The following is a 55,584-nucleotide window of genomic DNA, read 5'->3' as shown; positions in this document are numbered from 1 at the left end:
ACGAAGGCCAGCGTGTGGCGCTCGAGACGCTCGACGAATCGCGACTCCCCGAGGGCGACGTCACGGTGCGGGTCGAATGCAGCACGCTGAACTACAAGGATGCCCTGGCCATCACCGGCAAGGGGCCGGTGGTGCGTTCGTTTCCCATGGTGCCGGGGATCGACCTGGCGGGTACCGTCGAGAGCTCAACGGCGGAGGCCTACCAGCCCGGTGACAGCGTGCTGCTCAACGGCTGGGGCGTCGGGGAGACGCACTGGGGCGGGCTGGCCGAGAAGGCGCGTCTGGACAGTCGCTGGCTGATTCCTCATCCCACCGCCTTCAGTGCTCGGCAATCCATGGCCATCGGCACGGCCGGTTACACCGCCATGCTCGCGGTAATAGCACTGGAGCGCCAGGGCATAACGCCTGACCGGGGCGAGGTACTGGTAACCGGCGCCAACGGCGGGGTCGGTAGCTACGCCATCGCGCTTCTATCGCGCCTGGGCTATTGGGTCGTGGCCTCCACCGGACGCCTGGAGGAGACGGCATATCTCGAAAGCTTGGGAGCCCAGGAGGTAATCGACCGCCAGACGCTCTCCGAGCCTGGCCGACCTCTGGCCAAGGAGCGCTGGGCAGCGGCCATCGATTCGGTGGGCAGCCATACCCTGGCCAATGTCCTGGCTGGGACCCGCTACGACGGTACCGTCGTGGCCTGTGGGCTGGCACAGGGCATGGACCTGCCGGGCAGCGTCGCGCCCTTCATCCTGAGAGGCGTGACCCTGTCGGGAATCGATAGCGTGATGCGGTCTTATGCGGATCGCGTCGAGGCCTGGCAGCGGCTTGGTGAGTTGCTGGCTTCCGAGCAATTGGAGGCCATCATGGATACGATTGGCCTGGACGAGGCCATCGACAAGGCCGGAGAGCTGCTGGCGGGCCGGGTTCGTGGGCGCGTCGTGGTCGACATGGCAGGCTAGCGTTGATCAGCGCCGTTTATTGCTTGAATTCAGGATGTTCAAGAACGGATGAATCGGCTTGCAGGAAAAAGGGCAGGGCCTGAGCCCTGCCCCGATCATGTGAGATGCCGTCTTCATTCGAGACGGCCGTCAAGGCGTCACTAGACGTAGAAGTCCAGGTCCTCTTGCGCCTTGAGCAGGTCCCGCATGGTGATCGGGTCGTCCCCGAAGAAGAACACCAGCCCCCAGTGAGTACCGAAGGCCGACCGGTCGGGCACGGTCTCTTCCGTCGGCTCGTGCAACTCGTGTGACACGAAATAGGGATGCTCGATGGTTTCCTTGGGCATCTCCAGCTTGCTGACCACACGACGGCGCGGGTAGACGCCGAAGCAGCCCGCATAGCCCTTCGCATCGACCACCTCGCGGGGGAAGAAGTTGGCGACTTCCTCCTTGGTGCTCTTGGGATCGAAGACCAGCATGGAAGCCTGGTAGGCGTTGAAGCCATAGGCCATCTCGATGAGCTCGAAGGCCTTGAAACCGGGCGGGCGATAGGCGACCTCACCGAAGTACATCTCGCCGTCTGCCGTCACGAAGTACTCGGGATGGATCAAGCCGAACTTGATGTCGAAGGTCTTGATCAGCAATTCGATCTGCTTGGTGATCGCGTTGCGCCAGCTCTCCAGCTCCCGAGTGGCAGGAACGAATACCGAGTAGCCTAGGGTCACGTACTCCGAGATGTTGAGGAACTTGATCTTGCCGTCATGGATCCATGCCTCGACGGCAAATTCCCAGCCGTCCAGGTGACTTTCCATCAGCAGCGGATACTCTTCATCCGGGATGTGATCGATTTCTTCCATCGTGCGGATCATGCGATGGCCGAGACACCCGGCCTTGTCGAAGGCCTTGACGTGAATCGGATCATCGGGGTCGCCGTCAAGCTTGAGCAGCGTCTGGTTGACGCGCTTCATGAAGCGAACGACGTCTTCCTTCTCGTGGGCCTCCTCGAAGATGCCCACCCGAATACCGCCAAGCTGAGCGCGGCGCTTCATCAGTGCCTTGTCGCGGAACAGGATGGATTGTCCATACATGCGCGGGTTGTCCATGAGCACGGAGTTGATCGCGCCTGACCATTCGACGGTTTCCTCGAACAGCGGGATGGCGACATCGACCCCTTCTTCCTTGAGCCGCTGCGCAATTTCCAGGGAGCGATCATTCAGGCGAATGAAATCCCAGGGAATGAACGGAATCTTGTTGGCTTCGCAGAAGTCGGCGGCCCAGTCGGGCGCCACCACCACGTAGCGGCGGTCGAATTTCTGAGCGGCCTTGATGGCGTTGACGCTCCAGCCCAGCAGGGCAATGTAGCCCTTGTTGGGATCCTTGGGTGTTTCGGTTCCGCGTACCGAATCCATGGTTGGGTCGGTCCAGCTTGAAACGTGCTCGGGGATGGGGGTTTCTGGTACTGATGACATACAGTGCACTCCTTCTGCGCTTAGCAGGAAATTGACGCTCGATTATTGGCGGTCTTGTCGAGCTTAATAATGCCGGGCATCCAGAGGCTATCGCCCCGATGCCCAGCTATCCTGGGCCAGACGCATGGCCCGATCTACCTCATCGGTTGGAACAAGGGTCGGCTCGCCCTTTTCGAGCGGATCGTAATGAAAGACGTAGAGACGTGATGCGAACTGGGCAACCGGTAGTGAAGCCTCACCGTAGAGTTCGCCATTACCATGGGTCGAGGTGACGATTCCCTGTCCCCAGTCTTGCCCACTGTCGTTGTTGGGATTGAAGAAGTACACACGCATCACTTTGCTCGGATCGAGCGCAAGGCGCTGGATCGTGATGGCGTGCCAGCCGAGAAAACGCGTGGCGCTATCGGTCACGGCAATGCCCGCTGGCTGCGGATTGATTACCGGGATATTGCCGTTGTAGAAGGGGTGATATGCCGCATAGAAGTCTCGGATAAAACCCTCGAAATCCTTCAGGCTGCCGGTAAAGACATCGACTGCAATGCGGAATCCGTGGCTCACATAGTCGCCATGAAACTCGGGGTTGACCCACTTGTGCGGATCCTCGCCGCGTCCGACACTGCGGCGACCCATCTCGAAGTAGATTCGATCGAGGTGAGGGACGGTGAGCAGGGAGACGGCATCCACATCCACAGGGGGCTCGGCTGCTAGACCAGCGCCAAGCTCGCGGGAGGAAATGTTGTTGCCCTCGAAGCGCATCACGATCTCGTCGTCTCGCGCCGCCCAGGCAACGATCCGCAGCAGATCGGCCGGCGTATTGAAGGCCCACATGGACAAGGCGCGTGTCGACTGGCAGGTGGGGTAGTTACCCTGACCTACGCCCAGTGGACGGCCGAGCACATTGAGAATGTCGGCAAGGAGAAAGCACTCCGGCGAGCGGCGATTCCCGAAGACAGCAATGATCTTTTGTGCCGCAGCATCGCACATCGAAAGTCTCAGCTGTCGCCACAGCGACGGGGCCACCGGCGGTGAGTAGAGAATGCCTCTCTCGAGCATCATGGCAAGACCATACGCGGCCTGGCTGGTTTCAGCGAACAGGGCTTCGTCGATCAGCTTGTGAATCAACGCCGGATAACAATGAAAGGCGTCGGCCCCAGTGTAACTCAGGCCGAGTGCCGTGGGGATCAGCTCGTTCCAACGGTTGCGCAGATACCGTATGAACCCCGGCATGTACGGCGAGACCAGGCCGGTGCTGTGCATGGCCTGGGCGAAGGCAATGGCCTCCTGCAGCAAAGCTGCCTCGTCCATGCTCACCAGCCGTTCGGCGTAGACGTCAAAGCCGGGATCTTCGCGACAGCCTTCGGTGGGGCTGAACACGGCCTTGATCAGCTGCAAGGCATCGTCCCCGACCTCGCCGGCCACGGCATCCGGGTTGTGCAGGCAGGTGGCGATCTGGGTCACCATCTGCTTGACGCCATCGACCTGGACCGGGCGTTGCTCCAGGATTCGCCAGACTTCGGCCACCAGATGGCCCAGTAGATTCTGGTATCCCAGATGTTGGAGCAGGTAGTGATACAGGTTCTGGACGGCGTAACCCAGCCGGTCAGGGCGCAGCCGGTCGCCTTCTTGCAGGTCGTTACTGACCACGATATCGAGGTTCATGGCCATCACTTGAGCGAGGAAGTGATGGGCGTGCTCGGCCGAGACGGAAGGGTGCGAATAATCGCCCTTGGCGACAGCCAGCAGGCGAATCTGGCTCAGGCTTTCGACCAGGGTGGCGGTCGGGTCGCCGTGACGCACCGTACGAACGGCGAGCGAAGGCACTAGAGTCTGGGGATAATTCCAGTCGCTACCCCCGAAGAACCCCGCGGCCTCGATTGCTGGTACTCGCGTGTAGAGGGCTTCCAGGCCCTTGGCGTCGAACATCAGCGGTCGCGCCGCATCGATGACCTCGAACACGGGCGAGACTTCGGCAACGGCATTCGCGGCGGACAGTCGCTCGATAGCGGCATCGAGCTTATTCACCAGTTCGCCTGAAGTGCCATCGTCATGGTAGGCGGAGTCATCAATATTTGCGCTCATTGATACTACACTCCGTCCTAGCTCGTGACATGTCAATCACATTTGGACAGGCCGCGGCCGGGATATTCTGTCGCGTCAGCAGATGTTGTAGCGGAGAATTCTGGCAGCTATATTTCGTTACGCCATGATTTCTAAAAGGAAAATTTGCTTGCCTTGCGTCCACCAGGAAGTCGGCAATAGCCGGCTGGCCCGGGTGGGTAGCAACCATTACCCCGATCTGGTCATGGCGTCCTGATACTTGGTGTGGATACGGCGCGGAGTCGGATCCATGGAGAACCGCATGCCCTGAATATCATCCGGAGAAATGGTCACAGAGGGCCCGGCGTGCTTCCCTGCGATCCTGCTCGTGGCCGGAGGGCAGGAGGGCGGTGGGGTCGGCCAGCCAGGTAGCGATGTCCGCCTCGGTACGTTCACGCTGCGTGTAGCGGGTAAGCATGTGGTAGCCCTGCGGGTAGATCACCAGACGAATGGCTTCATCCTCGGGTAGACGATCGAGCAAGGCGCAGATGGCCTCCTGTGGAATGATATGGTCCTCGGTGCCATACAGGATCAGCGAGGGAGCGGGCAGTCGGCGGGCGGCTTCCAGGCTGGCGTCCATGGCAAGACTCACCCCGTGCAGGGTATCGACTCGCGCACGGTGCAGAATCAGCGGGTCCTCGGCCAGCCGGCGCTTGATCTCGGGGTCATCGGTAGGCTCGATGCCGAGGTTCTGCACTGTGCGGGAGGAGAAGCTCAGCCCTGGGAAGAGTCGCACACCGAGCCACAGGCTCAGCCGCTGGTACCAGGGCATGGCCTCGAAGCCCCACACCGCAGGCGAGATCAGCACGCTACCGGCCACCGGGGGCGGGTTGTCTCCGCTCAGGGCGAGGATCGCCACGGCACCGCCCATGCTGTGGCCAGCCAGGTATAACGGGGTCTCGGGATGCCGCTCGCTCAGCAGTTCGGCGAGCATCGAGACGTCGTTGGCCAGTCGCTCGTGACCGGGCCAGATGCCTCGCTGGGCGGTACTGCCGAAGCCGCGCTGGTCATGGGCATAGAGGGTGATGCCGTGGGGCGCCAGGGCCTCGGCCAGGAGCTGGAAGGTGCCGCCGTATTCGTTGAAACCGTGGATTCCCAGCACGATCGCCTGTGGGTCTCCCTCGGCCGGCCAGTGGTGAAGCGGCAGCCGGTAGCCATCCTCGGCGATTACCAGACCCTCCGCCAGCCGGGCCTCTTCGGCGCCGGGCCCCGGCGACTGGCGGATGGCCCTTTCGCCGCAGCCGGCCAGCAGCAGCACGCCCAGCGTCGCGAACACCATGGCAAGCCACCAGGTGATGGCTACCTTCCCTCCGATCCAGGTCCTCAATGCACTCATCTCGATCGGGGCGGATAGCCCAGGGTGGCACGCAGTCGCTCGGCGTGCGCCGCCACCCAGCTCGGGTCGATCGGGCCCCAGTCCCGGATCACATAGGTGCCGATGTTATGGCGCTCGCCTGTCGTGTGCTTGAACTCGCAGAGGATGTCCAGCTCGCCCAGCGCCCCCAGCGTGTCCTGGGCGGTTCGCCGGGGCATATCGGTGGCCGCGGTGATGGCCGGCACGCTGGCGGTGCCGGTGGCCACCAGGTGGGCCACATAGAGGCGGCGGTAGAAGCTGGTTCGAGTCTTGCTCAGGGTCATGCCAGGCTCCCACGCGCTACAGGCTGACGCGGTCGATATGGCGGCGGAAATACATCTCCAGGCGCAGGGTGAGCGCCCAGCGCGGGTCGCGGTCAGCCTCGCGGGGGAAGTGCAAGGCCGGCGCGACGTCCAGGAAGGTGAACCCCTTGTGGATATCGCGGCGGAAACGCAGCTGCAGGTAGCTGTCTTCGATGGTGGTATGGGAGAGGCTTTCACCGAGCACCACGGCGGAGTAGCGCAACACACTGCGGTTGTTGATGCGCTGGTTGAGTTCGGCGGCCTGGCTGAACTCCAGGGTATCTTCCGTCTCGCGCCACTGGGCGTTGGTGAGAAAGCGCAGGTGACGTTTCTTGTCCACGGCGCGACCCAGGTCCCAGCGAGTGCGTGCCGAGTAGCCGTCCTCGTTGAACCAGGAAAAACGGTTGTCGCTGTGCAACAGCCAGGGGCTGTCGTTCAGCGACCAGAGACGCTGAGTGGTGATGCGGGCGTAAGGATCGAGCGGCAGGCGTACCTTTACCCCCGCCCCCAACTCGGTGTCCCACTCCTTGGTCCTGTCGCCCTCGCCCAGGCGGCGTAATCCCACCAGCACGTCCTCTATGTTGTTGACGCGGTTGTCGGTGAGCGACGACTCCTGCTCGCCGAGGGTGCCGCGAGTCTCGTCCGGCTCGCCCTCGATGATCAGTCGCAGGCGCTCCTCGGTAGTGGGCAGGTCGAGACGGAAGCGGACGCTCAGGTCCTGATCGAAGTCCTCGGCCTCCCTCCAGTCGAATTCCTGACTGATGCGCAGGTAGGAGTCGGTGTCCACGGTCAGCGCATCGGTGGTACCGAAGAAACCGTCGATGCGGCGGGAGGTACTCTCCACCCAACGCGAGAGGCCGGCATGGAAGGGTCCAATTCGCTGCCCGGTCCATTCCGGCAGGTCGCTGTCGTCCTCGATATGCGGAGTGTCAGCATGGGCGGTGAAGCCGAGGGTGACCAGCGATATGGCCACCAGTGTGCGCAATCCCATCATATCTGTTTCCCTCGCCCTGTTTCGGGGAAGTCTACCGGCTTCACCTGCGTTGTCACCATGCCTGTCATGCCATTCGCCTACTGGTGTATCCACCAATCATATTGATAACGGTCAGGGCAGGGTTGGCCGATAACAGCCATGCTGGAAGGAGATGGAAACCTGCAACGACCCGGCATTCCGCCGTCTGCGGCCGGGTAACAGAGGCTGGAGGGTAGTATATGAGCTGGAACGTGTTCGTTATCGGTCAGGATGAGTTCAGCGAGCGGATGTGGCCACTTCTTAGCCATGTCGAGGATTACGCCATCCATGAGCTGTTGTCGCTCGAGACGGTGGTGAATGCTGCCAAGTATCCCTTCGACCAGTTGGCGGCGGATGCCTTGGCGGAACTGGAGCAGTTTCCGGGTAGGGTGGACGCAATCGTCGGCTACTGGGACTTCCCCACATCGGGACTGCTGCCGGTCGTGCGTCAGGTACGGGGGTTGCCAGGCCCGACCCTGGAGGCCGTGCTCAAGTGCGAGCACAAGTACTGGAGTCGGCTGGAACAGTCACGCTGGGTGCCGGAGTGCGTGCCTGCCTTCCAGGCCGTTAACCCCTTCGACAATCAGGTCATCGATCGGATCGAGATCGACTATCCGTTCTGGATCAAGCCGGTGAAGGCACACTCCTCCCAACTAGGGTTCCTCATCGAGCGTCCGGAGCAACTCGAGGAAGTGCTGCCGATCATCCGCCAGGGTATCGGCCGTTTCGGCGAGCCTATGGATGAAGTCATGGCCCATGTTGATCCGCCCGACGAGTTGGCGGGCATCACCGGCCACTACTGCGTGGCCGAGGCGATCATCTCGGCCGGTCGCCAGTGCACCGTGGAGGGGTATGTCCAGGCGGGCGAGGTACATCTGGTGGGAATCATCGACAGCCAGCGGGATACCACGCATCGCTCCGTCCTGCTGCGTTACACCTATCCATCCACACTGCCCGAGGAGCTCCAGCAGCGGCTGCTGGACGCCAGCCGGCGTGTGATGATCGGGCTCGGCTACGACAATGCACCGTTCAATATCGAGTACTACCATGACGAGCAAACCGACCGGATCTGGCTGCTCGAGATCAACGCCAGAGTGTCCCGATCCCATGCGGCGATCTTCCAACTGGTCGACGGGGCCCCGCACTACCAGGTCATGGTGGACGTGGCACTGGGCATTGAGCCGCGGATGCCGCACCGTGAAGGTCGCTATGCCGTTGCGGCCAAGCAGATGCTGCGGGTCTTCGAGGAGGACGGTCTGGTCCGCCGGGTGCCAACGCCTGAGGAAATTCGGCGGGTCGAGGAGTCCTTTCCGGGCACTCTGGTGGAGCTTAATGTACACGAGGGAATGCAGCTCTCGGAGCTGCAGCATCAGGACTCTTTCTCCAGTGAGCTCGGTGTCCTGTTCATCGGGGCGGAGAGTCACGAGGAATTGGACGAGCGGATCGAGGCGTGTCGCCAGATGCTGCCGTTCGACATCGACCCGCTTCCCGCAAAGATTGGGTGACAGCTGAATCACGGAGGCATCTTAAAAGGAGGCGTCCGGTTCGCGGGCGTCGAGAAACAGGCATCAAGGAGGAGAACGTCATGCGAGTCGTAACCGACTTCCCCCATCGTGTCGAATGTCATGATCCTGTGTGGATACCCATGGCCGATGGCATCGAGCTCAATGCCCGGCTTTGGCTGCCGGAGGGTGCCGAGCAGGCTCCGGTACCGGCCATCCTCGAATACATTCCCTACCGGCTGCGTGACGGCTCCGCGCGGCGGGATGCCATGCACCACCATTATTTCGCCGGCCACGGTTATGCATCGATCCGCGTCGATATTCGCGGAAGCGGTGACTCCGGTGGTGTGCTGACCGACGAGTACCTGGAAGAGGAGCTGGTCGACGGCGAGGTGATCCTGCGCTGGCTCGCCGACCAGCCCTGGTGTGACGGGAATGTTGGCATGATCGGCATATCCTGGGGCGGCTTCAATGGTCTGCAATTGGCGGCCCGGCGGCCTCCCGAACTGAAGGCGGTAGTTAGCGTGTGTTCCACCGACGACCGTTACGCCGACGATGTGCATTACATGGGGGGGTGCCTGCTGGGCGACAACCTCTCCTGGGCCTCGACCATGTTCGCCTACAATTCGCTGCCCCCCGACCCGTCGATTGTCGGGGATCGCTGGCGCGAAATGTGGCGTGAGCGGCTCGAGGGCAGCGGTCTGTGGCTTGCCACCTGGCTCGCGCATCCGCACCGTGATGCCTACTGGCAGCACGGTTCCATCTGCGAAAACTTCTCCCGGGTCGAGGTGCCGGTGCTGGCCGTGAGCGGTTGGGCGGACGGCTATTCCAATTCAGTCAAGAGGCTGGTTGAGCACCTGCCCGGACGCTGCAAGGGATTGATCGGCCCCTGGAGCCACAAGTATCCCCATCTGGGGGAACCTGGGCCGGCCATCGGCTTCCTGCAGGAGTGCCTGCGCTGGTGGGGACAGTACCTCAAGGGGCAGGATCACGACGTGGAAGCCGATCCGGTGCTGCGCGAATGGATGCAGGAGAGCATGCCGCCGACCACGCGTTATGGGTGTCGGCCCGGGCGCTGGGTGATGGAGCCCAGTTGGCCTTCGCCGAACATCCAGCCTTGGCAACTGCCGCTGGCGCCGGGGCGCCTGTGCCTCGACGGAGTGCCTCCCGACCAGGAGAGCACCCTGACCGTGCAGTCACCGCTGACCTGCGGGCTTTTTGCCGGCAAGTGGTGTTCCTATGCGGCGGGGCCAGACCTCGCCCACGACCAGCGCGAGGAGGATGGTGGCGCCCTGATCTTCGAGACTCCTCGGCTGGAGGAAACCTTGGAGATCATGGGGGCACCGACGGTCACACTGTCGCTCGCCGCCGACCGTCCTGTCGCCATGGTGGCGGTCCGTCTCTCCGATGTGGCGCCGGATGACAAGGCCACTCGCGTGACTTACGGACTGCTCAACCTCACCCACCGGGACAGCCACGAGGCCCCCTCGCCACTGGAGCCCGGCCGGCGCTATCGCGTGCAGGTCCAGCTCAATGACATCGCCCAGGTCTTTCCCAGAGGGCACCGGTTGCGCCTGTCACTCTCGACCTCCTACTGGCCCCTGGCCTGGCCCTCTCCCGAGCATGTGCGCCTGTCGCTCTTCGACCGCGAGAGTGCCCTGGAACTGCCTGTGCGTCCCCGCCGGGCCGAGGATGCACATATCGCGTTCGGGGACCCGGAGGCGGCGCCGTCCATCGAGGCCACGACGCTTGAGACCGGCCATCACAACTGGTACGTACACCGCGATCTGGCCGAGGATGCCTCGACGCTGGAGGTGGTCAACGACAACGGGCGGATGCGCCTGGAGGATAGCGGACTGGAAGTGGGCGTGTGTGCCGTGGAGCGCTATCAGTCTCGGGACGATGATTTCGACTCCCTGAGCGGGGAGGCCCGCTGGGAGCGCTCTCTGTCGCGGGGCGATTGGGCGGTCCGCACCGTGACTCGCACCGTGCTGACCTCCGATGCCAAATCCTTCCACCTTCATGCGACCCTGGATGCCTATGAGGGCGAGCGACGGGTCTATTCTCGCAACTGGGATCTGTCCCTCCCTAGAAAGCTGCTGTAATCGCTTATCCGACTCGAGGTGGCTGTGTCAGGCCTCAGGCGCACTGGAACCAGCCCTTCATGACGTCGGCGATGCGGCGCATATCGGTCTCCCCGGTGACATACGCCGGCATGGTATAGAGCCAGCGGCCGATGGGACGCAGCCAGACGCCCTGCTCGCGGGCCCAGTCACCCACACTGGCAAGGTCTGTGGCATCGTGGGCCTCGATCACAGCGGTGGCGCCCAGCACCCGCACGTCGGCCACTGCCGGATGTGCGGCGAGCTCGGTGTCCGCGAGCAGCGTCTCGCGCAGCACCCGGTTGAGCCTGGTGATCTTGCCCAGGTAGTCCTCCTCCTCGAACACCGCCAGACTCTCCAGGGCCACTCGGCAGGCCAGCGGATTGCCCATGAAGGTGGGACCATGCATAAAGGCGTGTTCGGGGCTGTCTCCGATGAAGGCGTCATGAATCCGGTCGCTGGCCAGCGTCGCCGCATGTCCCAGATAGCCGCCGGTGAGTCCCTTGGAGAGCACCATGATGTCGGGCGAGACGTCGGCATGGTCGGCGGCAAACATCCGCCCGGTGCGGCCGAAGCCGGTGGCCACTTCGTCGAATACCAGCAGCACGTCGAACTCGTCACACAGTTCGCGGGCGCCCCTGAGGTAGTGCGGCGAGGTCATGTTGAGTCCACCGGCAGCCTGCAGTAGCGGCTCCATCAGCAGTGCGGCGATTTCGTGGTGGTGGCGCTCCAGCACCTCGCGCAGGGCGGTGAGGTCCGCCGCTACCGTCTCAGGCTCGGCATCGAAGGGGGCCGTGGGCGCCGGTGCAAAGAGGTGTCGGGGCAGGTAGCCGGCAAACAGCGAGTGCATGCCCTCCTCGGGGTCGCAGACCGCCATGCAGCCGGCGGTGTCGCCGTGGTAGGCCTTCATCAGCGAGAGCAGGCGGTGTTTGCCCGGTTTGCCGCGAAGCTGGTGGTATTGCACGGCCATCTTCATGGCGACCTCCATGCCCACCGAGCCGCTGTCGGAGTAGAAGACGTGGTTGAGTCCCCGGGGTGTGACACGCACCAGTTCCCGGGCCAGGCGGTCGGCGGGCTCGTGGGTCAGGCCGCCGAGCATCACGTGGCAGAGCTCGCCGGCCTGTTCGCGGATCGCCGCCACCAGCCGTGGGTGGGCGTAGCCGTGGATCATGCACCACCAGGAACAGGTGGCATCGAGCAGTGTCTCGCCACCCTCCAGAGTGAATCGCGGTCCCTCGCCGCTGACGACCTTGGGTGCCGGCCGCTGGGTCTTGAGGTGGGCATAGGGGTGCCAGACGGGGGAGGGGGAGTAGGGCATCAGATGGCTCCGTTGCAGCATGGAAGCGGCATGACAGGCACGCGAAGTTGCCGCGCATCTCGGAGAGATGACGGACGGGAGCGCGCGGCGAGAGAGGACAGAGATGATGGTGCGGATGGGGAGACTCGAACTCCCAAGCCCGAAGGCACCAGGACCTAAACCTGGCGTGTCTACCAATTCCACCACATCCGCACGGGTAGGCAGGCGACAACATTCTACGTACGCCCCCGCGCAAGTCAATCGCCATCGGGCAGCTCCAGATAGTTGGCGGCGGCCGCGGCCATGGCACTTGCCTCGCCGGCCGCTAGCCGCTGGATAACGCCCAGACAGGGCGCGGGTAGCGTGGCCTCGAGGGTGGCCAGGTTGTCGCGGTAGAGGGCCGCGTCGCTGGCGAATTCAGGGTCTACCAGGCTGCCGGCCCAGCCGGCCAGCCGAAGGCCGTCTGCCTGGATCGCCTCGGCGGTGAGCCGGGCATGGCTGATGCAGCCCAGGCGCAGGCCCACCACCAGCAGCACCGGTAGCCCGAGTCTGACGGCCAGGTCCGAGAGGTCTTCGTGTTCGTTCAGGGGCACCCGCCAGCCGCCTGCGCCCTCGACCAGGGTCAGGTCTCGCCCCGACTCGAGCAGGGGCCGAGTCCGTTCGACCAAGTCGTCGAGGGCCAGAATCATGCCGGCCCGGCGGGCGGCCAGGTGCGGGGCAATAGCCGGGGCGAAGGTGAAGGGATTGATCGTGTCGTAGTCCGCTGCGGGGTGGCTTTGGCCTTGCAGGGCCAGAGCATCGGCGTTGCGCAGGCCCTCGGCTGTGGCCTCGCAGCCGGAGGCCAAGGGCTTGAGGCCCAGGGTGGTGAGGCCGTTGCGGCGGGCGCGGGCCAGCAGGCCGCTGGTGACCAAGGTCTTGCCGGCGTCAGTGTCGGTACCGGTGACAAAAAAGGCGCTCATCTCAGGCGTCCAGTTCCAGAGTCAGCAGGCGATAGGTCACGGGCAGGCCCTCCGGTTCACGCATGGCCTCGTAGCGGTGCGCCGCCCGGGCCAGGTCGGCCCGGGTGAGTTGGCCCCCGGGCCTTGAGGTCTGGGCGCCTACGCCCTTGATGGAGGCCATCACAGCGGTGAGGTCGGGGTAGTGGAACCGCAGTGCATGCTCTCGGCAGTCGAGGCGACGAAAGCCCGCCGCCCAGGCCGCGCCTCGATGGTGAGCGGCGTCGCGGAAGCTCAGCAGGCCGGTGGGTTGGCCGGGACGCGACCAGGCCCGGCCAACCTCGGCCAGCGTTCCGGGCCCTAGGGTGTTGATCAGCGCCCGGCCGCCTGGGCGCAAGACGCGGCGAAGCTCGGCCAATACGGCGTCAAGGTCTGGGCACCACTGGATCGCCAGGTTGGAGACCACCAGCTCCTGGCTGGTGTCTTCCAGTGGCAGGGCGGCGGCATCGCCGCACAGCCAGCGGACCGCGTTACCGTGCGTTCGGTAGGCCACCTCGAGCATGCCCGGGGCAAGGTCAAGGCCGACGACCGTGCAGCTGGAACCGAATCGCTCGGCCAGGCTCGCCGCCATCTCGCCCGGCCCGCAGCCCAGATCCAGCACTCTCTCGGCACACTCGGGAAGGCGGGAGAGAAGCGACTCCGCCATGATCCGTTGAGCTCTTGCGCGCTCGGCATATCTCGGGGCTGCGCGGGAGAAGGCGCGGGCGACGCGGGCCTGCCAGTCATCTCTCCGGGGCACATTCCCAGTGGTAGGGGTGGCGAGCGACAAGGCGGTCATGGTGTGGATACCTTGGCGATGTTGGCGAGGCAGGCGGCCAGCGGCGCCGGCTGGCTGAGCATCGGACAGTGGCCGGCATTGCTCAGGCGGTGGTCGGCGTTCGCGCGCTGCGTAGGCGCGAGTAGTGGGTCCTGTTCCCCCGCGATACGCCATACCGGGCAGGGCGATCTGGCCAGGCGGTTACCGTTATCGAGCCCGGCAAGCTGGGTGAGCCCTGCGGCCAGGGTAGCGTTATCGACGCCACGGTTATCGCCGAGCAGGCCGTGCAGCTGCCGGTGAGCAGCGCGCGGGTCGGGCTCGCCCCGCAGCTGCCAGCGCCAGAAGTGTGTCAGGGTGGCGTTGGAATCCCGGGCGAAGGCACGACAGAAGGCGGCCAGCTCTACCGTGGAGATGCCTTCTTCATGACAGAACCGCTTACCCATGCCGAGCAGGACCAGGGCACGGGGCGCGGGCAGGTGGTCGAGCAGGGCAGCAGCCAGTAGCCCGCCCAGCGACCAGCCCACCCAGACGGCATCCGGCGTCAGCTCATCGCTCATGGCATCGCCCAGCTCTGCCAGGCTGGCGGGGTCCGCCAGCGGCCGGCGAGTCCCGTAGCCGGGCCAGTCCGGAGTGCTGACTGCAAGCCCCTCGGGCCAGTGTTCAGCCAGCGGTTGCCAGAGGCGAGCGTCGCAGCCCCAGCCAGAGAGCAGCACCAAGGGCGTCATGGGCTCGCCTTCCTGCTCATCAGAGCATCCTGGGCCTCGCAGGCGGCCAGCGCCTCGAGCAGGGTGTCAAGATCGGCATCCGTGTGGGCGGCACTCAGGGTGATGCGCAGGCGTGCCTGGCCAGGGGGCACCGTTGGTTCGCGGATCGCACCGACTGACAGGCCACGTTCTGCCAGCCAGGCGGCCCAGGTCATCACCTGCTGGCTGTCGCCCAGCACCAGCGGCTGGATCGGTGTGGGGGAAGCGGCCAGCGGCAATCCCAGGGTGGTAGCCTCGGTACGGAAGCGACGGATCAGAGTGCGCAGGCGGTCACGACGCTCGGGTTCGGCCTCGAGCAGCTCGAGGGCCTTCAGGGTGGCCGCGGCCACCCCGGGCGGCTGGGCAGTGGTGTACACATAGGGGCGTGAGAACTGGATCAGGTGCTCGATCAGCCTCTCGCTTCCCGCGACGAAGGCGCCGGCGGAGCCCAGTGCCTTGCCGAGCGTACCGACCAGCACGGGGACCTGCTCGATGCCATGGGCGTGGCCCACACAGCCGTCGCCCTGCTCGCCCAGCACGCCCAAGCCGTGAGCATCGTCGATCATCAACCAGGCCCCATGACGGGCACTGGCCGCGGCCAGCCCGTCGATATCGGCCACGTCGCCATCCATGCTGAATACCCCGTCGCTGACCACCAGCCTGCGCCCATCTCCCGGAGTGCGCGTCAGCAGCCGATCGAGGTCCTCAAGATCGCCATGATGGAAACGCCGCGAGCGGGCACCGGCGAGCCGGGCGCCGTCGATCAGCGAGGCGTGGTTCAGGCGGTCCTGGAACACCCGTGTGTTGGAGTCACAGAGTGCCTGCAGGGTGCCGAGGTTGGCCATATAGCCGGTAGAAAACAGCAGCGCTGCCGGTCGGCCGGTGAGCGCAGCCAGCCGCTGTTCCAGGACCTCGTGCACCTTGAGGTGGCCGCTGACCAGGTGTGAGGCTCGAGCACCGGCACCGTATCGTCGGGCTCCCTCCGCCTGGGCCTCGGCGAGACGCGGGTCCCCGGCCAGGCCCAGATAATCGTTGCCGGCAAAGTCACAGCGCCGGTCGTTGGCGCGATGGGTGCGGCGGCGGCGCCAGCGCCCGCTGTGACGCTGCGTTGCGGCCCGCTCGGCGAGGTAGGTGCTCCAGGCATCCTGCATGGCGGGTCAGACCCTGGGAGCGTCCAGGGTGGCGTCATAGGCGAGCTTCCCGGCCCTCGCGGCGAGTGCCGCCTCGGCCTGGCGAGCCGCTCTGACTTCAAGCGCGGTTTCCAGGTCGGCCTGCTGGCGGGCATCGTCTGCGCAGACCCGTGCGCTCTTTTCCACCACTTCCGGATGAAGCCCCAGCTTGGCGAACAGCGCCCGGTCCTGTTCTACCTGGGGGTTGGACGTGGTCAGTAGCTGGTCGCCATAGAAGATCGAGTTGGCCCCGGCCAGGAAGGCCAGTGCCTGGGTGGATTCATCCATCTGCTCGCGACCGGCGGACAGGCGCACATGGCTCTCCGGCATCAGGATGCGGGCCACGGCGATGGCGCGGATGAACTCGATGGGATCGAGGTCGTCCACGTCCTCGAGTGGCGTACCCGGCACCTTGACCAGCATGTTGATCGGCACCGATTCCGGGTGCGGCTCGAGCCGAGCCAACTGCTGGAGCAGGGCAGCACGGTCGCGGGGCGCCTCGCCCATGCCCAGGATGCCCCCGGCGCACACCTTCATGCCGGCCTGGCGCACGTTGCCCAGGGTCTCCAGGCGGTCGGCGTAGGTGCGGGTGGTGATGATCTCGCCGTAATACTCGGGCGAGGTGTCGAGGTTGTGGTTGTAGTAATCGAGACCGGCTTCCGCCAGGCGATTGGCCTGGTCGCCGTCGACCATGCCCAGGGTCATACAGGTCTCGAGTCCCAGTGCCTTGACCTGACGGACCATCTCCAGCACCACATCGAGATCTCTCTCGCGTGGGCTCTTCCATGCCGCGCCCATGCAGAAGCGGCTGGCGCCGGCATCACGGGCTGCCTGTGCCTGCTCGACCACCTTCTCGACCTCCAGCAGCTTCTCCTTGCCGAGGCCAGTGTTGTAGTGCCCCGACTGGGGACAGTACTTGCAGTCCTCGGGGCAGGCGCCGGTCTTGATCGAGAGCAGGGTGGATACCTGCACGGCGTTGGGGTCGAAGTGGGCGCGGTGGACCTGCTGTGCATGAAACAGCAGGTCGATAAAGGGCAGGGCAAAGAGCGCCTCGATCGCCTCAATCGTCCAGTCGTGGCGGACTTCGCCTCCTGGGGCTAGGGTCAGGGAAGCGGTGCGGGATTCGTGGGACGCAAGGGGCATGGTGGGCTCGCTTATGGTCAACTTGACGTTCATACCAAGGTTGACGGATAGCCTAAGGCCTGCGGTCGCCATGTCAACCTTATTGAAAGAAAAGGTTGACGGATGGTTGGAGCAGGCTCTGCCAGGTCGCTGCGTCTTCTGCCTGGCCCCCATGCCGGGCAAACATCCCTGGTGCGAGACCTGTTTCACGGAACTGCCCTGGAACCTGCCGGCCTGTCCCGTCTGCGCCGAGCCCCAGCCGGGCGCAGAGACGGGACGCCGCTGTGGTCACTGCCTGCGCCGTCCTCCACAGTTCGACCGGGCCCGGGTGCCGCTGCGCTACGAGGCCGAAATGGCCGGCCTGGTGCAACGCTTCAAGTTCGATGCCTCGCCGAGGGCCGGCCGAGTGCTGCTGGAATTGCTGGTAGCGGGACTGTCCCCGGCAGACCGACGATGGCCCGAGGCGCTGGTGCCGGTTCCCCTGCATCCACGACGGGCTCGTGAACGGGGCTTCGATCAGGCGCGCTGGCTGGCTACCCGCCTCGGGCGGTACCTGGGCTGTCCCTCGGTGCTGGCGCAGCGCACTCGCGATACCCGCACCCAGCGTGGCCTGGACCGGGGCGAGCGTCGCAGCAATCTGCGCGGTGCCTTTCGCATCTCGGCCGGCCTGCCACGGCGGGTGGTGCTGGTGGATGACGTCATGACTACCGGGGCGACCCTTGATGCCCTAGCCGTGGCCTGCCGCCAGGCCGGTGTCGAGGAGGTGCAGGCCTGGGCGGTGGCCCGGACGCCGGCAGACAGGCACTGATAGGCGCTTCCCTGTTAGCATGAGGCTCTTGATGCACCGGGAGCCCCCATGGACACTACCCCTCATCCCTTTGCTCAGCTTTCGCCTGCCCGAGTGGTGGCTGCGGTGGAATCACTCGGCTTCTGGTTGCCCGGCGAGCCCTTTGCCCTCAACAGTTACGAGAACCGTGTCTTCCTGGTGCACGACGAGGATCGCCGCCGCTGGGTGGTGAAGTTCTATCGCCCCGAGCGCTGGACGAACGCCCAGATTCGCGAGGAGCATGACTTCCTGGTCGAGCTCGTTGCTGCCGGGGTGGCAGTGGCCGCTCCTTGGCGGGACGAGGCGGGCGAGAGCCTGCACCTCGCCGAGGGGTTTCGCTTTACCCTCTTCCCCCACCTGCCGGGTCAGGCGCCGGAACTGGAGAACCCGGCACATCTGTTTGCCCTTGGCGAGCTGATCGGCGCGGTACATGAGGTGGGTGAGCAAGGGCACTTCGCGCGGCGTCGCTCGCTGGACCTGGATGGCATGGTGCTCGAGGCTCGTGACAAGGTGCTGGAAAGCCAGTGGCTGGATCGTCGCCAGCGCCAGGCCTATGAGCGGATTACCACGACCCTGCATCGCCAGCTGGTCCCCCGCACCTGGAGCACGAAGCAGGCGATTCGCGTGCAGGGCGACTGCCATATCGGCAACATCCTAGGCCGCGACGAGCAGTTTGCGCTGGTCGACTTCGATGATTGCCTGATGGCTCCGGCCATTCAGGATCTATGGATGCTGTTCACCGCGCAGGAGGAGGGAGAGCGCCAGATGCAGCTCTCTGAGGTGGCCGAGGGCTACGAGCAGCACCGCGAATTCGATCGCAGCGAGCTCGCGCTAGTGGAGCCTCTGCGCACCCTGCGCCTACTGCGCCACAGTGCCTGGCTGGTCAATCGCTGGACGGATCCGGCTTTTCCGCCGGCGTTTCCCTGGCTGGCCGATGCCGGCTACTGGGACGGGCACTTACGCATGCTCGAGCAGCAGCGCCAGGCCCTGGAGGCCAGGCCCCGCTGGCTGGCGTGATCCCGGCCGGAAGCTCGTACGTCAGCATGAAAGACGCACCCTGCAGGGTGCGTCTCGACGTGACCGGGAGCGTTCAGTCGTCGTCGGGGTTCGGCGCGTCGGCGGGAATCGGATTGGCGACCCCTTCGCCTTCGGCCTGGCGACGTTGCTCGTTGATTTCGGCGGCAGGGTTGTCCTGTTGCTCGATAGCCAGGTCGCTGGCCAGGCGAAGCTGGAAGGTCTGCTCCCGGGTCAGGCGGCAAGTGCCGTTCTGGCAGGCGGCGAGGCCAAAGTCGCCGTCAGAGTCGTAGGCGGCGGCGGAGATCTCGCCACTGTAGATCTCGCTTTCGCTACCGTCCGTCTCGATGCAGGTCAGCGACTGGGTGGTCAGGCGGATTCGTTCGTCGTCGATGCGGGCGTCGCCGATCAGTACGCAGTATTCCGGCAGGGTATGGGAGGCATCGCCATCGGCCACCGGATGGATCAACAGATCGTTGCGTTCCGGTGTCTGCTCGGACAGCGTCAGCTCGTCGATGACCTGGACGTTGACGGTGGCATCGGCCGGCAGTTCGAGGGTATCGCTCATGGCCAGGGGCGGCATTGCCAGAACGGCGGCGATCATCAGAGAGGCATGGGTCTTGATCATGTTGGGCTCTCGAGGGTGATTTGGGCACAGCATGAGGCAAAAATCATTCTACCACAGGGTGAACGGCCCCCGGGATGGAGAAGACGCGACACGATGTCACTGATCGGCGGCAACCGCTGCCTGCGTTGTCGGATATCTTGCGGTAGACTGGCGAGTTCCGGACTCTTTTGTTGTACAAGATCATGATCTTGTATATTTTCTGTACACCATGCGATGGCCAGGCCATCCACGACGCATCGGACACCGACACTGCCACGGGGCCTGACCATGACCGAAGAACTCGCCAACCACTACCGCCGGATCATTCACGAACTGGGGGAGGATCCGGACCGGGAAGGTCTTCGCGACACCCCCAAGCGGGCCGCCAAGGCGATGCAGTTCCTCAACCGCGGCTATACTCAGTCGCTGGAAGAGATCATCAACGGTGCGGTGTTCGAGTCCGAGACCGACGAGATGGTGCTGGTCAAGGACATCGAGCTTTACTCGATGTGCGAGCACCACCTGCTGCCGTTCATCGGCAAGTGCCATATCGCCTACCTGCCTAGCGGCAAGGTGCTGGGGCTCTCCAAGTTTGCGCGCATCGTCGACATGTATGCGCGCCGCATGCAGATTCAGGAGAACTTGACTCGCCAGATTGCCGAGGCGGTACAGCAGGTCACCGAGGCTCGCGGGGTGGCGGTGGTGATCGAGGCACGCCACCTGTGCATGATGATGCGCGGAGTAGAAAAGCAGAACTCCAGCATGACCACCTCGGTGATGCTCGGTACCTTCCGCGAGAAGCAGAGCACGCGGCAGGAGTTCCTTACCCTGGTCTACGGCCGCTGATTTCTACGTAAGGAGCCCTGCCATGCCAATGCATGCTCTGGATGACCAGCACTTTGACCATGACCTGGCCACGATCCGTATCAAGAACCTGCGGCTGCGCACCCATATCGGCATCAAGGAGGATGAGATCAAGAACCGCCAGGACGTGGTAATCAATGCCGTGATCCGTTATCGCGCCGACAAGGCGGTGGCGTTCAACCACATCGAACAGGCACTGAACTACCGCACCATCACCAAGGCGGTGATTGCCCTGGTGGAGGACCATCGCTTCCTGCTGCTCGAGCGCATGACCCGTGAGGTGCTGGACCTGATCATGAGCCACGAGCCGGTGCTGACCGCTCAGGTGGAGATCGACAAACCCCATGCGCTACGTTTCGCCGACTCCGTCTCGATTACGCTCTCCGACACCCGGGAACCGCGTCGGCCACGCTGAACGTTGATGCCTGTCGGCGGAAATGATCCCATTCTACGATAAAGGGCCCCGGTGCTTGGTGCACCGGGGTCTTTCGCTTAGCATGGAGGCAAACCGACAAGAGGCCGCTTTTGCGGCAGGAGATGATCATGCAAGCCCTTACGGAAACACAGCTCTATTGTCCTTTCGCCTACATCGACGGCAGCTGGGTTGCCGCCGACAGTGGTGAGCAGATCAATGTCCTCAATCCGGCTACCGGGGAGGCCATGGGGGATGTGCCGCGCCTGGGGCGGGCCGAGACCGAGCGGGCCATCGCTGCGGCCGATGCAGCCCTGCCGGCGTGGCGGGCGATGACCGCTCTGGATCGCGCCGACATCCTGATGAAGTGGCATGACCTGATGCTCGAACATCAGGACGACCTTGCCATGATCATGACCTTCGAGCAGGGCAAACCGCTCAAGGAGTCCGCCGGTGAAATCGCCTATGCGGCGAGCTTTCTGCGCTGGTTCGCCGAGGAGGCACGGCGCGTCTACGGCGATACCGTCCCCGCCGCCAAGTCCAACCAGCGCATCGTGGTCACCAAGCAACCCATCGGGGTGGTCGGGGCCATTACCCCCTGGAATTTCCCCGCAGCGATGATCACCCGCAAGGCAGGCGCAGCCCTGGCGGCGGGCTGTACCATCGTCGTCAAGCCGGCCAGCCAGACCCCCTTCTCCGCCACCGCCCTGGCCAAGCTGGCCGAGCGGGCCGGTGTGCCACGCGGGGTGTTCAACGTGGTGCCGGGCCGTGCTTCCGAGATCGCCGCGGCGATGACCGAATCGCCTCTGGTGCGCAAGATTACCTTCACCGGCTCCACCGAGGTGGGTCGCCAACTGATGGCGCAGGCCTCCCAGCACATCCAGAAGATTTCCCTGGAGCTGGGCGGTAATGCTCCCTTCATCGTCTTCGAGGATGCCGACCTGGACGCCGCGGTGGAGGGAGCCATGGCCGCCAAATTCCGCAATGCCGGCCAGACCTGTGTTTGCACCAACCGCTTCCTGGTCCAGTCCAGCGTGGTCAACGCCTTCTGCGAGAAACTGGCGGTCGCTATGAACAGCGAGCTCAAGGTGGGTAACGGCACCCAGGACGGTGTCAACATCGGCCCGCTGATCGACGACAAGGCGGTGGCCAAGGTCAGCGAGCATGTCCATGATGCCGTGGATCAGGGCGCCGAGCTGCTGCTGGGAGGCCATCCGCACCCACTGGGCGGCAACTTCTTCACGCCGACACTGATCAGCTTCGCTAACGACCAGATGAAGGTGGCCCACGAGGAGACCTTCGGCCCGTTGGCGGCGGTCTTCCCCTTCGACGACGAAGAAGATGCCGTCAACATGGCTAACAACACCGAGTACGGTCTGGCCTCCTACTTCTATTCTCGGGACCTGGGGCGTGTCTGGCGCGTCGCCGACGCCTTGGAGTACGGCATGGTGGGCATCAACACCGGGTTGATATCCAACGCCGCTGCGCCCTTCGGTGGGGTCAAGGCCTCGGGCCTGGGCCGTGAAGGCGGTCATCAGGGTCTGGAGGAGTTTCTGGAGACCAAGTACCTCTGTATCGATCTGGGTTGATAGCGCCGAGCTGAAAGCGCCGAGCTACAAGCAAGCCCCGAAGGCAACTACCGTCGGGGCTTGCTTTTGCGCAGGAGAGCATCATTCTGGCCGCTTGGCCGCTTGGCCGCTTGGCCGCTTGGCCGCTTGGCCGCTTGGCCGCTTGGCCGTTCAGTGCCTGAAGTGGCGCATGCCGGTGAACACCATGGCGATCCCGGCCTCGTTGGCGGCGTCGATCACTTCCTGGTCACGCATGGAGCCGCCGGGCTGGATCACCGCGGCGATTCCGGCCGCAGCTGCAGCATCGATGCCGTCGCGGAAGGGGAAGAAAGCGTCGCTGGCCATCACCGAGCCCGGGACCGAGAGACCCTCGTCGGCGGCCTTGATGCCGGCAATCTTTGCCGAGTAGACGCGGCTCATCTGGCCGGCACCCACCCCGATAGTCTGGCCGCCCTTGGCGTAGACGATGGCGTTGGACTTGACGTATTTGGCTACCTTCCAGGCAAAGGCCAGATCACGCATTTCCTGTTCGCTGGGCACCCGCTCGGTGACCACGGTCAGCTCGTCGCGGCCGACCATACCCCTGTCGCGGTCCTGCACCAGCAGCCCCCCGGTCACCCGCTTGAAATCGTGGGCGTGCTCGCGCTCGCCGGGCCACTTTGCGCCGACATCGAGCAGGCGTACGTTCTTCTTCTCGGCGATGATGGCAAGCGCCTCGTCCTCGATTCCCGGAGCGATGATCACCTCGACGAACTGGCGGTCGACGATGGCGCGGGCGGTCTCGGCGTCCAGTGCCACGTTGAAGGCGATGATGCCGCCGAAGGCGCTGGTCGGATCGGTGGCAAAGGCCTTCTCATAGGCTTCTCGCGAGCTTGCACCCACTGCCACGCCGCAAGGATTGGCGTGCTTGACGATCACGCAGGCGGTGTCGGTGAAGGCCTTGACGCACTCGAAGGCGGCATCGGTGTCGGCAACGTTGTTGAAGGAGAGTGCCTTGCCCTGCAACTGGGTGGCAGAGGCCACGCTGGCCTCGCTGGCGTTGGCTTCCACATAGAAGGCAGCACTCTGGTGCGGATTTTCACCGTAACGCATGGCCTGCTTCTTCTCGAACTGCAGGTTGTAGGTGCGCGGGAAACCATCCTCGCCACCGGGCACTCGGCGTCCCAGGTAGTCGGCGATGGCGGCATCGTAACCGGCGGTATGCTCGAAGGCTTTGACCGCCAGGTCGAAGCGAGTGGCATCGCTCACGGCGCCGTTACCGGAGGTGATCTCGTCCAGCACCCGGGCGTAGTCGCTGGCGTCCACCACAATGGTGGTGTGGGCATGGTTCTTGGCACAGGCGCGCACCATGGTCGGGCCGCCGATGTCGATGTTCTCGATGGCGTCCTCGAGGGTGCAGTCCGGTCGTGCCACCGTGGCCGAGAAGGGATAGAGGTTGACCACCACCATGTCGATGGGGTCGATGTCGTGTTCTGCCATCACCGTGTCATCCTCGCCGCGACGACCCAGGATGCCGCCGTGGACCTTGGGATGCAGCGTCTTGACCCGGCCATCCATGATCTCGGGAAATCCAGTGTGCTCGGAGACCTCTGTCACATCGATGCCGTTCTCCTGGAGCAAGCGGAAGGTGCCGCCGGTGGAGAGCAACGCCACACCCTGCTCCATGAGGCCACGGGCGAAGTCGACGATACCGGTCTTGTCCGAGACGCTGATCAGGGCGCGGCGAACCGCTGCGGAGGAGGTTTGGGCCATGAGGTCACTCTTCTGTCGGTGGTGATGAATGGGGCGGCAGGACGGCCCAGGGAGCCCAACGGGCTCCCTGGAGGGAGCGGTCAGATCAGACCATGCTGTTTTAACTTCTTGCGCAGGGTTCCGCGGTTGAGGCCGAGCATCTCGGCGGCGCGGGTCTGATTGCCCTGGGTATGGTCGAGAACCGAGGCCAGCAGCGGCGCTTCGACCTCGGCCATCACCATGGCGTAGAGATCGGTGACGCTGCTCCCGTCGAGGTGGTCGAAGTAGCGGCTGAGCGAGGCCTCCACGGCTTCGCGCAGGGGCCGGTCGTCCTGCGGGCTCGGACGGAGGACGAGGCCTTCGCCCAGTAGGGTGAGATCGCAAGTGCCCGGAGCATTCAGCTCGGGCAGTGCGGTATTCTGGTCAAGGGATTGGCTGCTGGTCATGCGGCACAGATTCCATCCGATGCCACGGCCCGCACAATGCGATTCAGCGTCGCGGTGGGGTCGTGACGAAAGAGTTCATCGATAAAGTGGCGCTGGGCATGGCAGCTCTCCAGGCCGTTGAAGGTGGCCCGCAGAGCACGCCGCCCGGTGTCGTCGAAACGTTCATCTCCGGCCAGATACCAGCCGAGATGCTTACGTGCGATGCGCACACCCATATGAGCGCCGTAGAAGTCATGCAGGGCGGCAAGGTGGTCGCGAAGGACCCCTGCACGCTCCTCATCCTTCGGCGGGCCGAGTCGCTGGCCATGGCGCAGGTAGTGGTCGATCTCGCGAAAGATCCAGGGATTGCCCTGGGCAGCGCGACCCACCATTACCGCGTCCGCCCCAGTATAGTCGAGTATCCGGCGCGCCTTGGCCGGAGAGTCGATATCGCCGTTGGCGAATACCGGGATCCCCACCCGGGCCTTGATGGCCGCGATGGTATCGTACTCCGCCTCGCCACCGTAGCGCTGCTGGCGATGGCGGCCGTGCACTGCCAGGGCTTGGATACCGGCTTCTTCGGCGATGCGTGCGACCCGAACGCCGTTGTTGCTGTCGGCACACCAGCCGGTGCGGATCTTCAAGGTTACCGGCACCTGTACTGCGGCGACCACCGTCTCGAGGATCTCCGCCACCAGAGCTTCGTCGCGCAGCAGGGCGGAACCCGCGGCCTTGTTGCAGACCTTCTTGGCCGGACAGCCCATGTTGATGTCGATGATCTCCGCGCCCATCGCGGCGTTGAGGCGCGCCGCCTTGGCGAGCATGTCGGCATCGCCGCCGGCAATTTGCACGCTGCGTGGACCGGGCTCGCCGCCGTGGTCCATGCGTAGCCGGGACTTGCGGGTATGCCAGAGGCTGGAATCCGAGGTGACCATCTCGCCCACCACCAAGCCGGCTCCCAGGCGCCGACACAGCGTCCGGAACGGGCGGTCGGTGACCCCGGCCATGGGTGCCAGAACCACCCGGTTGGGCAGTTGGTGAGGGCCGATGCGGGGCAGGGGGCGTGAATCGGACATGGTCGGTGCCGCTGGCGTCAGGGCTGGCCATGATACGCCCCCGACTGTCATTGGTGAACCGCTACTCAAGGCGAATGGGGCGCTGGCCGGAAAGTCGTACCCAGCCTTCGGTGATCTCCGGTTCGTCCATGAGCAGGCCCTGTTCCCGGTAGGTCTCGAGTACTTCCTCGGCCTGGTCCTCGAGGATGCCCGAGAGGGCCAGGCGGCCGCCCGGTGCCACGCGGCCGGCGATCTCGTTGGCCAGCTCCACCAGGGGGCCGGCGAGAATGTTGGCGATCACCAGAGGGAAGTCGCACGTTTCGAGCTGTTCGGGGTAGCAGAGCCGGAAGTCGGTTTCGGCCACGTCGTTGCGCTCGGCGTTGTCGCGACTGGCCTGCAGCGCCTGGGGGTCGATATCGGTACCAGTGGCTCGCCGGGCGCCGAGCTTGAGGGCGGCGATGGCCAGGATGCCTGAGCCGCAACCCACGTCGAGAATCTCCAGCTCTTGCAGTTCACCGGCCACCGCCAGGCCGTCGAGCCAGCCAAGGCACAGAGCCGTGGTGGGATGGGTGCCGGTGCCGAAGGCCAGCCCCGGGTCCAGGTGCAGGTTGACGGCGTCGAGATCCGGGGGAGTGTGCCAACTGGGGACGATCCACAGCCGTTCGCCCATTTGCAGGGGGTGGAAGTCATCCATCCACTCGCGCTCCCAGTCACGATCGGCAAGCAACTCGACCTCCACCTCGGGGCAAGGCTCCTCGGGGAATTCGGCGGCCCATGCCTGGCGTACCCGGTCGAGCATCGATTCGATGCCTTCCAGGTCGTCGTAGAGGCCGGTGAGGATTGTCTCGTCCCACAGCGGAGTGGTCCCACGTTCCGGCTCGAAGACCGGGTCATCGAAGGCGTCCTGAAGGGTGATGGCGGTGGCACCTTCGGCGAGCAGCAGTTCCTCGAGGGGCTCGGCGTTCTCGGGGGAGATGCGGGCCTTGAGTTGCATCCAGGGCATGGGCGGTCTCCGATCGGGGTTGGGAGCGGCAGGGGCAACGCAAGCGGGGCGGCCCGATGGCCGCCCCGCTTGCATTAAGATGCAGGGCTCAGAGGCCCAGCTTCTTCTCCAGGTAGTGGATATTGACGCCACCCTGCTGGAAGTAGCCGTCGCGCACCAGGTCCTTGTGCAGGTCGATATTGGTCTTGATCCCTTCCACCAGCAGCTCGTCCAGGGCGTTGCGCATCCGAATCAGCGCCGTTTCCCGGTCGACGCCCCAGGTGATCAGCTTGCCGATCAAGGAGTCGTAGTGGGGTGGTACGGTATAGCCCGTGTAGACATGGGAGTCCATGCGCACGCCGAGCCCGCCGGGCGGGTGGTAGAGAGTCACCTTGCCGGGAGAGGGCATAAAGGTCCGGGCATCCTCGGCGTTGATGCGACACTCGAAGGCGTGCCCGGCGAGCTTGACGTCCTCCTGGCTCACCGACAGCGGCAGGCCCGAGGCGATGCGCAGTTGCTCTCGCACTATGTCCACGCCGGTAACCATCTCGGTGACCGGGTGCTCCACCTGGACCCGGGTGTTCATCTCGATGAAGAAGAACTGTCCGTCCTCGTAGAGGAACTCGAAGGTGCCGGCGCCCCGGTAGCCGATGGTGACACACGCTTCCCGGCATGCTTCGAGCACCTTGGCACGGGCGGCCTGGTCGATCCCCGTGGCGGGGGCCTCTTCGATCACCTTCTGGTGACGGCGCTGTAGCGAACAGTCGCGATCGAAGAGGTGGATGGCATTGCCCTGGCTATCGGCCAGCACCTGAATCTCCACGTGACGCGGATTCTCGAGGTACTTCTCCATATAGACAGTGCCATCGCCGAACGAGGAGTAGGCCTCGGTGCGGGTGACATTGACCGCCGAGAGCAGGTGGGCCTCGGTATGTACCACGCGCATGCCGCGCCCGCCCCCCCCGGCGGCGGCCTTGATGATCACCGGATAGCCAATGCGCTTCGCTACGGCGAGGGTTTCGCCCTCGTCGTCACCCAAGGGACCGTCTGAGCCGGGCACCGTGGGTACGCCTGCCTTCTTCATCGACTCGATGGCACTGACCTTGTCGCCCATCAGGCGGATGGTCTCGGCGCGGGGGCCAATGAAGATGAAGCCCGAACGTTCGACCTGCTCGGCGAAGTTGGCGTTCTCGGAGAGGAAGCCGTAGCCGGGGTGGATCGCACTGGAGTCGGTGACTTCCGCGGCGCTGATCAGCGACGGGATGTTCAGATAAGAGTTCGCCGAGGAGGCCGGTCCGATGCACACGGCCTCGTCAGCCAGGCGTACGTGCATCAGCTCACGATCAGCCGTGGAGTGGACCGCCACCGTCTTGATGCCCAGCTCCTTGCAGGCGCGCAGGATGCGCAGGGCAATCTCGCCACGATTGGCGATGAGGACCTTGTCCAGCATAAGGAATCCGCCAGTTGGTGAATGATGAGGACAGGGGGTGCGTCAGGCGATGACGAGCAGCGGCTGGTCGAACTCGACCGGTTCACCGTCCTCGACCAGGAAGGCCTCGATCACACCGTCTCGATCGGCCTCGATCTGGTTCATCATCTTCATCGCTTCGACGATGCAGATGGTCTCTCCTTTCTTGACGCTGGAGCCGATCTCGACGAAGGATTTGGAACCCGGTGCCGGTGAGCGGTAGAAGGTGCCGACCATCGGCGAGTTGACGGTATCGCCCTTGTAGGTTGGTGCGGCATCGGTGGCCGGCTCGGCAACGGGCGCCGGCGTCTGAGGGGTTGAAGCGGCCGGTGCCGCATGGGGCATGGGGTTCTGCCAGTTCGTGCCATCGGGGTGGCGGCTGATACGAACCGACTCTTCTCCTTCCTGGATCTCGATCTCGCTGATGTTGGATTCTTCTAGCAGTTCGATCAGCTTCTTGACCTTGCGGATATCCATGACGTTGTCTCGACCGGTGGGGTTGGGGGATGATCCGGGGTGCTGTCAACCCCGGCCAACTTGCAATAGATCGCGGCAAGATGGCGTGTCTTGAGGCATCTATTGCCCATGAAAGAGCAATTACGCCGGAGTCTGCCGAAAATCGTCAAGGATGTCCAGCCGTGCAGGAACACTGTTCGAGGCCGGTTGTTGGTGCCGCCTGGGTCAGTCTTGTCGGCTCTCCAGCCAGTCCAGCACACCCTCCAGGTGGCTGGCCAACTGCGGGGCATTGACCTCGCCTTGCACGCGGGCGTCGCGAAGTTCCTCGCTGCCGTCGAAGAACAGCAGGCTGGGTGGGCCGAACAGCTGGAAGTGGTCCAGCACCTCGCGACTGGTGACGCCGCCGTCGGTGACGTCGACATTGATGCGCCGGAAGTTGGCCAGTTGGCTTGCCACCTCGGGTGCCGGGTAGACGTCGCGTTCCATCACCTTGCAGGAGATGCACCAGTCGGCGGTGAAGTTGACGAAGGCCGGCTTGTTGCTCTCGACCAGTGAGGCCTGCAGGGCGTCGAGGTCCTCCACGGTGGTGATCGCCCTGCTGACGTTGGCCGTCGGGCCGGACGATGTGCCGGCCCCCGAATTGACAGGGGACAGGGGTTGCAGCGGATCATTCCCACCGCGGGAGGCGCCGATCACCAGGGCGATGCCCCAGACCAGAAGCATCAGGCCCACCGCCTGACGCACGCGCGGCCAGCCTTGGGCCTGGTTGACGGTCAGTGCCCCCAGAGCCAGGGCGCTGCCGATGGCCAGGCCGGCCCAGAGCAGCAGCGCAATGCTGCCTGGCAGGAGTCGTTCCACCAGCCAGATGGCGACCCCCAGCAGCAGGATACCGAAGGCAGCCTTGACACCGTTCATCCAGGCACCCGAGCGCGGTAGCAGGGTGGTGCCGAAGGTGCCTACCAGCAGCAGCGGCACGCCCATGCCCATGGCCAGGGCGAACAGTGCCGCCCCGCCCATCAGCGCATCGCCGGTGGTGGAGATGAATACCAGGGCGCCGGCCAGCGGCGCCGACACACAGGGCGAGACCACCAGCACCGACAGGGCCCCGGCCAGAGCCAGGCCGGCGGGGCCGCTGTGCTGGGCGCGGGCCTGCCAGTTGTCGATGCGGCCGGCCAGCCTGGGCGAGAGGCGCAGGTTGAAGGCGTCGAACATGGCCAGGGCGAAGAGAGTGAAGAGCACGGCGAAGGTGATCAGTACCGGGGCAGATTGCAGGCGGGCCTGGAGGTTGAGGCCGGCACCGAACAGTCCCATCAGCACCCCTACGGCGGCATAGGTGAGCGCCATCCCGCCCACGTAACTGGCTGAAAGGACGAAGGCTCGGGGGCGGGTCGGATGCTGCCCCACGATGATCGAGGAGAGGATCGGCACCATGGGCAGCACGCAAGGCGTGAAAGTCAGACCCAGGCCAGCCAGGAAGAAGAGCCCGAGGACCAGCGGCAGGCTGGCGTCGGCCATCAGGGTGCGGAAGCGGCCATCCTCGCTCTGGGGAGGGCCGCTCAGGGTATCGCCACTGGTCGTGGCGACATCGCTTCCGACCGCCTCCCTGGTAGCAGTCACCGCGTTGCCGTTTGTGTCGCTTCCGGACGAGTCCGTGTTGACGGACGGCCCCCAGCCGGCGAAAGCGGCCGGGGCCTCTCCCTCAGGGGCGGTCAGTTCGACCCGCTCCGGTGGATAGCAGAGGCCCGCATCGGCGCAGCCCTGGAAGGTCAGGGTGATATCCAGCGGACCCCGGTGGCCCGGTTCGAGAGGTACGTCGAAGACTACGCTGTCATAGAAGACATTGACGTCGCCCAGGAACTCATCACTCTTGGCCAGCCCCGGGGGGAGCTCGGGAACGCCAAGTTCGAGACCGTCCACGGCGGTCTCGATGGTGAACTGGTGGCGATAGAGGTAATAGCCTTCGGCGATCTCGAAGCCCAGATGAAGGGTCTCGCCATCGTGCCAGGCGCTGGGCTCGAAGGCCTCCAGCACCGGCAGGAACGCCTCGTCGTCATCCTGGGAGAACCACTGGGCCTGGGCCCCCAGCGGCAGCAGCAGCGTGACGAGCAGAGCGAGTCGCAGGAGGATCGGCACAGCACTTCCTTATTGCGGTGAACAGGTTGTTGGCGCGGCGCGAATCTGACCCCGTTTCTCGAGGCCGGGTTCCGTCCATCGGCGGTGAGGCCTAGGTCCTGCTAGGATATCGCAATAGCAGGGGGCTGTTGATGGCATCCCGCCCGGGAGGCTGCGCCGTATTGTCGCGTTGCCGAAAGCTTTTCATCACCAAGGAAATCTGATCATGGCGTTGACGCAAAAGGGTGCCGCCAGGCGCAGCAGTCGGACCGAGGAACTCGAACGTCCAGAATACGGCTGGATCTGGAAGCCGCTGCTGGTACTGCTGGTGGTCTACCTGGTGGTCTGCCTGGGGCTGGGAATCTGGTGGAGCCAACCACCGGGAAGCTTCGACGTGGAGCAGGCCGTTTCCGAACAACGAGGTACCGACTCGGGTAGTCCGGCGGCCCGCGGCGCCGTGACCACCGCCGGCCTGATGACCCTGATCGAGACCCTGATCGACAAGCCGGGCGGATATTTGCGCAACGATATCGCCCCACCCGGGGTGTGGCTCGACAACATGCCCGCCTGGGAACTGGGTGTGCTCACACAGGCCCGCCGGCTCTCGAGTTCCTTACCGGCCATGGAACAGTCGTCGGCCCCGGTGCTCGAGGGCGTACACGAGCGTTTGATGGGAGATAGCGACGAATGGCTCTATCCCGGCACCGAGGCGCGTCTGAAGCAGGCCCTGGAGACGTTGGATGGCTACCTCGAGTCGCTCGGGGAGGGCGGTGAGGCCGCCTTCGGTGATCAAGGCCAGGGCCTCGCCGCCTGGCTCGAGGCAATCACTGGATCGCTGGACGATCTGGGGCTGCGGCTCTCGGCGAGCATCGGCAGCCGCGATGAGCTACGCGACCTGGATATCAACGCCGAGGCCCTGCCGGCGCGAACCCCCTGGTATCGCGTCGATAACGTCTTCTTCGAGGCTCGCGGCCAGGCCTGGGCCCTGATGCACCTGCTCAAGGCGGTGCGGCGTGATCAGGCCGACATGCTGGCTTCGGCCGGCGTTACCGAGCGCTGGGAGCTGCTGGTGGCCGAACTCGAACGCAGCCAGCGCCGGCTTTGGAGCCCGTTGGTGCTCAACGGTTCGGGCTTCGGCATCTTCGCCAACCATTCGCTGGTGCTGGCCAACCACGTGGTGCGCGCTCGTGACCTGGCACGAGAGGTCAGCGAAGGCCTCGCCGAGGTGACGCCAGCCCCCGAGCCTCCTGCCAGCGAGCCGCCCGTGGTGGAGGTGGAGCGCAGCGAGGATGCCGTCGAAGCAGTGGCCACCGACGGAAGCGAGAGCGATGTACCTGCTCCCCATGGCGAGGAAGCCGCCGACGCTGCCACCGACGCAGGTGAGGTAGCGATCTCTGAATCGAGCAGCGAGGGTGTCGCTGAAGGGGAGGCCGTGGAAGAACAGGCCGCCGCTTCCGGCGAGAGCGAGATGTCTTCCCCCAGTGGTGACGAGATGGCCGAGGAGCCTTCAGCCGAGGGGCCATCAGCGGAGGAGGGTAGTGACGATGGGGCTTCCAGCGCTGCCGCCGCGGACGAAGCAGAGCAGCCGGAGAACTGAGGTCTGCGGGTATATCTGGACGACAATGGGCCGCCCAGAGGGCGGCCCATTGTCGTGTCGCGCGGCTGTCTCTGCTAGGGTCAGGCCTTGTCGTGGGCGGCCACGGCCTTCTCGATAGCCTTGCGAGCGGCTTCGACGCCTTCCCAGGACTCGACCTTCACCCACTTGCCCTTCTCGAGGTCCTTGTAGTTCTCGAAGAAGTGAGCGATCTGCTGGCGCAGCAGCTCGGGCAGGTCGGTGACCTCCTGGACGTCGTCATAGAGACTGGAAAGCTTGGGATGCGGTACACACACCAGCTTGGCGTCCTCGCCGGCCTCGTCGGTCATGTTGAGGATGCCCACCGGGCGGGCACGGATCACGGCACCGGGCTGGACGGGGTAGGGCGTCACCACCAGGGCGTCCAAGGCGTCGCCGTCGTCGGCCAGGGTGTGGGGGATAAAGCCGTAGTTGGCCGGATAGAACATCGGGGTAGCCATGAAACGGTCGACCAGCAGGGCACCCATGTCCTTGTCGATCTCATACTTGATCGGCACATGGTTGGCCGGGATCTCGATCGCCACGTAGATGTCGTTGGGAAGATCCTTGCCGGCGGGGATGTTGTCTAAGTTCATCGTCGCTTCCTTGGGTTGGCGATAAAAAGGCTTGGCGAATCGGATAGGCGTAAAAATCCGCCGAATTATACGAAGCCGCGGCGGGGATTACCAATGGGCCTTAGGTGGCATGCGGGCCTTTGGTCGATGGGCCTGTCGGTTGGGCAGGGTGTATCATGAGCCTCCGATGGAAGGTGTCGGTCACCTTCAGGCTGATTGCGCCGATTGCGAGGAGAATGCCTTGACACCCGTGCAACTGTCACTGAGCTTCGGTCAGGCCTTCGTGGCGCCCGAGCGGCGGCGGCATCGCAGCTCGATGTCGGTGCGGTTTCCCGAGCCTCCCTTGCTCGCGGCGAAGGGTGCCTGCGCCCTGATCAGTGACTCCACCTTGCGCAATAACCTGGCCAAGCAGGCCGGAGATCTCAGTGTGAAAGGATTTCTGGCCGACTACTTCTCTACCCCTGACCATTGGGACGTCAAGACCTCGGCAACCCGCGTGCTGAGAGCGCTGAACGCCTGGTGCTTCAACCAGAACCGTCAGGTGTCGGACGGCAGCTATGTCTCATCTCTTTCCGCCATGGTCTACCGGGGGCGCGAGGCGCATCTCTTCCATATGGGCGATACCCTGGTGTTCCGCCTACGCGGTGCCGAGTTCGAGCAGCTCACTCGGGACCATGTCACTGATCTTGGCGGCTATCGCTACCCCTCCCGTGCCATGGGCATGGACAGCGGCCTGGAGATCGATTACGTCAGCATGCCGCTCAAGCAGGGGGACCTCTTCCTGTTTACCACTCAGGCGGTGCAGGGCACCCTGATGCCCTCGGACTATGTGCGGCTGATCCGCGAGGACGCGAGTGATCTGGATGCCGCTTGCGAGCGTTTGGCCGCGGCTGCCCGTGAACGGGCCCAGGAACGGGGGTATGGCGGCGATCAGTTCTGTTTCCAGCTGGTGCGCATCGATGCCTTGCCAGAAGCATCGGAGGATCGGCCCGGCCGAGTCTATGGCGACCTGCCGATTCCCCCCGAACTCTCGCCCGGCGATCGCCTGGACGGCCTCGAGGTGCTGTCGGTGCTATCGCGCACGGCACAGTCGCGGGTCTACCATGTGCACGACCTGCATAGTGGCCGCGAGATGGTGATGAAGGCGCCCAGTCCCGAGCTTTCCAGCCTCAATGCCTATCTGGAGCACTTCCTTCTGCAGCAGTGGGTAGTCGAGCGTGTCAAATCGCCCTTCGTGGTGCGCATCGTGGAGCCCTCACGGCAGCGACGCTTCCTCTACTATCTGATGGCCTATGTGAAAGGCGAGACCCTGGCCGAATGGGCCCGGCGCCATCCCCAGGCTTGCCTCAATCAGCGCCTCGACATTGCCAATCAGCTGGGCAAGGCGGTGCAGGCATTACACCTTCGCGACCTGCTGCATCAGCGTATCCATCCAGACAATGTGTTGATTGATTCGCATGGCCAGGTGGTGCTGGCCGATTTCAGTGCCTGCCATCTGCGCGACGTGGACGGTCACCGCCGTTCGATGGAGGTGGTTCGCCAACTCGGGCTGACCGAGCACAGCGCGCCCGAATATGCGCTGGAAGATGAAGTGGGTCGCCGCAGCGATCAGTATTCCCTGGCCTCGACCATCTACTGGCTGCTGACTGGCGAGCTGCCCTATACGCTGACCCCAGACCGGCTGCGCAGCCATACCGATCTGGAGCAGCTGGCCTATCGCAGCGCCCGCAGCCTCAACCCGGAGGTGTCAGAGGCCCTGGACGATGCCCTGCGACGAGCACTGGATCCCCAGCGTGCGCTGCGCTTCCGGCGGATGTCGGAGTTTCGTCGCGCGCTGCGCCTGCCCCGGGATCCGGGCAATGGCACGGCGGAGGGCGGCTCACGCAAACCGTCTGCGCCAACCCGCTTCTGGCAGGGCGTGGCGGGTATCCTTCTGCTGCTGCTGGTGCTCTCCTGGCTGCTGAGGTGACGCGCCTAGATCGTGAATTCCGGTAGCTTGCGCTCGACCCGGGCTCGCTTGAGGTGGGCCACCTTTGGCAGGCCGTTCTCGAAGGGCGGGAATTCCTCGCCCTGGATCAGCGGCGACAGGTACTGGCGGCAGGCCTGGGTAATGCCGAAGCCGTCATCACGGATGAACTCACGAGGCATGAGCTTCTCGCGATTGGCGACCTCGGCTAGCGGCGCCGCCTCGATGCGCCACTCGTAGGGCGTCTCACTGACGCGCTTGATTGCCGGCATCATGGAGTTCTTGCCCGCTATGGCCAGTTCCACGGCTTTCTCGCCCACCGCATAGGCCTGCTCGACGTCGGTCTTCGAGGCCAGGTGCCGAGCGGCGCGCTGCAGGTAGTCAGCCACGGCCCAGTGGTACTTGTAGCCCAGGTCCTGCTTGACCATACCGGCGAGCGTCGGCGCAACGCCGCCCAATTGGCGGTGGCCGAAGGCATCGGTGTTGCCGGAGTCGGCGAGGAAAGTGCCGTCCTCGTAGCGCGCGCCCTCGGAAACCACGATCACGCAGTAGCCGTATTGCTTGACCGATTCCTCCACCCGGGCCATGACCTTTGCGCGGTCGAAGTACACCTCGGGAAAGATGACCAGGTGGGGGGGCTCGCCTTCGCCCTGCCCGGCCAGCGCCCCGGCGGCAGCAATCCAGCCGGCATGACGCCCCATCACTTCGAGCACGAACACCTTGGTGGAAGTGGCACACATCGAGGCGATGTCCAGCGACGCCTCCAGGGTGGAGGTGGCAATGTACTTGGCCACGCTGCCGAAGCCCGGAGAGTTGTCGGTGATCGGCAGGTCGTTGTCCACGGTCTTGGGCACGTGGATGGCCGTCAGCGGATAGCCGAGCTTTTCGGAGAGCTGCGAGACCTTGAGGCAGGTATCGGCGCTGTCGCCGCCACCGTTGTAGAAGAAGTAGCGGATGTCGTGGGCCTTGAAGACCTCGATCAGCCGTTCGTACTGGGCGCGGTGTGTCTCGATGTCCTTGAGCTTGTAGCGGCAGGAGCCGAAGGCACCCCCCGGGGTATGACGCAGTGCGGCGATGGTCTCGTCCGACTCCTGACTGACGTCGATCAGGTCTTCGGTCAGGGCACCGATGATGCCGTTGTGGCCGGCGTAGACCTTGCCGATCCGGTCCGGATAGCGGCGGCAGGCTTCGATCACGCCGCAGGCACTGGCGTTGATCACGGCGGTGACGCCGCCGGACTGGGCGTAGAAGGCGTTGTGCTGGGCCATGGGGGCTTACCTGTTCCTAGTCACGTCGAGGGGTCCGAAAGCACGTGATTCTAGCCGAAAGTGGCATTGGCTGCACCTGCGCGGTCTGCCCCGGCGCCCCTAGTTGCGGCCAACTGCGGTAGCCCGGGCAGGCGAGGTCGGCAGCTGGAGCGTGCCGCGGGCGCCATGCTAGTCTCGCGCAGATCGCGCCGCGGCCAAGCGGCGGAAAACATTCCCGGAGCGCGCATGCACCTTCATATCCTCGGTATCTGCGGCACCTTCATGGGCAGTCTGGCGCTGCTCGCCCGCGAGCTGGGCATCACCGTCAGCGGTTCGGATGCCAATGTCTATCCGCCCATGAGCACTCAGCTCGAGGAGGCGGGCATCGTGCTGTGCGAAGGGTACTCGGCTGACAACCTCTTGCCCCGCCCGGATCGGGTGGTGGTCGGCAATGCTCTCTCCCGCGGTAACCCCGAGGTCGAAGCGGTGTTGGACCAGGGACTGCCCTACGTCTCCGGCCCCCAGTGGCTGGCCGAGGAGGTCCTCCCGGGGCGACGGGTGATCGCCGTGGCCGGCACCCACGGCAAGACAACCACGGCAAGCCTGCTGGCCTGGCTGCTGGAGTCCGGTGGCCTGGCACCGGGCTTCCTGATTGGCGGGGTGCCGCGCAACTTTGGCATATCGTCGCGGCTCGGCGCCCACGATGCCCCCTTCGTGGTGGAGGCCGATGAATACGACACGGCCTTCTTCGACAAGCGTTCCAAGTTCGTCCATTACCGGCCCGAGATCGCTATCCTCGCCAACCTGGAGTTCGATCACGCCGACATCTTCGACGATCTGCGTGCCATCGAGCGCCAGTTCCACCATCTGGTGCGAACCGTTCCCGGGCGGGGCCGCCTGTTGGTGGCCGATGGTGAGCCGGCCCTGGATCGGGTGCTCGAGATGGGCTGCTGGACCCCCGTGGAGCGCTTCGGCGCCCAGGCGACAAGCCCCTGGCGGCTGGAGCTTGAGCGCGAGGATGCCTCGCGCTTCCGGGTTATCCACGAGCACCACGATGCTGGGGTCGAGGTGAACGAGGATGCTGTGGTCGATTGGCCGCTGACAGGTGCTCACAACGCCCGCAATGCCCTGGCTGCCTTGGCGGCCGCAAGCGCCTGCGGGGTAGATTTGCCGCGCGCCGCCGCGGCATTGTCGCGATTCGCGACGCCGCGACGGCGCCAGGAACTGCGTGGGGAGGTGGCGGGTATTGAGGTGATCGACGACTTTGCCCATCACCCCACGGCCATCGCCGCCACCCTGGAGGGGCTGCGGGCCGCGACGCCGCGAGGGCGATTGCTGGCGGTGATCGAACCACGCTCCAATACCATGCGGCTGGGCACCTTGCGCGACCGGCTGGCGGCCAGCGTCGCGGCCGCCGATGCCGCCTTCTGGTTCCAGCCATCCGGGCTGGACTGGTCGTTGTCGCCGGTGCTCGAGGCGAGCCCGGTACCGGCCCGGCTACTTGATGACCTCGATGCCCTGGTGAATGCCCTGGTCGCCGAGGCACGACCGCTGGACCGTATCGTGGTGATGTCCAACGGCGGCTTCGGCGGTATCCACGAGAAGCTGTTGGCGGCGCTGGAGGTGGCTCATGCAGACTGAGCTGGGTGCCCCGGTCACGGTGGCACTGACTGGCGCCTCGGGTGCCCAGTACGGGCTGCGGCTGATCGAGGCGCTGGTGGCGGCTGACCACCAGGTCTGGGTGATGATCTCCAAGGCCGCCCACCTGGTGATCGCCACAGAGACCGATCGTGAGCTGCCGGCGCGTCCCGCCCGGCTTGCCGAGGTCCTCACCGAGCGCAGCGGGGCGGCACCCGGCCAGATACGCTGCTTCGGCCGCGAGGAGTGGATGGCGCCGGTCGCCTCGGGATCCGGGGCGCCCTCGGCCATGGTGATCTGCCCCTGCTCCACCGGCACCCTCTCGGCGGTAGCCACCGGGGCTAGTAACAACCTGATCGAGCGCGCTGCTGATGTGGCGCTCAAGGAGCGGCGCAAGCTGATCCTGGTGCCCCGCGAGACCCCCTTCTCGGCGATCCATCTCGAACATATGCTCGCCCTGACCCGCATGGGTGCAGTGATCCTGCCCGCCGCGCCGGGCTTTTATCACCAGCCGGCGTCGATAGACGATCTGGTAGACTTCATCGTGGCGCGGATTCTCAACCAGCTGGGGATCGCGCATCGCCTGATGTCCCGCTGGGGTGAGGCATGATCAACCTCTCGCTGCTGTCGGTGTTCGTGCCCACCTTCCTGCTGGTCTCGCTCACCCCCGGTATGTGCATGACCCTGGCCATGGTGCTGGGCATGACGCAGGGCGTGAAGCGCACTCTGTGGATGATGGCCGGCGAACTGGTGGGCGTGGGTCTGGTGGCCTTCGCTGCCGGCGCAGGGGTGGCGGCCCTGATGTTGCGCCAACCCGAGCTCTTTGCGCTTTTCAAGTGGCTGGGCGGCGCCTATCTCGGTTACCTCGGGGTAATGATGTGGCGCTCCCGGGGACGCATGGCCATTCCGCTGGAACTGGAAGCGGGGCCGCCTGCCGCCCGTGGTCAGCTGGCTCTGCAGGGGCTGGTGACCGCGGTGGCCAACCCCAAGGGCTGGGCTTTTTTCATGGCCTTGCTGCCGCCCTTCCTGGATGCCTCTCGCCCGCTGGTCATTCAGCTGGTGGCGTTGATTGCGGTGATCCTTACTATCGAGTTCATCTGCCTGTTGCTCTATGCCACCGGCGGGCGCACCCTGCGCCGTCTGCTCGGTGAAAGTGGCAACGTGCGGCTGCTCAATCGCCTTGCCGGAACCCTGATGGTCGGCGTGGGGCTCTGGCTGGCCCTGGGTTAGGCGCTGTCCGGAAACTGGCTGCGCTCGGCCATGGAGTTACCCCGGTTCAGTGGAGGGTACGCCGCTTTAGCCTGAGGCATGCCGCATGCTGACGCTCGAACTGTATAGGACTGGCATAGCCAGTCCCCGAGTGCCGGCGATGTGGGTTGCACCATCCTTCGATGAACGCGAAGACCGCCTGCTTCGCCTCTGCCGGCGTGGCAAACTACTTCCTGTCGACTTCGAGCAGTTCTCATTCCAGGGTGGCAAAGAAGCTCCCGGCCATCGAGTTATCATAGCAATCTCCGACCGATCCCATCGAGGGCCGAACGCCAGCCTTCCTGCAGCGCTCACCAAAGGCGATGGAGGTGTACTGGGCGGATTCAATCGGTTGTCGCAACATCTCGATATTCTCGATATGGGAGGTGTTGCATGGGACGATCACGTGGCTGGGGTGGCTGAAGACGTCCAGCACGACCGCCAGGTACAGCGTGGACGTTCCTGTCGGGATGTAGGTGATGTCGGCCGCATACAGGGTGTTGGGCCGGCTGGCCGTGAACTCTCGATTGACCAGGTCAGGGCGCTTCACGTGGTCAGAATTCCGCCGTGTCGTGACGATCCAGCGAAGGCGACAAACGCCTCTCAGGCCCGCCTGACGCATGAGACGAGCGACACGATTGGGGGTGACCCGCCAGCCCTCATCGGCAAGCTCAGCGCGGATACGCGGCGCCCCATAGGTGCCCATGGATCACCTTGATGCGCGCCATCAGCGCGCTGTCCGAGGCGTCTCTGGCGGAAGGCTGGCGGGAACGCCAAGCGCAGCAGTAGCCACTGGTGGAGAAACCCAGCACACGGCACATGGTGGCGATCCCATGATGGGCCCGATTCACTTCGACGAATCTGAAGAGCTCGGTGGTATGTTGTCGGTCTCCTGAGCGAATCAGGCCGCGGCCTTTGCCAAGCTCTCGCGCTCTTCGCGGAGCCGCTTGTTCTCACGGCGCAGGCGTCGCAGCTCTTCCTGCTCGGCACTGGTGGGGCCATCGTGGCGACGCCCCGCATCACGCTCGGCCTGCTTCAACCAGTTGTGAATGGTCTGAGCGGTGGGCTCGAGCTCCTTGGCCAGTTCTTCCGGGGTTCGACCCGTACGCGCCAGTTCGACGATCTGCTGCCGGAATTCGGCAGGGTAAGGGGCACGGGACTTGGGCATGGTGGACTCCTCCTTCTCAAAGGGTCGGGTGTCCACCGAACCGGGTCAACTTCATAAGATAGACGGACGGCATAACGGACAAAAAGGGGCGGCCAATGGCGCTGATCGGCTACGCGCGGGTCTCGACGGCGGAGCAGGACACCGCCTTGCAGACCGATGCGCTTCGCAAGGCGGGGTGCGAGCGAATCTTCGACGACACCGTCTCCGGGGCTAAATCTGACCGACCGGGCCTGACGGCCGCCTTGGCGTTTCTACGCGACGGGGATGTGCTGGTCGTGTGGCGACTGGATCGGCTGGGACGTTCGCTGCCGCATCTGATCGAGGTGGTCAGTACCCTGGAGGCGCGTGGTGTCGGGTTCCGGTCGCTGACCGAAAACATCGATACCACCACGCCCGGTGGGCGACTAATCTTCCATGTGTTCGGCGCCCTGGGGCAGTTCGAGCGTGACCTGATCCGTGATCGCGCCAAGGCGGGGCTGGCCGCTGCCGCCGCCCGTCGGCGCAAAGGGGGACGCAAGCCGGTCGTCACCGACGACAAACTGAAGCGGGCAAGAGAGCACCTGGCCAATGGGCTGAACGTCCGCGAGGCCGCCGCACGCATCAAGGTCAGCAAGACGGCTCTCTACGCCGCCTTGAAGGCCAGCCAGCCCAGCAGATCTAGCATCCCCTAGACCACTCCACCCCACTCCAGGGCGTGGAGAACCTGGCGAACCTGCCGCTCGCCTAGTTCTGTGTCACAAAGAGCAGACGGGGTGTGCCCCTCCAAGGCGGCGTTAGGACGGTTCATCCAGGAAATGGCTACCTCACGATCTTCAAAGACATCGGCCGCAAGGTTGACCACGGCGAGGATGCGGTCGTGGGTATTATGAGACACGGCAACCTCGCTTGTAGTTGTGTGAGCAGCTAGTGGCTGCTGGTCACACCGACAAGTTAGTAGCATTATCATGAGCCAGCCGGGACAAGCTAACTAGAGCCTCCAGGCTGAATCGACTGATACGCTCATTTACCAGGTCATTTAAGCGCGGCTGGGTAATCCCCAGGCGTTCGGCTGCCACTTCCTGGGTCACTTCCCATTCGGCCACGCGAGCAGCAATTTTTCCCATAAGCTCGGCGCGAAGCCGCAAGTTGTCTGCTTCCTCGGGGGTGTCCGCGATGGCATCCCACACGCTGCTAAAATGCTCATTCGCCATGTCGTATTCTCCTGTCCCTCCTTAGTCTTCTGAGGCAGCTTAAGCTACCAAAGATTCTTCAGTAGTTGCCGCCTCATCCAAGCCAGCCGGCCTCCAGTGATCGCAGATAGCGCAGTAGATCGTCGGCGCGCCCAGCACTCACCATCTGCTCGGCAGTCTGGTGGTCGAATACGTCAATCGGTTCATTGTAAAACCAATGGCGGGCGCGAGCCCTGGAGCCGCAAACCTGCTCGGCTGCATCCAGCACTGCCGTTGTATGCTTTTCAGTCGTGCTTGGTTCTACCATGGGGGCATTCCTAGGGTCTGATGAATTCCGGGGTGGATGGCCCCTGCCTTCATCACCCACGATCACGGGGCGCTCTTGAAGAAACTCGGCATTAGCTTTCGGCAGCTCAGGGAAGGACGCCCACGATGTCATGAAAGAAGTTCCTCAGCAGGTGCTGGACCTGATAGGCAGTCTAGCCGAAGAGTATCCAGACTTGATATTTATGCGAAGAAAACGAAGGTTTGTTTTCTATAAGGTGGCACGATGACACGAGAAGACGAAGAGCCGAGGCCTGGTACCGAGCGGACTATCCCCGACAGCCCGCGAGGGCGCCTGAAGGGTTCGGTGCAGGGGTACCATGAGCCGTTCGAGCCGGTGGGCATCGAGGACTGGGAGGCATTGGGCCTCGAGGATGACACGGAAACGCCGGGAGGTAGCGCATGATCATCGGCTACGCCCGCGTCAGCACCCAGGACCAGAACCCCCAGCTGCAGCGTGACGCCCTCGAGGAGGCTGGCTGTGAGCAGGTCTTCGAGGAGCGTGTTACCGGCACCAAGCGAGAGCGCCCCGAACTGCAGGCCTGCCTGCGTACCCTACGCGACGGCGACTGTCTGACGGATCAATCCAGCTACGACGCGACACGGCAGGTTGATTCCGGACTTTTTCTCAGCCAGTCGAGTTCCATCTTCAGCCGGCCTATCTCGCTGTAGAGCTTCTCGTCGGTCTGGTACTCGGCCTTCGGCTTGGGGCCGCGCTTCTTGTCGAACAGCGTCGAGGAATCCTCGAGCAGGGCCTTCTTCCACTGGCTGACCTGCACCGGATGAACCCCGGACTCTTGCCCGATCTCGTTGGCCGTCTTGAGCCCCCTGACCGCCTCCAGGGCCACCTTGGCCTTGAGTTCCGGGGAGTGGTTGTTCCGCTTCTGCCTCGACATGATCGATCCCTTCGAAATCGGCTTGGCTATAGCTTAAACCGGTGTCTTGATTTCAGGATCCACTATAGGCCAAGGAGAATGCGGTCTGGATGAGTATGAGGTGAGGCGCTGGGCCAGTTGGCATCGCCACATTACCTTGTCGCTGCTGGCCCACGCCTTGCTGGTGGCGATTCGGCAGGCGAGCTAGCAGCAAAAAAACTGTTGCTGATAGGGTTCAGTAGACACTCTCCGAGCTCAGGCGGCTAATAGGGAGATGTCTATGGCAAGGACATCAGGCCTTCTCCCATGTGCTTCATTGGTCGGACTGGCGACGAAAGCACCAGTACCGGGCTTGGCAGTGCCACTGTCGGCAGCAGCAAGCCCGGATGGCAATGCATGAACGATCACAGCAGTAGTTATGGCTGCAGTACTAGACCGCCGGCAGCCAGGCGATCCGCGCCGCGACCAGCACCAGCGAGGCGACACCTAGCAGATGCCAGGGACAGGGACCGAGGCCTGGGCGAGGCTGTCTCTGCCAGGCCAGCTGCACCAGGGCGCAGACCACCAGGCCGAGTAGGGCACCACCGATCAGGTCGCTGAGCCAGTGCACTCCGATTAGCAGGCGCGACAGGGCCATCGGCAGAATCACGGCAATGGCGGCCCAGTAGGCCAGGAAACGCCTGCCCCGGGGCAGTTCCCGGCTGGCGAAGGCGGCGGCCATGCCGAATAACACCACGGCAGTCGAGGTGTGGGCGCTGGGGTAGGAAAAGGAGTCAGCCAGATGGGCCGGGGTGTTCGGCCGCGCCCGGCCGATGGCCGCTTTGAGCAGGGTGTTGAGCAGGGCGATGCCGACCAGCCCGCCGGCGATGTGCCAGAAGGCCGGCAGATGGCGTCGCCACAGCAGCCAGGCCGCCCAAGGCAGGGCCAGAGCGAGCACGCCCAGCAGGTCGCCGGCCTTGGCCATGATCCCGCCGAAGACGGCCAGGCCAGGCAGTGCGAGGCTCTCCAGCAGTCTTGCGAGCTGCAGGTCCATGGCCAATGGCCCCGCGTGGTGGATGACCACCAGGGTCCAGGCCGACAGGGCCGCCAGAGAGAGGAGGAGCAGCAACCAGGAGGCCAGGGGTGGCTCAACGTCATGGGGCGGAGAGAGCAACCGCCACAGGTGCCGGCCGAGGGAACTGCGCCGCGACAGCCCGACCAGTCCGCGATAGACCATTCCGTCGCGGGTTACCAGATGGCGACACCAGGAGAAGGCTACCGCCAGCAGGATAACCAGCACGCCGAGGCCGATCAGCCAGGGCCTGAGTCCCTCGGGCAGGTCCAGCAGTTGCTGCCAGGTCCGTCCCAGCAGATAGCCCGGTAGCACATAGGCGGGAGCCCAGAGCAGTGCCGATCCCAGGTTGGCCCAGGTGTAGGTGCGGGGGGACATCTTCAACATGCCGGCGATCAATGGCACCACAGGCCTCACCGGGCCCACGAAGCGTCCCAGGACGACCGACAACGAGCCATGGCGCTGGAAGAAGCGGGCACCCCGCGCCAACCACTCAGGATGCAGCGATAGCGGCCACATTGCCGTCACCCGTTCGCGCTGGGTATAGCCGAGCAGGAAGCTTACACCATCGCCTGCCACTGCACCGAGGAAGGCGGCGCCGAGCACTGGGACTACGGCCTGGTCATGGTGTCCGGCCAGTGAGGTGGCGGCAGTCATCAGAACTACGCCCGGGACCAGCAGCCCGACCAGCGCCAGGGATTCCACCAGCGCAATGGCGGCGATGATCAGCAACAGCAGACCCGGAGAGGGCGCCAGTTGGAAGAGGGTATCGGAGATGCTCAAGGGGGCTCCATTGCCGTACGTTAACGGATTCGCTGTTATCCGTCTGCCAGCGACTGGCTGGTCACCTGTAGCCGCTGCTCGAATCGTTGCCAGGACTCTCCCGGGCGCGTCCGGCAGAGGCGCAGTCGCGCCTCTAGCTGGCCGGTTTCCGTCAGGTTGGCCTGCTCGAGGGCCTGGCCAAGCCGCTGCTGAACCAACAGGGCACCGCTCTCAGTGGTGTCGGGCAGCACCAGCCAGAAATCCGCCGGGCCCTCCCGGCCAAGGATGTCTTGATCGCGGCAACGGCTGGCGACGGCCTGACAGAATCCGTCCAGCAGGGCCTGACGTGCACGGGGACCGAACTGCTCCTCCGCCATCTCAAGCTGGGGCAGGTGGGCCAGCATCACGGCCAGTGGCTGCCCGAGCAATGCGGCACGTTCGGCCTCACTGGCCAGTCGTAGGTGCAGGGTCTCGCGTCCTACCGCCGGGCATTCGGGATCGAGGGGGTCGGTGGCCCTCAGCAGGGCGTGCTGACGAACCTGTTCCCAAGGGACCAGTGCCGCCACGATCACTAACGTCAGGTAGCTCAGCAGCATGTCGCGGTCGAGCTCGCCATTGCCGAGTAGTGCCAGCCATACCGGCGTCAGCGCTAGGTTGAGCAGCATGGCCGGGCCCAGTGGCAGCAGCAGCAGGGTCAGGACGGGCGGCAACCCGACCCAGAGAGACGGTAGCCCGGACTGTCGGGGCAGTTCGACGGCGATCAGCAGATAGCCGCAGATCAGCACCAGATAGGCAGCCAGCCTTGAGTGATCCTCACGCGTCACGCTCAGCAGGGTCGCCACCAGCATCAGCAGAAAAAGGCCAGCGGGGAGGGGGATTCGCTCATACTCCCCCATCAAATAAAGCCAAAGGGCCATGCCCAGCAGCAGCAGAGCGCCACTGGCATACCATGCGGCGTACAGCTGCAGGAAGCGCTGTCGTCGATCAGGCATTGGCCGCTTCCCCGATGACCTCGAGTGCTGTTGTCTGTCGGGCGAGAGTTTGTCGCTCGTCTTCCAGTGACACCAGGTCCGCCAGGGCGATTGCCCTGACAGGGCCCCTTGCCTCGAGATGGAGGCACAACATTTCGCGACGTTCCTTGGCCTCACGACGGTTACGGCTGAGCAGGATCACGGCCAGGGTCTGCGAATCGAGGCGGTAGCAAGGCTCGAAGCTGTGGGTCAGACGACAGAGCCGCTGGGCCAGTGACCAGCAGCGATGTCGCGAGGTCTGCAACAGGAGTAGCTCGGTATGCACCCCTTCATGATGGCCGCGGCTTCGCTCAAGGGCGAGGTCATGGGCCAGCCTGTCGCCGGGCCACAGCGACAGGCCGGGGACCAGACGGGCCCGGCGCAGGGTGCTCTGGCGCAGCGCGCGAAGGTCGAGGGCCCTGGACAGCCCCAGCAGCATCAGGGCCGCGAGCAGCAGGCCGGCAAGGACCCACTGCTCGAGCCCCAGTTGTTCGCGCAGTGGCCACCAGGTGGCCAGGGCCAGCAGGGCCTCGAGCAGCAGGATCCAGCGAGGTTGGGGAAGCATCAGCAGCACCGCCCAGGCCCACAGCCAAGTGATGTGCCGCTCGGGGGCCACCCATAACAGGGCGGCCAGCAGCAGGCCGGGTAGCAGCTGCCAGGGCACCATGGCGGGACGCCGATGGTTGAAGGCGAGCAGCAGCGCGGTAACGGCCAGCCAGGTTGCCGCCAGCCACAGCAGCAGGGCATCGGTCAGGGTGGTCGTGGCACTGGCCAGCAAGGCCAGCAGCACCGACGCGATCAGCAGGTTGCCGCGCAGCAGCCCGACTTTGTACTTGGTCTGCATGGTGGCTTAGTATGAACTCCTTCCCGTTTCACGGCACAGTATAACGCCGGCATTGCCGTTGTCTCGCGGCGACGCCGGCCCCAGGAGACACGCAACGGCATGACTGCTCAAGCCTCCCGCTCGGACCATGACCCGGCAACCCCCGACATCGGCGATGTCGACGCTTACATGCAGCGCCTGGGGCAGGGCGCCCGCGAGGCCGCCACCCGGATGCGTCGCGTCGACACCGCAGCCAAGAACACTGCCCTGATGGCCATGGCCGACCATCTCGAGCAGGCCCGTGGCGAGGTGCTGGCAGCCAATGCCCGCGATCTTGCCCGGGGGCGCGAGAGCGGCCTGGAGGCTGCCCTGCTCGATCGGCTGGCGCTGGACGATACGCGTCTCGATGCCATGATCGACGGTCTTGCCCAGGTTGCTGCCCTGCCGGACCCGGTAGGCGCGATCGATGGCCTGCGCTCGCGGCCCAGCGGTATTCAGGTGGGCCAGATGCGTGTGCCGCTCGGCGTGGTCGGTATCATCTACGAGTCACGCCCCAACGTCACTCTGGAGGCGGCGAGCCTGTGCCTGAAGTCGGGCAATGCGGCCATCCTGCGCGGTGGCTCCGAGGCGCGTGATTCCAACGCCGCCATCGCTGCCTGCATCCGCGCCGGGCTCGCTCGGGCCGCTCTTCCCGAGAGTGCCGTCCAGGTGGTGGCGACTACCGATCGCGCAGCCGTGGGCCGTCTGATCAGCATGCCGGAGTACGTCGACGTGATCATCCCTCGCGGTGGCAAGTCGTTGATCGAGCGCATCACTCGGGAGGCGAGGGTGCCGGTGATCAAGCACCTCGACGGTGTCTGCCACGTCTACATCGATGCCAGCGCCGATCTCGACAAGGCCCTGGCCATTGCGGTCAATGCCAAGACCCACCGCTACGGCACCTGCAATACCATGGAGACCCTGCTGGTCGATGCACCGCTGGCCGAGACACTCCTGCCGACCCTGGCTCGCGCCTACGCCGAGCATGGTGTGGAACTGCGGGGCTGCGAGCGGACGCGGGCGATTCTGACTGACATCGCAGTGGCCAGTGAGGCGGACTGGCAGGCGGAGTACCTGGCCCCGGTGCTGGCCATCCGCGTGGTCGACGGTATCGACGCCGCGATGGCGCATATCGAGCGATATGGCTCACGGCACACCGATGCCATCGTCACCGAGCATTATGGCCTGGCGCGACGCTTCCTCGCCGAGGTGGACTCCAGTTCGGTGATGGTCAACGCATCGACTCGCTTTGCCGATGGCTTCGAGTACGGGTTGGGGGCCGAGATCGGCATTTCCACCGATCGCCTGCATGCCCGGGGTCCCGTAGGGCTCGAAGGGCTGACCACCCACAAGTACGTGGTGCTCGGCGACGGCCAGGTGCGCCAGTGAGTCAATCGGGCCTGCCCGTCAGGGCCGACCGAGACCCATCATCACCGCCCCGGATCGCCATGCTCGGCGGTACCTTCGATCCGGTGCACCTCGGGCACCTGCGCAGTGCCGTGGAGCTTCGCGAGGCGCTGGCCCTGGACCGCGTGCACCTGGTGCCCGCGGCCACGCCGCCGCTGCGCGGCGAGCCCCGGGTCGCACCCACCGATCGCCTCGCCCTGTTGCGCCTGGGGATCGGTGATACGCCGGGCCTGGTCGCCGACCCCCGTGAACTCGAGCGTGATGGGCCCTCCTACAGTGCTGATACCCTCGCCTCGCTGCGCGAGGAGCTGGGCTTTGATGCGCGGCTGGTGATGGCGCTGGGCCACGATGCCTTCCTGCGCCTGGCCGACTGGCACGAGCCAGAGCGTCTTTTCGAGCTGGCCCATGTGGTGGTGATCGATCGGCCGGATCACCAGGCTGCACTGCCCGACGCGCTGGTCGAACTGTTGGCCGGGCGTGAGGTCGAGGATAGTGAGGCACTGATGGCTCGGCCCGCCGGGAGGCTGCTGCGTCTCAGGCTGCCATCGCGCATGGCGATCTCGGCCACTGAGGTGCGCCGGCGCCTGATGGCGGGTTTCAGCGTTCGCTACCTGCTGCCGGAAGCGGTGGAGTCGCACATTCTGTCGTGGGGCCTCTATCGGCATGGTTGAGTGCTGCCCAGGCGGGCGTCAAGTCGGTACAATGGGAAGGAGAATTTCCCGCTGATGAAGGGCTGACACGAAGGGCTATGCATATCGACGCACTCAAGACTCTGGTGATCGACGCACTGGAGGACCTCAAGGCCCAGGACATCGCCGTCCTGGATGTCTCACGTCTGACCAGCGTGACCGATCTGATGGTGGTGGCCAGCGGTACTTCGAGCCGCCATGTGGCGGCGCTGGCCGGCAACGTGATCCAGGCTGCCAAGGAGCAGGATATCCCGCCGCTGGGTGTCGAGGGTGAGAATGGTGCCGACTGGGTGCTGGTCGACCTGGGCAACCTGGTGGTGCACGTGATGCTGCCCGATACCCGACAGCTCTACGATCTGGAGCGACTCTGGGCCGACCTGCCCAACGAGTCGGAATCCCGGCTCGAGGAAGGGGCGCACTTTTCATGAGGATCCGCCTGTTGGCGGTGGGCACTCGCATGCCCGACTGGGTGTCGCGAGGTGTCGAAGAGTATCGCAAGCGCCTGCCCAGGGACTTCGCCCTGGAGGTGGAGGAGATTGTCCCCGGGCAGCGCGGCAAGAACGCCGATGTGTCCCGGGCCATGGCACTGGAAGCTGAGCGCATCCGCGGGCGCCTCAAGGGCGGAGAGCATCTTGTGGCCCTGGAGGTGGGGGGCAAGCCCTGGAGTACCGAGCAACTTGCCAGGGAAGCCGATGCTTGGCGCCACGAGGGAGGTGACGTGGCGCTGCTGGTGGGTGGCCCCGATGGCCTGGAGCCGTCGCTCTCGGCGAGTGCCGACCAGCGCTGGTCGCTGTCGCCGCTGACCTTGCCGCACCCCTTGGTACGCATTCTCCTCGCCGAACAGCTATACCGTGCCTGGACCCTGCTGGTCGGCCATCCCTATCACCGTTGAAGGCCGGTTTCGGTTGATCACCGCCGAAGGCGCTTCCGCTTAATCATCCCGAGGTCATCAGCGAGCATGCGTTGGCGCCGTGAACCCCTGAAGAGCCCGGAACAGGAGCTGCGTGTCTTTCGCATGCGCTCGCTGCTCGCCGTGTTGATAGTGGTATGCTTGACCGCGCTGCTGGGCGGGCGGTTGTTCTACCTGCAGGTGGTGCAACATGAGGTCTACAGCACGCGTTCCGAGGAGAATCGCGTTCGGGTGGAGCCATTGCCGCCCACCCGCGGGCTGATCTACGATCGAAACGGCGTGCTGCTGGCCGAGAATCGCCCCACCTACAATCTCACCCTGGTGCGGGAACGCGTCGAAGACCTGGATGCCACCCTGGCGCTGCTGGTGGATCTGCTGGAGATCCCCGAAGAGGAAGTCGAGGCCTTTCGAGTGCGATCCCGCCAGCGTCAGCGCCCCTTCCAGCCGGCGCTGCTGATGAGTGATCTTGACGAGGACCAGATCGCCCGACTGGCCGTCAACCGTCATCGCCTGCCCGGTGTCGAAGTGGAGGCCCAGCTGCTGCGCTACTATCCCAACGCCGAGACAATGGTGCATGCCTTGGGCTATGTGGGTCGTATCAACGCCGAGGAGCTCGCGGGCCTGGATGCAGGCAACTATGCCGGTACCCACTTCATCGGCAAGACAGGGGTGGAGCGCTTCTACGAGGACGAGCTTCACGGCAAGGCAGGGCTGCGCAAGGTGGAAACCAATGCCCGAGGCCGAGTGCTGCGCGAGCTCGGTCACACCGACCCGGTACCGGGAAAGGATCTGACCCTGACCCTGGACAGCGAGCTTCAGAAGCTCGCCGTGGAGCTACTCGATGGCCGCCGCGGGTCGATTGTGGCGATCGCCCCGGGGAGCGGCGAGATCCTCGCCCTGGCTTCGGTGCCGGGGTTCGACAGCAACCAGTTTGTCACTGGCATCGACGTTGCTTCCTATCGGGCGCTCCAGGAGGACCTGGACTTGCCGCTCTACAACCGGGCCATCCGCGGTCATTATCCACCCGGCTCCACCATCAAGCCCTTCCTGGCCCTGGCGGGCCTGGCCGAGGGCAAGATCACCCCTGACAGCACTATCCGCGACCCCGGCTACTTCCAACTGCCCAACGACTCTCGGCGCTACCGCAACTGGCTTCGCTGGGGTCATGGTCGCGTAGATCTGGAACGGGCCATCGCCGTTTCCAACAACACCTATTTCTATACCCTGGCCCATGACCTGGGTATTGACCGCATCCACGAGAACATGTCGGCCTTCGGCTTCGGCCAACGCGTTGCCCACGATGTCCAGGGCGAGAGCGATGCGCTGATGCCCTCCCGGGACTGGAAGCGGGGCCGTTTCAACCAGCCCTGGTACCCTGGCGAGACCCTCTCGGTAGGCATCGGCCAAGGCTATTGGCAGCTTACTCCGCTGCAGCTGGCCACCGCCACGTCGGTGTTGGCCAATCGCGGTGAATGGGTCAAACCGCGACTGGCCCAGCAGATCGGTGACGAGGAGGTGCCCGTCGATTTGCCCGGTACCCCACCAGACATCACGCTCGACAACGAGGAATGGTGGGACCGGGTCTTCTCCGGTATGGAGAAGGTGATCTCGGGCCATGAGGGCACTGCGCGGCGTATCGGTAAGGATCTGGAGTATCGGATGGCGGGCAAGTCCGGCACCGCCCAAGTGTTCTCCCTGGGCCAGGATCAGAAGTACAACGCTGACGAACTCAGGGAGCGGCTGCGCGACCATGCCCTCTTCATGGCCTTTGCGCCGGTGGAGGAGCCTCAGATCGCCGTGGCGGTGATCGTCGAGAATGCCGGCGGGGGCAGCACTCACGCCGCTCACCTGGCCAAGGCGATGACCGACGCCTGGCTGCTCGAGGAGGAGGCCCCTGATACCGAGGAGGTTCGTGAGGTGCTCGAGCGCGAGGATGGCCGGGTGACGGGGAACTGACGATGATCTGGAGCGAGCTGACCCGTGCCCTGCGCCCCCATCCTGTGAAGCCCTCGCTGAGCGGTATTGCCCGGCGACGCAGCCTCTGGGAACGGGTTCACCTGGATCCCTGGCTACTCGGTATGCTGCTGGTGCTGATGCTGGCTGGGTTGGTGGTGCTCTATAGCGCCAGTGGCCAGCGTCTGTCGGTGGTGACCGCCCAGGCTATCCGCTTCGGCGTGGCCTTGGTGGTGATGGTAGGCCTTGCACAGCTGTCGCCTACGACCCTGCTGCGCTGGACGCCATCGGTCTATGTGGCCGTGCTGCTCATGCTGGTGGCCGTGGAGCTGATCGGCGACATGGGCATGGGCGCTCAGCGCTGGCTGGAGATTCCCGGGGTGATTCGCTTCCAGCCCTCGGAGCTGATGAAGCTGGCGATGCCGATGATGGTCGCTGCCTGGTTGAGCCGCCAGCCGCTTCCGCCGCGTTGGCGCGATCTGTTGGTCTGTGCGGCGATCATCGGCCTGCCGGTGGTGCTGATCGCCAAGCAGCCGGATCTGGGGACCTCGCTGCTGGTCACTTCCGCGGGAGTGTTCGTTATCCTGCTGGCGGGTCTCTCCTGGCGCTTCATCCTGTTCTGTGGGGTGTTGGCGGCATCCGCACTGCCGCTATTGTGGATGAACCTTCACAATTACCAGCGCCAGCGGGTTCTGACCTTCCTCGACCCCGAGAGCGATCCGCTGGGAGCAGGCTGGAACATCATCCAGTCGACCACCGCCATCGGCAGCGGCGGCTTCTGGGGCAAGGGATGGCTACAAGGCACCCAGTCACAGTTGGAGTTCCTGCCCGAGCGCCACACCGACTTCATCGTCGCGGTGCTCGGTGAAGAGTTCGGACTGATGGGAATGCTGGCCTTCCTGCTGCTCTATCTGATGATCGTGGGTCGCGGCCTGTGGCTTGCCGGCGCCGCCCAGGAAACCTTCGGGCGCCTGGTGGCGGGCAGCATCATCCTGACCTTCTTAATCTATGTCTTCGTCAACGTGGGCATGGTCAGCGGCATCCTGCCGGTGGTCGGCGTGCCGCTGCCGCTGGTCAGCTACGGAGGGACCTCCAGCGTGACCTTGATGGCGGGTTTCGGTATTCTCATGGCCATTCATGCCCACCGCCGCCTGCTGCCACGCTAGTGACGCCAGGCCGCATTTCAGGGAGAGGCAACAGCATGACGGTGACCCGGTTTCATCGATCGAGAGCGCTGGCAGCGATCGCCGGCGTCGGCTTGTCGCTGCTGACGTTGACGGCCGCTGCGGCGGATTTCGACCCGCACCAGCACGAGGGGTCTCGTTCCCTGGTCGATGAACTGGTCGACCAGGGAATCGATCGCGACTGGCTGGAACGCGCCATGGGGGAGGCCGTCTATCGGCAGGGCGTGCTGGATGCCATGGCCGGCGCCGCCGAGCACCGCCTGACCTGGCATGAGTATCGCGCCATCTTCCTGGATGCCCCGCGCATCGCCAACGGGGTGGCCTTCATCGAGGCCCATCAGCCGGCCTTCGCCAGGGCTGAGGACGAGTACGGTGTGCCGCCCGAGGTCATTGCCGCCATCATCGGCGTCGAGACCCGCTATGGGGGCGTCACCGGCAACCACCGCGTCCTCGACTCCCTGTCGACCCTGGCGTTCCATCATCCCCGTCGGGGCCGCTTCTTTCGTGGTGAGCTGGCCGCTTTTCTGGAGATTGCCCACGAGCAGCAGCGCTCACCCGGTAGCCTGACCGGCTCCTACGCGGGCGCCATGGGCTATCCGCAGTTCATCCCCACCAGCTATCGGGCCTACGCGGTGGACTTCGACGATGACGGCCTGCGCGATCTATGGACCAATCCGGTGGATGCCATCGGCAGCGTTGCCAACTACTTCGCCGAACATGGCTGGCGGCCCGGTGAGCCTGTCTATCACGAGGCCGAGGGCCCCGCCTCGCCTCCCGAGGGAGTGGCGTTCAATCATACCCGCCCGCCCGAGGCGACGGTCGCCGAACTGAGCGCTGCGGGAATCGAGCCACGCATGGCTCTGGACGCCGATCTCAAGGTGGTTCCGCTGGTACTCGAACAGGCAGGTGGTGAGTCGAACTACCGGCTGGCCCGCTACAACTTCTATGTGATCACGCGCTATAACCACAGTCACCTCTATGCCATGGCGGTGACAGAGCTGGCCGAGGCGATTGCCGAGGCACGAGGCCTGGAGCCCCACTGGCTCGACGCCACCGATACCGCCTCGGAGGAAGCCCCATGAAACGCACCTGTGCAGCATTGAGTGTGATGTTGCTTCTGATCGGCTGTGCCGGGGGCGGTGGTGGGCCCCGTCCTGTCACCGACGAGGTGTCCAACAAGTCGCCGGCCGCTTCGGCGGGGGGCGGGCGCTATGCCCTGGCCGGCGACGCCTATCCCGAGGATCCGCCCGATGTCGATGCAGTGCCGGATGCGGTGCCGCGTCGTGAAGCGCGCTCCAGGGGAGGCAACGCCTCGCCCTACGAGGTATGGGGCAAGCGCTATGAGGTGATGGCGGATGCGAGTGGCTACAGCCGTCGGGGCAAGGCCTCTTGGTACGGCGAGAAGTTCCATGGGTATGCGACGTCCAACGGCGAGATCTATGACATGTACAAGATGAGCGCCGCCCATCGCTCCTTGCCCCTGCCCAGCTTCGTCCGCGTTACCAGCCTGGAGAGCGACCGCTCGGCGATTGTGCGGGTCAATGATCGCGGCCCCTTTCATAGCGATCGCGAGATTGATCTCTCCTATGCGGCGGCGGCCCGCCTGGGCATTCTCGAGCAGGGCACCGGACGAGTCAGGGTCGAGGCCATCGACGTGGAGCGCTGGACCGCCGACAACGATGATGCCTCTCGGTCACGAGGAGGCTCGTCGCCCCGCGAGGAGATGGTGACGCCGGATGACGGGTCCAGTGCTCGCGACCAGCCGGTGGCTGGTAGCGGCGTCTTTTTGCAGGTGGCGGCCTTGGGCTCCGCCGACAGTGCTCGACAGCTGAAGTCGCGCCTGGAGGGTGAGATCGATCGTCCCGTGCGGGTCGCCAGTGCCACCGGTCTCTATCGCGTCCAGGTCGGCCCCCTGGACCATGCTGGCCAGGTGGATCCCCTCCGCGAGCAGCTGCGCCGAGCAGGCTTTGCCCAGGCCTTCGTCGTCAACGATGCCGACTGAGTCGACACCCTTTTTCCGAACTAAACCGCGATGCCCTTGATGAGAGTCCTTGCCATGAGATTCACGCTTTTCTTCCGTCGCCTCCGGCTGTTGCCGCTGCTGCTGGCCGGCCTGCTGTTGGTCGTCTCACAGGCTACGGCACAGGTCGTCACGGCGCCGCAGACCATGATCCCCTCGCCGCCCCAACTGGCCGCAACCTCCTGGATCCTGATGGATGCCAACAGCGGAAGGGTGCTGGTCGAGCACAATGCCGATGAGCGGCTGCCGCCAGCCAGCTTGACCAAGCTGATGACGGCCTACCTCGTGGAGCGTGAACTCGACCGCGGCAATATCTCACCGGATGATCTCGTGCCCATCAGCGAGAAGGCCTGGCGCACCGGTGGCTCCAAGATGTTCATCGAAGTCGATACCCAAGTCACGGTCGACGAGTTGCTCAAGGGCATCATCATCGTCTCCGGCAACGATGCCAGCGTAGCCATGGCCGAGTACCTGTCCGGTGGCGAGCGCCCCTTCGCCGACCTGATGAACCAGCACGCCACCCGACTGGGCATGCACAACACCAATTTCGTCAACGCGACCGGCCTGCCCGACGAGGATCACTACTCTTCGGCCCGCGACCTGGCGCTGCTGTCCCAGCACATCATCAACGACTACCCGGAACACTACGCAACCTACGCCAAGAAGCAGTTCAGCTATGGTGGCATCGAACAGCCCAACCGCAACCGTCTGTTATGGCGTGACAGCAGCGTCGATGGCCTAAAGACTGGCTGGACGGAGGCCGCGGGTTACTGCCTGGTCGCTTCGGCCAAGCGCGATGATATGCGCCTGATCTCGGTGGTCATGGGCACCGCATCCGAGGAGGCCCGCGCCCAGGAGACCCAGAAGCTGCTTAGTTACGGTTTCCGCTACTACGAGACCCTCAAGCTCTATGAAGCCGGTGCCGTGCTCAATACGCCACGTGTGTGGGGTGGCGACAAGAACGAATTGCGCGTCGGCGTCGACCGCGACGTGTTCATGACCGTACCGCGTGCGCGCAGCGATGAGCTCACCGCCAAGCTCGATATCCAGGCCGATCTTACTGCGCCCATTACGGCGGGGGATCGGGTAGGGACCATGGAGGTACGCCAGGCTGATGAGGTTGTCGGCGAGCGCCCACTGGTCGCCCTCGAGGGGATCGAAGAGGGAGGGCTGTTCAAGCGCCTCTTCGACCAGGTTCTTCGCTTCTTCAGCAACCTGGTCGGCGGCTGGTTCGACTAAGGCCCTGTCCCCCTTAGGGAAACGCTGCACAAATCTCGCCGCAGCTGCCTGATGGGTACCGGCGGGGTATAATCTGACCTTCCTGCCATCGTCTGACAGAGCCACCCGATGAAGCAGATCTCGTTCGCCCAGGCTGAGCACCAGAACAAGAAGAAGGTTACCCGCCGAGAGCGGTTCCTGGCCCAGATGAATGCCCTGGTGCCATGGCAACGACTGATCGACGCACTGTCGCCGTCCTACTTTCCGAATTCGGCAGGCAAGCGGGGCCGGCCGCCGATTGGCCTGGAGCGAATGCTGCGGAT

At 64.6% G+C, this 55,584-nt stretch carries 53 protein-coding genes, 1 tRNA gene and 2 pseudogenes (1 of these 56 only partly in view); 26 read left to right on the top strand and 30 right to left on the bottom strand.

Features of this window, described 5'->3' with window-relative positions; genetic code table 11:
* A protein-coding gene (gene acuI / locus BMY30_RS05215; RefSeq protein ID WP_089711319.1) for an acrylyl-CoA reductase (NADPH) crosses the window boundary here: on the top strand, window positions 1–953 show its 3' portion. 31 nt of this gene lie to the left of the window's left edge; 953 of the gene's 984 nt are visible here — the last part of the coding sequence; its start codon lies off the left edge, out of view; it ends in the stop codon at window positions 951–953.
* Between the two features lie 140 nt (window positions 954–1,093).
* Here acuI and BMY30_RS05210 read toward each other — a convergent pair whose 3' ends face one another.
* The 5 genes from BMY30_RS05210 to BMY30_RS05190 form a co-directional block, all read right to left on the bottom strand.
* Window positions 1,094–2,341, bottom strand: a complete 1,248-nt coding sequence (locus BMY30_RS05210) for an ATP-grasp domain-containing protein (protein WP_089711318.1) — start codon at window positions 2,339–2,341, stop codon at window positions 1,094–1,096.
* Between the two features lie 147 nt (window positions 2,342–2,488).
* Window positions 2,489–4,480, bottom strand: coding sequence for a hypothetical protein (locus tag BMY30_RS05205; RefSeq protein WP_089711316.1), 1,992 nt, complete (start codon window positions 4,478–4,480; stop codon window positions 2,489–2,491).
* A gap of 292 nt (window positions 4,481–4,772) precedes the next feature.
* The gene (locus BMY30_RS05200; RefSeq protein WP_244516126.1) at window positions 4,773–5,834 is read right to left on the bottom strand and encodes an alpha/beta hydrolase; all 1,062 of its coding nucleotides are present in this window, start codon (window positions 5,832–5,834) and stop codon (window positions 4,773–4,775) included.
* A complete protein-coding gene (locus BMY30_RS05195; RefSeq protein WP_089711314.1) occupies window positions 5,831–6,136 on the bottom strand; it encodes a winged helix-turn-helix domain-containing protein in 306 nt (101 codons plus the stop codon). Before BMY30_RS05195 ends, BMY30_RS05200 begins: the two co-directional genes overlap by 4 nt.
* A gap of 16 nt (window positions 6,137–6,152) precedes the next feature.
* Window positions 6,153–7,148, bottom strand: coding sequence for a hypothetical protein (locus BMY30_RS05190; protein ID WP_211607249.1), 996 nt, complete (start codon window positions 7,146–7,148; stop codon window positions 6,153–6,155).
* Between the two features lie 218 nt (window positions 7,149–7,366).
* Between BMY30_RS05190 and BMY30_RS05185 the strand changes: the two genes are divergently transcribed.
* Both BMY30_RS05185 and BMY30_RS05180 read left to right on the top strand, forming a co-directional pair.
* Entirely contained in the window at window positions 7,367–8,671 is a 1,305-nt protein-coding gene (locus tag BMY30_RS05185) for an ATP-grasp domain-containing protein (protein ID WP_089711312.1), read from the top strand.
* An 80-nt stretch (window positions 8,672–8,751) separates the two neighbouring features.
* A complete protein-coding gene (locus BMY30_RS05180) occupies window positions 8,752–10,773 on the top strand; it encodes a CocE/NonD family hydrolase (protein ID WP_089711311.1) in 2,022 nt (673 codons plus the stop codon).
* 34 nt (window positions 10,774–10,807) lie between these two features.
* Here BMY30_RS05180 and bioA read toward each other — a convergent pair whose 3' ends face one another.
* The 7 genes from bioA to bioB all read right to left on the bottom strand — a co-directional run bounded on the left by bioA (window position 10,808) and on the right by bioB (window position 16,874).
* Window positions 10,808–12,088 carry an adenosylmethionine--8-amino-7-oxononanoate transaminase gene (bioA, locus tag BMY30_RS05175; RefSeq protein WP_089711309.1) on the bottom strand — a complete coding sequence of 427 codons (1,281 nt, stop codon included), beginning with the start codon at window positions 12,086–12,088 and terminating at the stop codon, window positions 10,808–10,810.
* A 107-nt stretch (window positions 12,089–12,195) separates the two neighbouring features.
* Window positions 12,196–12,280 (bottom strand) — tRNA-Leu (locus tag BMY30_RS05170).
* A gap of 44 nt (window positions 12,281–12,324) precedes the next feature.
* A complete protein-coding gene (gene bioD, locus BMY30_RS05165; protein WP_089711307.1) occupies window positions 12,325–13,026 on the bottom strand; it encodes a dethiobiotin synthase in 702 nt (233 codons plus the stop codon).
* Window position 13,027: 1 nt separating this feature from the next.
* On the bottom strand, window positions 13,028–13,708 hold the full coding sequence (locus BMY30_RS05160) for a methyltransferase domain-containing protein (RefSeq protein WP_342027774.1): 681 nt from the start codon (window positions 13,706–13,708) through the stop codon (window positions 13,028–13,030).
* Between the two features lie 128 nt (window positions 13,709–13,836).
* Window positions 13,837–14,544, bottom strand: a complete 708-nt coding sequence (locus BMY30_RS05155) for an alpha/beta fold hydrolase (RefSeq protein WP_089711304.1) — start codon at window positions 14,542–14,544, stop codon at window positions 13,837–13,839.
* Complete coding sequence (gene bioF / locus BMY30_RS05150; RefSeq protein WP_089711302.1) at window positions 14,541–15,713, bottom strand: 8-amino-7-oxononanoate synthase; 1,173 nt, start codon at window positions 15,711–15,713, stop codon at window positions 14,541–14,543. Before bioF ends, BMY30_RS05155 begins: the two co-directional genes overlap by 4 nt.
* Window positions 15,714–15,719: 6 nt before the next feature.
* Window positions 15,720–16,874: a biotin synthase BioB gene (gene bioB, locus BMY30_RS05145; protein WP_089711566.1), complete on the bottom strand. Its 1,155-nt coding sequence runs from the start codon at window positions 16,872–16,874 to the stop codon at window positions 15,720–15,722.
* Between the two features lie 106 nt (window positions 16,875–16,980).
* Here bioB and BMY30_RS05140 point away from each other — a divergent pair, with 106 nt between their 5' ends.
* Entirely contained in the window at window positions 16,981–17,661 is a 681-nt protein-coding gene (locus BMY30_RS05140) for a ComFC family protein (protein WP_244516125.1), read from the top strand.
* A 48-nt stretch (window positions 17,662–17,709) separates the two neighbouring features.
* Entirely contained in the window at window positions 17,710–18,696 is a 987-nt protein-coding gene (locus BMY30_RS05135) for a serine/threonine protein kinase (RefSeq protein WP_089711299.1), read from the top strand.
* Window positions 18,697–18,769: 73 nt separating this feature from the next.
* On the opposite strand, the gene BMY30_RS05130 is transcribed toward BMY30_RS05135, so the two are convergent.
* Window positions 18,770–19,321 (bottom strand): TraB/TrbI/VirB10 family type IV secretion system protein, encoded by a 552-nt coding sequence (locus tag BMY30_RS05130; RefSeq protein WP_089711297.1) that lies wholly within the window; start codon window positions 19,319–19,321, stop codon window positions 18,770–18,772.
* Between the two features lie 267 nt (window positions 19,322–19,588).
* Here BMY30_RS05130 and folE point away from each other — a divergent pair, with 267 nt between their 5' ends.
* The 3 genes from folE (at window position 19,589) to BMY30_RS05115 (ending at window position 22,165) form a co-directional block, all read left to right on the top strand.
* Window positions 19,589–20,146, top strand: a complete 558-nt coding sequence (folE, locus tag BMY30_RS05125; RefSeq protein ID WP_089711294.1) for a GTP cyclohydrolase I FolE — start codon at window positions 19,589–19,591, stop codon at window positions 20,144–20,146.
* A 22-nt stretch (window positions 20,147–20,168) separates the two neighbouring features.
* Entirely contained in the window at window positions 20,169–20,579 is a 411-nt protein-coding gene (gene folX / locus BMY30_RS05120) for a dihydroneopterin triphosphate 2'-epimerase (RefSeq protein WP_089711292.1), read from the top strand.
* Between the two features lie 128 nt (window positions 20,580–20,707).
* Window positions 20,708–22,165: an NAD-dependent succinate-semialdehyde dehydrogenase gene (locus tag BMY30_RS05115; RefSeq protein WP_089711290.1), complete on the top strand. Its 1,458-nt coding sequence runs from the start codon at window positions 20,708–20,710 to the stop codon at window positions 22,163–22,165.
* A gap of 150 nt (window positions 22,166–22,315) precedes the next feature.
* On the opposite strand, the gene purH is transcribed toward BMY30_RS05115, so the two are convergent.
* The 7 genes from purH to dsbD all read right to left on the bottom strand — a co-directional run bounded on the left by purH (window position 22,316) and on the right by dsbD (window position 30,394).
* Window positions 22,316–23,896 carry a bifunctional phosphoribosylaminoimidazolecarboxamide formyltransferase/IMP cyclohydrolase gene (gene purH / locus BMY30_RS05110; RefSeq protein ID WP_089711288.1) on the bottom strand — a complete coding sequence of 527 codons (1,581 nt, stop codon included), beginning with the start codon at window positions 23,894–23,896 and terminating at the stop codon, window positions 22,316–22,318.
* Between the two features lie 80 nt (window positions 23,897–23,976).
* Entirely contained in the window at window positions 23,977–24,321 is a 345-nt protein-coding gene (gene fis, locus BMY30_RS05105) for a DNA-binding transcriptional regulator Fis (RefSeq protein ID WP_089711286.1), read from the bottom strand.
* Window positions 24,318–25,376, bottom strand: coding sequence for a tRNA dihydrouridine synthase DusB (gene dusB, locus BMY30_RS05100; protein WP_089711284.1), 1,059 nt, complete (start codon window positions 25,374–25,376; stop codon window positions 24,318–24,320). The genes fis and dusB overlap by 4 nt, the downstream gene beginning before the upstream one ends.
* Before the next feature lie 61 nt (window positions 25,377–25,437).
* Window positions 25,438–26,358 carry a 50S ribosomal protein L11 methyltransferase gene (gene prmA / locus BMY30_RS05095; RefSeq protein WP_089711282.1) on the bottom strand — a complete coding sequence of 307 codons (921 nt, stop codon included), beginning with the start codon at window positions 26,356–26,358 and terminating at the stop codon, window positions 25,438–25,440.
* A gap of 88 nt (window positions 26,359–26,446) precedes the next feature.
* Window positions 26,447–27,787: an acetyl-CoA carboxylase biotin carboxylase subunit gene (gene accC / locus BMY30_RS05090; RefSeq protein WP_089711280.1), complete on the bottom strand. Its 1,341-nt coding sequence runs from the start codon at window positions 27,785–27,787 to the stop codon at window positions 26,447–26,449.
* 42 nt (window positions 27,788–27,829) lie between these two features.
* The gene (gene accB, locus BMY30_RS05085; protein ID WP_089711279.1) at window positions 27,830–28,282 is read right to left on the bottom strand and encodes an acetyl-CoA carboxylase biotin carboxyl carrier protein; all 453 of its coding nucleotides are present in this window, start codon (window positions 28,280–28,282) and stop codon (window positions 27,830–27,832) included.
* 204 nt (window positions 28,283–28,486) lie between these two features.
* The gene (gene dsbD / locus BMY30_RS05080; protein WP_089711277.1) at window positions 28,487–30,394 is read right to left on the bottom strand and encodes a protein-disulfide reductase DsbD; all 1,908 of its coding nucleotides are present in this window, start codon (window positions 30,392–30,394) and stop codon (window positions 28,487–28,489) included.
* A gap of 205 nt (window positions 30,395–30,599) precedes the next feature.
* Between dsbD and BMY30_RS05075 the strand changes: the two genes are divergently transcribed.
* Window positions 30,600–31,970: a DUF2333 family protein gene (locus BMY30_RS05075; protein ID WP_089711276.1), complete on the top strand. Its 1,371-nt coding sequence runs from the start codon at window positions 30,600–30,602 to the stop codon at window positions 31,968–31,970.
* 80 nt (window positions 31,971–32,050) lie between these two features.
* Here BMY30_RS05075 and ppa read toward each other — a convergent pair whose 3' ends face one another.
* Window positions 32,051–32,581 (bottom strand): inorganic diphosphatase, encoded by a 531-nt coding sequence (gene ppa, locus BMY30_RS05070; protein WP_089711274.1) that lies wholly within the window; start codon window positions 32,579–32,581, stop codon window positions 32,051–32,053.
* Window positions 32,582–32,876: 295 nt separating this feature from the next.
* Between ppa and BMY30_RS05065 the strand changes: the two genes are divergently transcribed.
* Entirely contained in the window at window positions 32,877–34,529 is a 1,653-nt protein-coding gene (locus tag BMY30_RS05065) for a protein kinase domain-containing protein (protein WP_425283423.1), read from the top strand.
* A 5-nt stretch (window positions 34,530–34,534) separates the two neighbouring features.
* Here the strand turns inward: BMY30_RS05065 and BMY30_RS05060 are convergent, their stop codons facing one another.
* Complete coding sequence (locus BMY30_RS05060; RefSeq protein WP_089711272.1) at window positions 34,535–35,794, bottom strand: 6-phosphofructokinase; 1,260 nt, start codon at window positions 35,792–35,794, stop codon at window positions 34,535–34,537.
* 225 nt (window positions 35,795–36,019) lie between these two features.
* On the opposite strand from BMY30_RS05060, the gene mpl reads away from it, so the two are divergent.
* From mpl to BMY30_RS05045, 3 genes are read left to right on the top strand one after another with little or no spacing between them, the layout of a single operon-like run.
* A complete protein-coding gene (gene mpl / locus BMY30_RS05055) occupies window positions 36,020–37,414 on the top strand; it encodes a UDP-N-acetylmuramate:L-alanyl-gamma-D-glutamyl-meso-diaminopimelate ligase (protein ID WP_089711270.1) in 1,395 nt (464 codons plus the stop codon).
* The gene (locus tag BMY30_RS05050) at window positions 37,404–38,021 is read left to right on the top strand and encodes a flavin prenyltransferase UbiX (protein WP_089711268.1); all 618 of its coding nucleotides are present in this window, start codon (window positions 37,404–37,406) and stop codon (window positions 38,019–38,021) included. The genes mpl and BMY30_RS05050 overlap by 11 nt, the downstream gene beginning before the upstream one ends.
* Window positions 38,018–38,641: a LysE family translocator gene (locus BMY30_RS05045; RefSeq protein ID WP_170840077.1), complete on the top strand. Its 624-nt coding sequence runs from the start codon at window positions 38,018–38,020 to the stop codon at window positions 38,639–38,641. The genes BMY30_RS05050 and BMY30_RS05045 overlap by 4 nt, the downstream gene beginning before the upstream one ends.
* Window positions 38,642–38,687: 46 nt before the next feature.
* On the opposite strand, the pseudogene BMY30_RS05040 reads toward BMY30_RS05045, so the two are convergent.
* Window positions 38,688–39,827: pseudogene (locus tag BMY30_RS05040) on the bottom strand (IS3 family transposase).
* Window positions 39,828–39,922: 95 nt separating this feature from the next.
* Here BMY30_RS05040 and BMY30_RS05035 point away from each other — a divergent pair.
* Window positions 39,923–40,498 carry a recombinase family protein gene (locus tag BMY30_RS05035; protein ID WP_089711266.1) on the top strand — a complete coding sequence of 192 codons (576 nt, stop codon included), beginning with the start codon at window positions 39,923–39,925 and terminating at the stop codon, window positions 40,496–40,498.
* Here the strand turns inward: BMY30_RS05035 and BMY30_RS05030 are convergent.
* The 3 genes from BMY30_RS05030 to BMY30_RS17810 all read right to left on the bottom strand — a co-directional run bounded on the left by BMY30_RS05030 (window position 40,495) and on the right by BMY30_RS17810 (window position 41,303).
* Complete coding sequence (locus BMY30_RS05030) at window positions 40,495–40,701, bottom strand: MbcA/ParS/Xre antitoxin family protein (protein WP_211607247.1); 207 nt, start codon at window positions 40,699–40,701, stop codon at window positions 40,495–40,497. The two genes, BMY30_RS05035 and BMY30_RS05030, sit on opposite strands and share 4 nt — an antisense overlap.
* Before the next feature lie 43 nt (window positions 40,702–40,744).
* Window positions 40,745–41,017: a helix-turn-helix domain-containing protein gene (locus BMY30_RS05025; protein WP_089711261.1), complete on the bottom strand. Its 273-nt coding sequence runs from the start codon at window positions 41,015–41,017 to the stop codon at window positions 40,745–40,747.
* Window positions 41,018–41,090: 73 nt separating this feature from the next.
* Window positions 41,091–41,303 (bottom strand): antitoxin Xre/MbcA/ParS toxin-binding domain-containing protein, encoded by a 213-nt coding sequence (locus BMY30_RS17810; RefSeq protein ID WP_089711258.1) that lies wholly within the window; start codon window positions 41,301–41,303, stop codon window positions 41,091–41,093.
* Between the two features lie 243 nt (window positions 41,304–41,546).
* Here BMY30_RS17810 and BMY30_RS05015 point away from each other — a divergent pair, with 243 nt between their 5' ends.
* Together BMY30_RS05015 and BMY30_RS18450 are read left to right on the top strand one after the other, a co-directional pair.
* Window positions 41,547–41,726 carry a hypothetical protein gene (locus tag BMY30_RS05015; protein WP_089711256.1) on the top strand — a complete coding sequence of 60 codons (180 nt, stop codon included), beginning with the start codon at window positions 41,547–41,549 and terminating at the stop codon, window positions 41,724–41,726.
* Window positions 41,723–41,992, top strand: a complete 270-nt coding sequence (locus BMY30_RS18450) for a recombinase family protein (protein ID WP_089711254.1) — start codon at window positions 41,723–41,725, stop codon at window positions 41,990–41,992. Before BMY30_RS05015 ends, BMY30_RS18450 begins: the two co-directional genes overlap by 4 nt.
* A gap of 67 nt (window positions 41,993–42,059) precedes the next feature.
* On the opposite strand, the pseudogene BMY30_RS18445 reads toward BMY30_RS18450, so the two are convergent.
* The 4 genes and pseudogenes from BMY30_RS18445 to BMY30_RS04995 all read right to left on the bottom strand — a co-directional run.
* A pseudogene (locus BMY30_RS18445) lies at window positions 42,060–42,216 on the bottom strand (transposase); the annotation flags it as partial.
* Between the two features lie 409 nt (window positions 42,217–42,625).
* Entirely contained in the window at window positions 42,626–44,029 is a 1,404-nt protein-coding gene (locus tag BMY30_RS05005) for a bifunctional DedA family/phosphatase PAP2 family protein (protein ID WP_089711252.1), read from the bottom strand.
* Between the two features lie 35 nt (window positions 44,030–44,064).
* On the bottom strand, window positions 44,065–45,000 hold the full coding sequence (locus tag BMY30_RS05000; protein WP_089711250.1) for a GGDEF domain-containing protein: 936 nt from the start codon (window positions 44,998–45,000) through the stop codon (window positions 44,065–44,067).
* Window positions 44,993–45,862 carry a hypothetical protein gene (locus BMY30_RS04995; protein ID WP_089711248.1) on the bottom strand — a complete coding sequence of 290 codons (870 nt, stop codon included), beginning with the start codon at window positions 45,860–45,862 and terminating at the stop codon, window positions 44,993–44,995. The genes BMY30_RS05000 and BMY30_RS04995 overlap by 8 nt, the downstream gene beginning before the upstream one ends.
* A gap of 99 nt (window positions 45,863–45,961) precedes the next feature.
* Here BMY30_RS04995 and BMY30_RS04990 point away from each other — a divergent pair, with 99 nt between their 5' ends.
* From BMY30_RS04990 to BMY30_RS04945, 10 genes are all read left to right on the top strand, one after another.
* Complete coding sequence (locus BMY30_RS04990; RefSeq protein ID WP_089711246.1) at window positions 45,962–47,269, top strand: glutamate-5-semialdehyde dehydrogenase; 1,308 nt, start codon at window positions 45,962–45,964, stop codon at window positions 47,267–47,269.
* 59 nt (window positions 47,270–47,328) lie between these two features.
* The gene (nadD, locus tag BMY30_RS04985) at window positions 47,329–47,958 is read left to right on the top strand and encodes a nicotinate-nucleotide adenylyltransferase (protein ID WP_089711245.1); all 630 of its coding nucleotides are present in this window, start codon (window positions 47,329–47,331) and stop codon (window positions 47,956–47,958) included.
* 77 nt (window positions 47,959–48,035) lie between these two features.
* On the top strand, window positions 48,036–48,404 hold the full coding sequence (rsfS, locus tag BMY30_RS04980; protein WP_089711243.1) for a ribosome silencing factor: 369 nt from the start codon (window positions 48,036–48,038) through the stop codon (window positions 48,402–48,404).
* Window positions 48,401–48,868, top strand: coding sequence for a 23S rRNA (pseudouridine(1915)-N(3))-methyltransferase RlmH (rlmH, locus tag BMY30_RS04975; RefSeq protein ID WP_089711241.1), 468 nt, complete (start codon window positions 48,401–48,403; stop codon window positions 48,866–48,868). The genes rsfS and rlmH overlap by 4 nt, the downstream gene beginning before the upstream one ends.
* A gap of 66 nt (window positions 48,869–48,934) precedes the next feature.
* Complete coding sequence (gene mrdA, locus BMY30_RS04970; RefSeq protein WP_089711239.1) at window positions 48,935–50,842, top strand: penicillin-binding protein 2; 1,908 nt, start codon at window positions 48,935–48,937, stop codon at window positions 50,840–50,842.
* A gap of 2 nt (window positions 50,843–50,844) precedes the next feature.
* Entirely contained in the window at window positions 50,845–52,005 is a 1,161-nt protein-coding gene (rodA, locus tag BMY30_RS04965; RefSeq protein ID WP_089711238.1) for a rod shape-determining protein RodA, read from the top strand.
* A 35-nt stretch (window positions 52,006–52,040) separates the two neighbouring features.
* Window positions 52,041–53,105 carry a lytic murein transglycosylase B gene (gene mltB / locus BMY30_RS04960; protein WP_089711236.1) on the top strand — a complete coding sequence of 355 codons (1,065 nt, stop codon included), beginning with the start codon at window positions 52,041–52,043 and terminating at the stop codon, window positions 53,103–53,105.
* Entirely contained in the window at window positions 53,102–54,025 is a 924-nt protein-coding gene (locus BMY30_RS04955; RefSeq protein ID WP_089711234.1) for a septal ring lytic transglycosylase RlpA family protein, read from the top strand. The genes mltB and BMY30_RS04955 overlap by 4 nt, the downstream gene beginning before the upstream one ends.
* Before the next feature lie 54 nt (window positions 54,026–54,079).
* On the top strand, window positions 54,080–55,282 hold the full coding sequence (locus BMY30_RS04950) for a D-alanyl-D-alanine carboxypeptidase family protein (protein WP_244516124.1): 1,203 nt from the start codon (window positions 54,080–54,082) through the stop codon (window positions 55,280–55,282).
* Window positions 55,283–55,390: 108 nt separating this feature from the next.
* Window positions 55,391–55,584, top strand: a 194-nt coding sequence (locus tag BMY30_RS04945) for a transposase (protein WP_483099047.1), incomplete at its 3' end; no start/stop codon positions are given.

Origin of the sequence: Halomonas daqiaonensis (genome assembly GCF_900109725.1) — a bacterium.
In the GTDB taxonomy this organism is placed as follows: domain Bacteria; phylum Pseudomonadota; class Gammaproteobacteria; order Pseudomonadales; family Halomonadaceae; genus Halomonas; species Halomonas daqiaonensis.
Note: the sequence above shows the minus strand (reverse complement) of the source record. Positions and strands in the feature narration are given on the sequence as shown.

Excerpts from the sequence above, each read along its gene's own strand:
- BMY30_RS05210 (WP_089711318.1), bottom strand. The coding sequence starts at position 2,341 with ATGGATTCGGTACGCGGAACCGAAACACCCAAGGATCCCAACAAGGGC.
- BMY30_RS05205 (WP_089711316.1), bottom strand. The coding sequence starts at position 4,480 with ATGAGCGCAAATATTGATGACTCCGCCTACCATGACGATGGCACTTCA.
- BMY30_RS05200 (WP_244516126.1), bottom strand. The coding sequence starts at position 5,834 with ATGAGTGCATTGAGGACCTGGATCGGAGGGAAGGTAGCCATCACCTGG.
- BMY30_RS05195 (WP_089711314.1), bottom strand. The coding sequence starts at position 6,136 with ATGACCCTGAGCAAGACTCGAACCAGCTTCTACCGCCGCCTCTATGTG.
- BMY30_RS05190 (WP_211607249.1), bottom strand. The coding sequence starts at position 7,148 with ATGATGGGATTGCGCACACTGGTGGCCATATCGCTGGTCACCCTCGGC.
- BMY30_RS05185 (WP_089711312.1), top strand. The coding sequence starts at position 7,367 with ATGAGCTGGAACGTGTTCGTTATCGGTCAGGATGAGTTCAGCGAGCGG.
- BMY30_RS05180 (WP_089711311.1), top strand. The coding sequence starts at position 8,752 with ATGCGAGTCGTAACCGACTTCCCCCATCGTGTCGAATGTCATGATCCT.
- bioA (WP_089711309.1), bottom strand. The coding sequence starts at position 12,088 with ATGCCCTACTCCCCCTCCCCCGTCTGGCACCCCTATGCCCACCTCAAG.
- bioD (WP_089711307.1), bottom strand. The coding sequence starts at position 13,026 with ATGAGCGCCTTTTTTGTCACCGGTACCGACACTGACGCCGGCAAGACC.
- BMY30_RS05160 (WP_342027774.1), bottom strand. The coding sequence starts at position 13,708 with ATGGCGGAGTCGCTTCTCTCCCGCCTTCCCGAGTGTGCCGAGAGAGTG.
- BMY30_RS05155 (WP_089711304.1), bottom strand. The coding sequence starts at position 14,544 with ATGACGCCCTTGGTGCTGCTCTCTGGCTGGGGCTGCGACGCTCGCCTC.
- bioF (WP_089711302.1), bottom strand. The coding sequence starts at position 15,713 with ATGCAGGATGCCTGGAGCACCTACCTCGCCGAGCGGGCCGCAACGCAG.
- bioB (WP_089711566.1), bottom strand. The coding sequence starts at position 16,874 with ATGCCCCTTGCGTCCCACGAATCCCGCACCGCTTCCCTGACCCTAGCC.
- BMY30_RS05135 (WP_089711299.1), top strand. The coding sequence starts at position 17,710 with ATGGACACTACCCCTCATCCCTTTGCTCAGCTTTCGCCTGCCCGAGTG.
- BMY30_RS05130 (WP_089711297.1), bottom strand. The coding sequence starts at position 19,321 with ATGATCAAGACCCATGCCTCTCTGATGATCGCCGCCGTTCTGGCAATG.
- folE (WP_089711294.1), top strand. The coding sequence starts at position 19,589 with ATGACCGAAGAACTCGCCAACCACTACCGCCGGATCATTCACGAACTG.
- folX (WP_089711292.1), top strand. The coding sequence starts at position 20,169 with ATGCCAATGCATGCTCTGGATGACCAGCACTTTGACCATGACCTGGCC.
- BMY30_RS05115 (WP_089711290.1), top strand. The coding sequence starts at position 20,708 with ATGCAAGCCCTTACGGAAACACAGCTCTATTGTCCTTTCGCCTACATC.
- purH (WP_089711288.1), bottom strand. The coding sequence starts at position 23,896 with ATGGCCCAAACCTCCTCCGCAGCGGTTCGCCGCGCCCTGATCAGCGTC.
- fis (WP_089711286.1), bottom strand. The coding sequence starts at position 24,321 with ATGACCAGCAGCCAATCCCTTGACCAGAATACCGCACTGCCCGAGCTG.
- dusB (WP_089711284.1), bottom strand. The coding sequence starts at position 25,376 with ATGTCCGATTCACGCCCCCTGCCCCGCATCGGCCCTCACCAACTGCCC.
- prmA (WP_089711282.1), bottom strand. The coding sequence starts at position 26,358 with ATGCCCTGGATGCAACTCAAGGCCCGCATCTCCCCCGAGAACGCCGAG.
- accC (WP_089711280.1), bottom strand. The coding sequence starts at position 27,787 with ATGCTGGACAAGGTCCTCATCGCCAATCGTGGCGAGATTGCCCTGCGC.
- accB (WP_089711279.1), bottom strand. The coding sequence starts at position 28,282 with ATGGATATCCGCAAGGTCAAGAAGCTGATCGAACTGCTAGAAGAATCC.
- BMY30_RS05075 (WP_089711276.1), top strand. The coding sequence starts at position 30,600 with ATGGCGTTGACGCAAAAGGGTGCCGCCAGGCGCAGCAGTCGGACCGAG.
- ppa (WP_089711274.1), bottom strand. The coding sequence starts at position 32,581 with ATGAACTTAGACAACATCCCCGCCGGCAAGGATCTTCCCAACGACATC.
- BMY30_RS05065 (WP_425283423.1), top strand. The coding sequence starts at position 32,877 with ATGTCGGTGCGGTTTCCCGAGCCTCCCTTGCTCGCGGCGAAGGGTGCC.
- BMY30_RS05060 (WP_089711272.1), bottom strand. The coding sequence starts at position 35,794 with ATGGCCCAGCACAACGCCTTCTACGCCCAGTCCGGCGGCGTCACCGCC.
- mpl (WP_089711270.1), top strand. The coding sequence starts at position 36,020 with ATGCACCTTCATATCCTCGGTATCTGCGGCACCTTCATGGGCAGTCTG.
- BMY30_RS05050 (WP_089711268.1), top strand. The coding sequence starts at position 37,404 with ATGCAGACTGAGCTGGGTGCCCCGGTCACGGTGGCACTGACTGGCGCC.
- BMY30_RS05045 (WP_170840077.1), top strand. The coding sequence starts at position 38,018 with ATGATCAACCTCTCGCTGCTGTCGGTGTTCGTGCCCACCTTCCTGCTG.
- BMY30_RS05035 (WP_089711266.1), top strand. The coding sequence starts at position 39,923 with ATGGCGCTGATCGGCTACGCGCGGGTCTCGACGGCGGAGCAGGACACC.
- BMY30_RS05025 (WP_089711261.1), bottom strand. The coding sequence starts at position 41,017 with ATGGCGAATGAGCATTTTAGCAGCGTGTGGGATGCCATCGCGGACACC.
- BMY30_RS17810 (WP_089711258.1), bottom strand. The coding sequence starts at position 41,303 with ATGGTAGAACCAAGCACGACTGAAAAGCATACAACGGCAGTGCTGGAT.
- BMY30_RS05015 (WP_089711256.1), top strand. The coding sequence starts at position 41,547 with ATGACACGAGAAGACGAAGAGCCGAGGCCTGGTACCGAGCGGACTATC.
- BMY30_RS18450 (WP_089711254.1), top strand. The coding sequence starts at position 41,723 with ATGATCATCGGCTACGCCCGCGTCAGCACCCAGGACCAGAACCCCCAG.
- BMY30_RS05000 (WP_089711250.1), bottom strand. The coding sequence starts at position 45,000 with ATGCCTGATCGACGACAGCGCTTCCTGCAGCTGTACGCCGCATGGTAT.
- BMY30_RS04995 (WP_089711248.1), bottom strand. The coding sequence starts at position 45,862 with ATGCAGACCAAGTACAAAGTCGGGCTGCTGCGCGGCAACCTGCTGATC.
- BMY30_RS04990 (WP_089711246.1), top strand. The coding sequence starts at position 45,962 with ATGACTGCTCAAGCCTCCCGCTCGGACCATGACCCGGCAACCCCCGAC.
- nadD (WP_089711245.1), top strand. The coding sequence starts at position 47,329 with ATGCTCGGCGGTACCTTCGATCCGGTGCACCTCGGGCACCTGCGCAGT.
- rsfS (WP_089711243.1), top strand. The coding sequence starts at position 48,036 with ATGCATATCGACGCACTCAAGACTCTGGTGATCGACGCACTGGAGGAC.
- rlmH (WP_089711241.1), top strand. The coding sequence starts at position 48,401 with ATGAGGATCCGCCTGTTGGCGGTGGGCACTCGCATGCCCGACTGGGTG.
- mrdA (WP_089711239.1), top strand. The coding sequence starts at position 48,935 with ATGCGTTGGCGCCGTGAACCCCTGAAGAGCCCGGAACAGGAGCTGCGT.
- rodA (WP_089711238.1), top strand. The coding sequence starts at position 50,845 with ATGATCTGGAGCGAGCTGACCCGTGCCCTGCGCCCCCATCCTGTGAAG.
- mltB (WP_089711236.1), top strand. The coding sequence starts at position 52,041 with ATGACGGTGACCCGGTTTCATCGATCGAGAGCGCTGGCAGCGATCGCC.
- BMY30_RS04955 (WP_089711234.1), top strand. The coding sequence starts at position 53,102 with ATGAAACGCACCTGTGCAGCATTGAGTGTGATGTTGCTTCTGATCGGC.
- BMY30_RS04950 (WP_244516124.1), top strand. The coding sequence starts at position 54,080 with ATGAGATTCACGCTTTTCTTCCGTCGCCTCCGGCTGTTGCCGCTGCTG.